Source organism: Devosia psychrophila, from assembly GCF_000971275.1.
Lineage (GTDB): Bacteria > Pseudomonadota > Alphaproteobacteria > Rhizobiales > Devosiaceae > Devosia > Devosia psychrophila.
Window position 1 is genome coordinate 1 of sequence record NZ_LAPV01000090.1, and the last position, 53,458, is coordinate 53,458.

Sequence of the window (53,458 nt, forward strand, 5' to 3'; positions counted from 1 at the left end):
CTCAAGACAAGCCGGCAGAAAGCTCGCTTGGTCACGGTCAGCAGCCTCGACAAAACGTCCCATCTGGCACCTCCGAAGCAGTGCCAGATCATACCATAATCCGGAGTTTTCACACAGCCTCCACCCCAAGTCGGCCATTGGAGAAGCCTCGTTCCATAATGTTAATTATGCGAACAATCACTTTCTACTGTTCAATAACCGAACGTCATCATAAAGCAAGAACGAAGACCCGTGGGATCGGCCCGGGCGCCTAACCACCTACAGCGGTCAGGAGATCCATGCCAGTCCATGGCCAGAGCAGTGAGCATGCGGGATCGTTCTAAATCAGCGAGACCATCGCCACGCGCGGTGGAGTCGTTCCCGGCTAAGCTCCAGCCGCAACAGAACGTTATTTTGTCCGATCGATCCGGGCGTTACCGGCGGCCAGATGTGGCGCAAAAGCTTGGCGGATTGCCTCAAGAAACACTTCGCTAAACCGACCTCGCGGCGGTGCGCTCGCGTCGAGATGATAAGAGCGCTCAAGGATGTCGTAATTGTATTCGCTGACGGTAAGCCAGCCTCGCCCATAACCCGTGAGATTGGCGCGGCGGAGTTCCAGCTTTGGAATTTCGATGGCGGTTTGCCCGTCAAAAGGCGGTTTTGAGGAAATCGGGAGCAGTATAAGATGGGTGTTGCCGTTGGCGTCGGTCATCGTCAACAGCAGACAAACGGGGCGATCTTTTTCGCCGTGTTCGCGACCTTGTACGTCCTGCCAGCCCCATAAATAGGGATAGCCGACCACATCGCCCCGGCGGAATCCATCAGTCAAGAGCGGGGGTCTTTGGCGTGGTGCTTGACGCCCGATACTCGTCGGAATCCTTCTCAAGTTGAGCTAGGATCATATCTGCTAGTTCTGACGGCGTCTCGCTTGTGCGGTATACGCGGCGCGGGTCGCTGCGGTTGGTCAATCGCTCGTATTCCTCAACGGGGACGACGACCACCGAGGCACGGCCATGCTTGGTCAGGGTGATGGGTCCGCGCATGGCCTCGTCATGGTAGCGGCCAAAATGCCGGACAAACTCGACTGAGGAAATCGTTTTGGTTGGCATGAGCCTAATCTCCATTTTCCTGTAATATACAGAAATAACAGAAAACCGCAATCGTTATGGTTTGATATCGTGACGCTCCGGGTACGCGATCTCAAGCGTCATTGCCGTTCCACCGTCAATGACCATTAGAACTCGTAGCCGCCGAGTTGGTTGTCGGCGCACCGGAAACGTCCGATAGGCGTCTCAGACTATTGGTTGAACGACATAGCGAGCGGCAGGTCGAACAGGCTTGCCCAGGCAGTCGCACTGGCCCGCTGGATCGGTACAATCGAGGTGGAGCCTGTCCACCACGCTCCCCTCCATATGCAGCTGGGGCTCACGTGCCCCAAGATGAAGGTGAAAACCGTCGTGAGCCGTACCGCGCAGCACCGTGTCGGGAACTGGCCCCTGTGCTCTTGCACAGAGCGTGCTCATGATTTGCCAGCGATCGGCGTCGGAGAGGTCTCGGAAGTGCTCGACCGATCCAGGATACTACAGCATCCGCATCGGGGAGGTGCGTTCGAGGTCCCCGTGCCGGCAGAACATATGCACTGCCCGCGCGCCAGTCTCGCTAGGGGGTAGGACAATAAGTGAGCCGTCTTTCGCTAGCGGGTAATTGACGCAATTGAGCGGAGGACAGGGGTCTCGGGGTCGCCGCCCGGCTCAGGTCAGCGCGTCTTTGATCATCCGCTGAGCGGCACAATACCAACCCGCGCACCTAAACTTCATACCAAGGCTGTGAGTCCCAGCTTAGGCTCAGGCGGACCGATCATCGCTCAGGCCCCAGTCCAGCCTCATGCCAACATTCAGGCTATCGCTACCCGCAAGGGTGACCAAACCGGGGCGGCCCGGCAAGTTATGGGCATTGACCGGATGCGACACCGGCTCAAAGCAGAAGAAGTCGGCCCCCGCGGAGGGAGAATACAGCATTGCCGTGTGAAGATCATCGGAACTGACGCGCACCGAGACGGCGTCGGGGCCTTGATCGATCTGCGTCTGGCCGGTCCAGCCAGCGAAGCCCACATTGATCCAGCCGTGCGGCAGGCCCCTGCGCCCGGCAAAGTCCAGGTCCGGCGGCAGAGCCACCGCCGCACGGGTTGCGGGCAAATGCTGCGCGTTCTCGGGCCAGTAGCCACTGGCGTCAAACCGAATTTGCGTCTGGCTTGAACGGGGAAACCATGGATGAAAGCCAGCACCGAATGGCAATGCCATGACGCCCAGATTGGTTAGCTCCAGACGAGCCGCCAAGCCATGTTCGTCCAGACGATAACGGACTGCGGCCCCGTACCGAAAGGGACCGAACGAGCCATCGGGTAACTGCAAGGCGACGCTGTTGTCCGTTTGCTCAGTCACCAGCCAACGGCGCTGAAACGCGTCGCCGTGAATTGGCAGGGGCTCCCCGGGCAGGTTCGGCGGCAATGCATAATCGCTGCCGTCGTGATGAAAGCCGCCAGCGATCCGATTGGAGAACGGCGCCAGCAGGTTCATCGCCAAAGCGAAGGGGCCGTCGGCCTTGATTCCAGACCAAGGCCGTAGCAACGGCCGATCCCCCAGCCACAATCGGGCGAGCCCTGCGCCCATTTCGGGTAAAATCTCCACGCGCGCCTGGCCTGCCGCGAGTTGGATCACCTACCAGCCCCCATCGATGGCAATATTCTGCCCGGAGATCATCCGTGCCGCATCAGAGACAAGAAACAGCAGCAGATTGGCCACATCTTCGGCTTGCAGGCGCTGCTTGAGACATTGTCGGTCCAGCACCCAGTCATTGTATTCCGCCAGCCGATCGGCGAAGACGCGGTTTTCGGCTTCGGACACCACGGCGCCCGGGGAAATGGCATTCACGGTGATGCCGTATTTGCCCAGTTCCCGCGCCAGCCCCTTGGTCAGCCCCAGCATGGCCCCCTTCGAGGCTACATAGGGCACATAGCCATCCCATTGCCCCGTCAAGGTGATTGAGGTCATATTGACGATCCGCCCCCAGCCGGCGGCTTTCATGGCCGGCGCGCAGACCCGCGCCAGGACGAACGCAGCGGACGAGTTGACCCGGATCTGATCCTCATACTCAATCAGGCTGAAAGCCTCATGCGGCTTGTTGATAATCAAAGCCGCATTGTTGACGAGGATATCGATCGGATCGTCTGCCACGGCCTCGGACACGGCCGCTTCGGTCCCCGCCAGATCGTTGAGATCAACCCCTAAAAACTCAATTCCTGGCGGGGCTTTGCCGCCGGGGCGGTCAAGCACCGTAACCCGGATGCCGGCGGCGGCAAGCGCCGCCACATAGGCGCGACCAATAGTGCCCAATCCCCCGGTGACCAGCGCATGTCTTGCTGAAAGCGGCATCCTGTCTGTCCCTATAGAACCTGGAGAATTTCTTCGATCGACGTCTCGGCAATCGGCTTGTCGAGCACGATCTCGCCCATCGCCATGGCCACGATCCGCTCGCAGCAGGCAAAGACGTGGTGCAAATTATGGCTGATGAAAATGCCGGTCACATTCTGGGCCTTCAGGGACTGAACGAACCCGATCACCTTGGCGGTTTCCTTCACTGAAAGATGGTTCGTCGGCTCGTCGAGGATCATCACCTTGGACTTGAAATGCATGGCCCGGGCAATGGCAACGCCCTGGCGCTGGCCGCCCGAAAGTTCGCCGACCAGCGCATCCGGCGAGCGCAGATGCAGGTCGACATTGGCAATCGCGGCCACGCTCTCGGTGCGCATCCTGGCCTCGTCCAGCAGGCCGACCCCCATGAACGAAGCCTTCAGCGGCTCGCGCCCGATGAACATGTTGCGGGCGATGGACATGTTGGGGACCATCGAGTTGTACTGGTAAATCGTCTCGATCCCCAGATTCATCGCATCACGTGGATTGTCGATAGCGGCCAGCTTGCCTTCGACGTAGATTTCGCCCTCATCCTTGGCATGCAGGCCGGCCAGGATCGAGATCAGCGTCGACTTGCCCGCCCCGTTGTCCCCTACCAGCCCGACGGCCTCGTTGGCCCTGAAATCCACGCTGACGCCGCGCAGCGCATGCACGCCGGAATACCATTTGTGGACATTGCGGACTGAAATAATCGGTTGTTCCTGGCTGTTCATCATCAGGTCTCCACCTTCATGGACTGGCCGCGCTTGCGCAGCCACGAATTGCCTACCACGGCCAGGATGGTTAGGGCGCCCACGGCGAATTTGAACCAATTGCTGTCCACCTGGCTCAGCACCATGCCGTTATCGATCACCCGGATCAGAATGGCACCGATAATGCCGCCCATGATCGAGCCGATCCCACCCAGCAGGGAGGCCCCACCGATCACCGCTGCCGCCACTGCGGCCAGTTCCAGCCCCTCCCCGATCGAGGGCAGGGGCGAACCGATGCGCATCACCTGGATGCTCCCGGCGAAGCCCGCCAGCACCGAACAGATCATGAAGCAGGCGATCTTGACCCTGGCGGTCGGAATGCCCATAGCGGTCGCCGCCGGCAAAAATCCCCCTGTCGCCCGCACCCAGTTGCCGAAATTGGTCTTCGACAGCAGCAGGCTGACCGCCATAGCGATGACAACGAACCACAAAAAGGACGCGCGGAGCAGGTTACCCGGCCCGACAAACTCGACAAACAGCCAGGTCGGAATGGCATCGACCTGAAGCCGCGGCGGAAATCCGCCCGAGATCACCACGGTCAGGGAGCGTACCATGAACAACATGCCCAGCGTGGTGATGAACGATGGAATGGCAAACCGTATCGTCAACCAGCCATTCAGAAACCCGATGAACGCGCAGACCAGCAGTCCGGCCACTATCGCGGGCCAGAACGGCCAGCCGCCAGCCATCAGGACCGCCATGGTCATGGGGCAGATGGCAAATACCGACCCCACTGAAAGATCGAACTCGCCGCAGATCATCAACAGGGTCACACCGATGGCCACCAGCGCCATTTCCGGCATCAGACCAAGGATGCCGCGCAAATTCGCCGGGCTCAGGAACACGCCGTTCGACATGATCTGGAAAAAGAAAACCAAGCCGGCCAGCAAAAGAGCAGCGGCGAGTTCAGGCTTTTGCAGTGAAATCTTGATAAATCGCCTCATCCCGGCCTATCCTTTTTGCAAACGGTTTCCCTCCGGGCGCACAGCGGCGCCCGGAGGAAGAGCCGGGCTAGCGCAACCCCTTGGCGGACAAATCCATGATCGAATCCGCGTCTTCCGCCTTCACAATGCCCTGGCCGGTGTCGATATCGGTCGGCGCCAAGCCAAAATTCTTGGCCAGATAGACTTCCATCACCGGCATGAAGCCTTGCATGTAGGGCTGCTGGTCCACCTCAACCTGAATGTAACCAGCCTTCATCTGCTCGATGACTTCGGGCACCAGATCGAACCCTGCCAGCAGAACCTTGCCGGGCGCATCGCCCCGGTCGGCCAGCACCCGCGCGACGCTGGCGTGCCAAAAGCCGGTGTCAAAATAGGCGGTCAAGTCGGGGTGGCCCGCCAGATAGGCGCCGACGCGGTCAGAGGTCACAGCAAGGTCGGTGCCGCTATCGATTTTCTCCCAGGTGATATCGCGGCCTGAACTGGCCTTGTATTCCTCAAGGAAATTGATGACGCCCTGGCCGCGCTGCTCGGACCAGTTCTGGCCCGGTGCGGAAATGCCGACCAGCACGCGGATCGGACCATCGGCGGGGAAATTGGCCGACTGGGCCTGCCCCAGCGAATAGCCTGCCGCCTGGAAACCCTGGCCGATAAAGGCCTGCCGAGCGTTGCCCTTGGCGCCTTCCAGATCATCGACGTTGACGGCGATGACGGTAATCCCTGCATCGCGGGCGCGCTGAATCGGCTCGTCCAGCGCTTCGTTGTCGACGATGGTGGTCAACAGTGCATCCGGATTGCGGGCAATGGCCGCTTCAATATTGGCCAGCTGCTCAGTCACCGAGCCTTCGGTCTGGGTGAACAGCATCTGGCATTCGGCATCGACCTTGCCACAGGCGTCCTCGAAGCCCTTCTTGACAGCCTGCCAGAAGGTATTGGAAGCCGATGAATGATGCGCAAATACAATCTGTAGCTTATCTTGCGCCGTGGCCACATTTGCGGTCGTCATCGCCAAAGCGAATGCGAGCGTGGTCGTTACGAGTTTCATTATTGCTCCTCCTGAGCGTTGCTTAGTTTACAGGCTGGCTGCGTCAGAAATTTTCCTCGACACAGTAAAGGCCCGATCCAGATCTGGATGCAGTTCCATTCCAAGTCCGGCTCCGGGGGGGACCGAAATCATGCCGTCCTTCACTTCTGGCAGCGCGGTCACGAGATCGCGGTACCAGGTTCGATAGAATGCCCGCACGCTTTCCTGCACGAGGGCATTCGGCGCATTGAGCGATAGGTGGGTTGAGGCGCACAGGACCACTGGTCCGGTGCAATCGTGGGGCGCGATCGGCAGATGCCAGGCTTCCGCCATCGAGGCGATCTTGCGCGCCTCCGACAGCCCGCCGCACCAGCTCAGGTCCAGCATGACGACGCCTGCCGCGCCGGTTTCCAGCAGATCGCGGAACCCCCATCGCGACCCTAGCGTCTCGGACGCCGAGATTGGCGCTGGCGAGACCGCTGCGTAGCGCGCCAGACTGGACAGACTATCCATCTTGATGGGGTCTTCATGCCAGAAGGTATTATAGGGCTCGAGCGCCTTGGCAATCTGCATGGCCGGCAGGAGTTGCCACATGCCATGAAACTCCACCATGATATCCATCTTGTCGCCAACCGCGGCACGGATTTTCTCGAATGGTTCCAGCGCTCGTTTCAAGTCGGGAGCAGAAATATACTGCCCCCGCGAGGCCTCGGCCGCCGCATCAAACGGCCAGATCTTCAGTGCCGTAATGCCCTCTTCGAGCAGCGAGTGTGCCAGTTCATCGGCGTGATGTAGGAAGCCATTCAGATCATCATAGTGTTTGTGGCCACCGCCCAAATCATAATTGCCGGTCGTCTGCCCGGTTGCCTTCTTGATATATTCCGTGCCGGCGCAGGTATTGTAGGTGCGAATCTCGCGCCGCGTAAAACCGCCCAAGAGCTGGGCAATGGGTTGATTAACCGCCTTGCCGAACAAGTCCCAGAGCGCAATGTCGAAGGCCGAGTTGCCGCGCACTTCGGCCCCCGAGGAACGGAAGCCGACATAGCCCACCAGATCGCCGGAGAGCTTGTCGATCTCCAGCGGATCGCGCCCGATCACCCGTGGCGCAATATATTCATGCACATGGGCCTCGACCGTCGCGGCGCCAAAGAAGGTTTCGCCCAGGCCGACGAGCCCCTCGTCAGTATGCACCTGCAGCCAGAGCAAGTTTGGCCGTTCGGCGATGCGGATCGTCTCAAGCGCGGTAATTTTCATGGTTTCCTCAGGACAGGCCAGCCGACAGCAGGGCCCGGACACTCTCGTCAAAATGCACACCCATCAGTTCAACAGCGCGTTGCGGGTCTCCGGCGCCGATGGCTTCAGCGATCCCCTCATGAGTGGCGAGCATGGCCTCGCGCGCCTCGGCGGTGGTCCGGCTTTTCCAGCCCACCAGCCAGGTCTGGCGGGTGATACCCTGAAACGCACCGACGATGAGCGCGAAAACGGGATTTTTCGACGCCGCCGCCAGGGCCCGGTGAAAGGCCAGGTCCTGCTCCATCAGCTCCTCGGGGTTGTTGGCCGCCTTGCGCATTGCGCGGGCAATGGCCAGTATTGCCGTTGCCTCGGCATCGCTGCGCCGGATGCTGGCCAGCACCACGATGCGCGATTCTATGGTGCGGCGGACATCGTAGATCTGCTGGATATTGATCTGATCGGTATAAACGCCATGCTCAAAAATCAGCGACATGGCGCCATGGTCGATCGGCGATACGGTCGCGCGTTTGCCAGTAGCAAGCTCAATGATCCGCATCGCTGCCAGCGAGCGGTAGGCCTCCCGCACGACAGTGCGCGATACATTGAGTTCCCTGGATAGATTTGCCTCCGACGGCAATTTGTCACCGGGCAAAAGATCGTTCTCACGAATGTGGCGGGTGATGGCGCCGATTGCCGTGCCGACCAGCCCACCCTCCTTTGCCTCATAAAGCGACATACCGATCTCCAGCAACTTGTATGATAGGTTTAACTTGAACTGTTCATAATTGCTCCATATCATGACTGTCAAGTTCCTTCGGAGGAGATTGGGCGTGAGCGCAGAATTGATCTTTCAGGCGGCTGACACCGTTGGCGAGAGCATCGTTTGGGACGATCGGCGGGACCGCCTGGTCTGGGTCGATATAATCGGTCGCCGCATTCAGGCCTTCACCCCGCAAACCCGGCATCACCAACTCTGGCGCCTTTCGGGCCGGCCGACCTCCATCGGGCTGGGAGCGGATGGCAGCGCGATTGTGGGCATGGAGCGGCATATCTGTCGCTGGGACTGGATCGGAGAGCCGGCGCCGCTGCTCGAGGTGGAGCCCTTGCTGCCGTCCAACCGGTTGAATGAAGGCGTGGTTGGTCCCGACGGGGCATTCTGGGTCGGCACAATGCAGAACAACATCGCCGCCGATGATAGCGCGCTGGATGGGCTGGCGGCGACGGGCCGTCTCTACCGCTACACCGCAGATGGACGGCTGCAGCAGGTGAGCGATGACACATTCGGCATTACCAATACCTTCGTTTTCCCGAGCCGCAACCGACTGGTCACCGCCGATACGACAAAAAACGCGCTCTACGGCTATGAAATTGGTGCGGATGGTACATTGGGGCCACAGCAGCCGTTTCAGCAGCGATTTGCCCGCGGAGCGCCCGATGGTTCATGCCTTGACGCTGAGGGCGGAATCTGGACCGCGCGGGTGGCCGGCGGCGCCTGCCTGACGCGGACTTTGCCAGACGGGTCGATCGATCGCATTGTGGAACTCCCCTGTTCCTGGCCAACCAGTTGCTGCTTTGGCGGCCGCGAGTTGTCGACGCTGTACGTCACCTCGGCGCGCTTCACCATGACCGCCGAACACCTGCTCGCCCGGCCGCAGGAGGGCGGCCTGTTCGCGCTGGAGCTTGGCGTGAAAGGAATGCCGGTCGCACGTTTCGGCGCGAACGTCACGCACCAAAGCCGCCGGAGGCGCCTCAGCACAGGGTGAGCGCCTGAACCGCGCAAGCCTCTGTCCGCCTCGCAGGCGGCATACCCGGATTTGACGCGCTCGCTGATCAGGTTTCAGCATACTCGACATGCAGGAAAGGCAAACTACCGCTGCCCAGCGCGACGGATACTCTCCGCCATGCTCCGCCACCATCCGCACCGCACGAGGTGCGCACCTCAGGAGAAAACTTTTTCGTTGTCTTGCTCATCAGGCTATATCCTAATTGGCCCCAGAGCATTATTGGGACACAGATATACGGTAGGTCTCAACGCCGTAGATTTTGGACTTTGAGCTCGCGCCATATCCATCCGAAATCGTAAGTCGCCATCGGATCTGCAGGATCGTGGGAATTGGCGGAGCGTTTCTCGAGATATTTGAGCCATTCGGCCACTTTCTTCTGACCTTTGCTGGTTCGGATAGCTTTACGGGGAGAGATATCTCCGAGCATGCCTACCGGATCGTCGAGGATCGTCTTATGAGACCTGTGCGCGGAGGGGGGCGTTGATTTTGTTCGATCTTTTCGGCTTTCTGGGTGGGGGGCTTTCATTAGGCGGACATATCCGGCGTCCGATTGACATAGATGGCACAAAGATATCAGCGACCAACGTCGTCGGCTGTGGCTTGTGACGCTCCCGTGTGAGCGTCAGTCAAGTTTTGCCCGCTATCCAGCCATGGCGATGATGTTCAAACTGCGTTTCATATTGTAGGCGATGGCAGTGAGGCGTATTTGAACGCCTGCCTTGGCAAGCCCGCGCCATCGCATCCGGCGAAGGCCGTAGCTTCGTTTCCAGGTGCCAAAAATCTTCTCGATCCGGCCACGAATGCGGTGGATCGGTTGGTTCCAGGCATCAAGGCGCGCCAGTGCTTCCGCTTCGTCTTTGCCCCACATACCGGTGGCGACGATGCGTGGCGTTCCGCCCTTGGCGCGCACCGCGTCGCCGAAATGGTTGCCGCAATAGGCGCTGTCGGCAAACACCTCGCCGGGATTGTCGGGTAGAGCATCAGGACCGGCCTTGCCGTCGTTGATGTTGGCGGGCGTGACGGCGATCTCCTCGACAAGGGCCGTATCAGCGTCAGCACCGACATGGGCCTTGAAGCCATGAACCGCCGGTCGGCCCTTGTGCTTGACCCAATGGCCCTCTTCATCATCCTGGCTGGCTGAGGCGATGATCGTCGCATCGACAAGAGTACCGGTCTTCACGTGGATCGCCTTGGCCTTGAGCTGGCCGGTGATCTCGTCGAACAGGGTCTTGTCCAGACCATGGGCCACAAGGGCTTTTCGAAAACGTACGAAAGCTGTTCGCTCCGGCGTCGTCTCTTGAGTCGAGAACCCGCAGAACCGCCGGAACGATTGTCTGTCGTCAAGCGCCTCGGCGAGCTTCACGTCGGACAAATCGTACCAGATCGACAGCAGCATCGCCTTGAACAAGGCTATTGGCGGCCAGGCAGGCTCGCCCTTCGCAGAGCAGGAAATCACGTAAAGGCAATGATCGACCGGCACCCAGTCAATCAGCCTGGCAAGCTCATCCAAAGAGCAATGCTGACCGCGATCAACGGAAAAGCCAAACTTTTCCTGACCAATGTGCCGACGTGACATCGCATCCCCCAATCAATTGTTCAGATTGAGGGAATCACAGTTCGAAAAGCCAGTCCAGACACCCGCGCACAGGTCTCATAAGAGGTGCGTTGCGAACTCTCAATCTACGCCCCCTCCTGCGACAATACCCAGGCATCCAGCAGGTGCCCGTTCTGAGGCTGCAAACGCTGCTCCGCCAGCAGGACGAAGGCGGGCGTAAGCAGCGCGGGATCGACCCATTTTTGCTTCAGCTCTTCAGAGTAATTCCGGGCAGACATCGGCGTCCGCATGTACATGCCCGGCGTAATGGTGTTGGCGGTGATGCTAAAGGGGGCGCCTTCCAGCGCTAGGGATTTGGACAATCCCTCAAGGGCGTGCTTTGCGGCGCAATAGGCAGACTCTTCAGCAAAGCCTTCGACACCTGAGCGCGAGGACACGAAGATAAGGGCACCGCCACCATTGTCACGCATGCCCGGCCACACGGCGCGCGCCAACTGGAAGCCCGCTTGCAAGCCAACATTGACGACACGGAAGAAGCTGTCGAAATCCTCGTCTGCAAAGGGCGTGGGACGCAGAATGGCAGCATTGTGGATCAGCGTATCCACCCGCCCCAGCTGCCCAAAGGTCTTGGCGATTGCCATATTGGTGGCTACCCGGTCAGACAGGTCGACCTCTATCCCGATGGCTGACGCCCCGCAGGCTAGCGTGGTCTCCGCCAGGGCGGCCGCATTATAGTCCATCAGGGCCAGCCGCGCCCCGGCGGAGGCGAAGCGGCGAGCGATTGCCGCCCCCAGCCCCTGCCCCGCACCGGTGATGATGACGGTCTGCTCCCCCAGCGGTCGGCTCAATTACGCTCTGCCGGAAGGTCTACCCAGGCCCGTGCCGTCGTGGATTGCTTGACGGCATCGAGCACGCGCTGATTGGCCAAGCCATCAAAGAATGTTGCGCCGGCGCGCAGCTTGCGGCCTTCGTTGATGGCGCCGGACAGTTCGCGCAGCGCATCCACCACCGAGACATTCCAGACGCCCTTGCTGACTCCCGGCAAAGCCGCGTTAGGATCGGCGGCAGTGATGTCCTCGAAGCTGCCGCCTGCCTTGGCGAACATTAGTTTCTCGTCGTCGTTGTCGAGCAGGATGGTGCCCCTGGAGCCGAAGACCTGAGTCAGGTTGCCAATGTTGTTGGCCGCGACGCCGCTCATGAACACCTGGGCGAGCGCGCCGCTTTGCATCTGCAGGGTGAAATAGGACAGATCATCTGCGGTGGCAGTCCAGGGCTCACCGGTGGCCTTGTCGAGGCGATCGGGGATTACAGTCAGCGCCTGGCCAACGACCGACGCGACTGGCCCGAGCCACCAGCGCAGCATATCGACCTGATGGCTGCCGTTTGCGCCGAGGCGCCCGCCGCCGTGTTCGGCAAGGCTCCACCAGTCGCCCTTGGGACGCGCTGACGGATTGGCCCAAGAGGCGCCGATGTTGGCGATGTTGACGTGGCGGATGTCGCCCAGATCGCCATTGGCGATCATCGCGGCGACCTTGGCACGGTTTGGATTGAAGCGCAGTTCGTGGTCGATCATGTGCAGCCGGCCGAGCGCTTCGGCCTTGTCGAGCATGGCGGTGGCTTCATTGACATCCATGGCGGTGGGCTTTTCGCAAAGCACGTGGGCGCCCTTGTCGAGGGCTGCCAGCGTGATCGGCGCATGCAGGTCGGTGGGGGTCGCGATCAGCACCAGGTCGAGTTGGTGCTTGTTGAGCATTTCCTGCCAGTCATCATAGGCGGCCGGCACGCCAAACTCAGCCGCGGCCGATTGTGCGCTTTCGAGCCGGCCCGAGGCCAGGGCAACCACTTCAGCGCCGTCGACATGGCGCAGGGCGGGGAGATAGGCAGCACGGGCAAAGCTCGCGCCTACAATACCAACTTTCATTTTTTTTGCTCTTTTTATTGGAGGGTCAGGCCATGGTTTTGAGGCGGGGATCGAGGAAATCGCGCAGCCAGTCGCCGAGGATATTGAAGGCCAGCACGGTCAGCACGATGGCGATGCCCGGGAAGAAGGCGAGCCACCATTTGTTGGCCATCAGCTGATCGCGGCTATCGGCCAGCATGGCGCCCCAGGTCGGCACGTTGGGAGGTACGCCGAGCCCGAGGAAGGAGAGCGAAGCTTCGGACAGGATCACCGAGGCCACGTTGAACGAGGCGATAACGGTCAATGGCGCGATGATGTTGGGCAGGATGGTGCGGAAGATGATGAGGAAGGTGCTGTCGCCCAAGGCGCGTGCAGCCTCGACATATTCCTTTTCGCGCAGCGAAAGCGTTTGAGCACGCACGATACGGGCATAGGTCACCCATTGCCCGACGCCGAGCACGATGATGATGTTCATCACGCCAGGCCCCAGGATCACCAGGAACATGATGGCGAGAAGTATGAAGGGGAAAGCCAGCTGGATATCGCCCAGGCGCATGATGACGTCGTCGATCCAGCCGCCGAAATAGCCGGCAACAAGGCCCGCGACGACACCGATGGTGCCGCCGACGAGAATGGCGCAGACGCCCACGAGCAGGGAGATGCGCGCGCCGTACAGCAGGCGGGACAGAACGTCGCGGCCCAGCCCATCCGTTCCGAGCAGGAAGAAGGCGTTACGCCGGCCCTCCGTGAGCGGATCGGCCAAGCGCATCATGATGTCTTGCCGGTTCGGGTCAAGTGGCGAAAGCCAGGGGCCGAAAATGCCCGCAAACACTACAAGCAGCAGAACGAACAGTGCCAGCAGCGGCCACTTCGCCTGCGCCATGGAACGGATGGCCCGACGCAGTTCGCGCCGTTTGTGCGACATGGGGCGGACCTTGATGGGGGTCGACGGGATGGTTTCAACCGACATGCCGGCCTCCTAGAGCTTCACGCGGGGATCGATCTTGGCATAGACCAGATCGACGATGAGATTGAGCGCGATGAACACCATCGCCAGCGTCACGACGGCGGCCTGCACCACGGGGATATCGCGCTGGTTGATGGCGTTGAACACCAGCCGTCCAAGACCTGGCCAGGAAAACACGATCTCCACCACGACGACGCCCCCGATGAGGAAGCCGAACTCCAGGCCGATCATGGTGACGACCGGCAGCCACGCATTGCGCAAGGCATGGTGGATCACCACGGCGCTTTCGCTGATGCCCTTGGCCCGCGCGGTCCGTACGAAATCCTGGCCCAGCACTTCGAGCATGGAAGAGCGCACGAGACGCGCATTGCGCGAAATGGAGTAAAACGCCACGGCGAAACCGGGCATGATGAGGTAATACAGCGACTGCGGCAGATTGGTCAGCGCCTGCATGAAATTGCCCTGGATCAGCGGCATAATGAACGGCACGTGTCCCGAAATGGGCAGGATGCGGAGCTGCAGACCGAAGAACATGATCATCATGATGCCAAGCCAGAAGCTGGGGATGGACTGCCCCAGCATGGCCATGGTCATGACCGACCCATCAGCGGCGCTGCCGCGATTGAGCGAGGCGATGACGCCGAGCGGGATGGCCACCACAATGGCGAGGATCATGGCAAAAAACGTCAGTTCCAGCGTTGCTGGCAGCGCGTCCATCACCGCCTCGATGGCGGGCCGCTTGTAGGACAGCGAATTGCCGAAATCGCCCTGTGCCAGCTTGCCGAGGAAGGTGAGATACTGCTCGGGCAGCGGCTTGTCGAAGCCAAGCGCCTCGCGGGTCCGCTGGATTTCCTCCTCGGTCGCGCGCTCGCTGACATAGAGATAGGTCGGGTCGCCGCTCATCTGCAGCGCCGTGAACGTGATGAGCGTTACCCCGATGATGACTATGGCGCTTTGCAGCAAGCGCCGAATGATAAAGGTCCACATGGCGGTCGGCCCAACTTGAGAAAAGTAGGATGCGCCACACCGGGCGGCGCATCCAGCGGATTAACTGAGGGTGGCGGCGAACAGCTCGATTTCTTCGTCGCGGCGCGGGGTCCATTCGATGCGATTGGAAACGCCGTAGAAGTCAGGCTGGAAGTACAGTTGCAGCCACGGGCCTTCGTCGTAGAACAGCTTGAGCATGCGGTTGATGACCGGGCGCGCGGCCTCGACAGTGTCGGCATCGATGGCCAGCTTCCAGTCGTCGAACCAGCGCTGGTCGGTCCAACTCTGGTAGTTGGTGGCGCCGTCGGGTGTCGAGAACAGGCTCATGTCATAGAGCGGGTTCCAGGTGACGCCGCCCTGCCCGAGGAAGAAAAGCGGTCCCATTTCCTTGGTGCGCAGCAGCGGCGAATAAACCGAAGCCCATTCGAGCAACTCGACCTCGGTGTTGATGCCGACATCGTTAAGATACTGGCCGATGGCTTGGACCACGTTGGCGTCGTTGAGATAGCGGCCACGCGGACCCTGCAGGCGAATGCTGAAGCGCGTGCCGCCTTCGCCGCGCGGGTAGCCGGCTTCGTCGAGTAGCTTTTCAGCCATGTCGGGATCATAGGGGATCGGTAGGAGGTCGGGATTGCCGTTGGGAGGGTTGACCAGGCTGGTCATGCGGGTGCATTCGGTGCCCAGCAGCTGGGTGCAGATGCTGGGCACGTCGACGGCATATTGCATGGCAAAGCGGACCTTGGGATCCTGGATTTCCTTGGCGCCGGGCATGCCTTCGACGCCCTTGCCGAGGTTGAAGCCAACCTGCATGCGGCGGGTGCCATCGACCTGGGCGACCTTGGCCGAACCGCTGTCGTTGATAGCGCCGACCTGGTCTGGAGCGACGTTGGTGATGATATCGACATTGCCGGCGATCAGTTCGGCGGTGCGGGTCGATGCCTCGGGAATGATGCGCCAGATGATGGTGTCGAAAGTGCCGGGATCCTTGATCTTTTCCAGCACGATCTCGGAGCCGCGCTCCCACGATGCTAGGCGATACGATCCCGAACCGATCGGATTGGACGCGGCCTCTTCGACCGTCATGGCCTCGTAGCTGTCTTGGCAGTGTATATAGACCTGCGCCATCATGCCCAGCGCCAGCGTGGTCTTGGCGGTCAGGTTGACGGTGACGTTGAGGTCATCGACCACTTCGGCGGATTTGAAGCCGAGCGTCGTGTAGACGAAGCCGGGCGTGTTGCCGGTAAAGGCGCTGGCCTTGTCGGCGGGGCGGTTGAACGAATAGGCGACGTCTTCGGCGGTCAGCGGCTCGCCATCTTCGCAGGTGAGGTCGGGCTTGATGGTGAACGTATAGGCGAGGCCATCGTCGCTGATGGTGGTCTTGTCGACCAGCTCGGGCTCGATCTCGCCCTCGAAGTTCACCTTGAACAGCGTGGCGAAGATGTGCTTGGCGATATTGGAATTGTCGCGGCTTGAAATCTGAGCCGGATCGAACGTCGAGGCGTCGGCGCTCAGGCCAACGATGATCGTATTGTCCGGCGGCGCGGCGATTGCCGCTACGGGGGCTGCCATAGTGAGGGCACCCGCGAAAACAAAGCGATTAAAGGCAACCATGGTCATTCCCCTTTCTGAGCCTCCCGATAGCGTTTCTGGTTTGCCGATATGTTTCGGCTTGGATGGCACGCGGGGATTGGCCCCACGTGCCCGGTTCGATTATTTGGTCAGGGCAACATCGAAGAGGTAGACTTTTTCGTCACGGCGCGGCTCGAAGGTCACGCGGTTGGATACGCCGTAGAAGTCAGGCTGGAAGTACAGCATCAGCCACGGGGGATCGTTGTAGAAGACCTCGAGCATGCGATCGATGACAGCACGCTGCTCTTCTTCGGTAGCCGCCGCAGCGATTTCCGGCCAGCCGGAGAACCAGTCGGGGTTCTTCCACTCGGTGTAGTTAGTACCCGCATCGACAGCCGACAGGTCGGCCATGTCATAGAGCGCGCTCCAGGTGCCGCCGCCCGAACCGAGCAGGAACATTGGGCCGACGTCGTGCTTCTGGATCAGAGGGACATAGACCGAAGCCCATTCCATCAGTTCGACATTGGTCTTGACGCCGATATCATCGAGGTACTGGCCAATGGCCAGCGCAACGTTGGCGTCGTTGAGGTAACGGCCACGGGGCGCCTGGAAGTTGATCTCGAAGCGGGTGCCGTCTTCGCCACGTGGATAGCCGGCAGCGTCGAGGAGTTCCTCGGCCTTGTCGGGATCATATGCGTAAGGCTGCAAGTTTTCATTGTCGTTAGGTGGATTGACCAGGCCCGTAGCGCGCTTGCATTCGAAGTTCAGCAACTGGCTGCATATGGCTTCGACGTCGACGGCATACTGGAGAGCGACGCGCACGTCGGTCTTCTGGATAGCTGCGCCGCCCGGAGTGCCGGTGGCGAAGGAGTCCTTCATGTTGAAGCCGACATAAATACGGCGGGTACCCTGCACGGACTTGACCGTGGCGGAACCAGAGGTGTTCACGGCTTCGACCTGGTCGGGCGCGACGTTGGTGATGATGTCTACGTTACCGGCGATCAGCTCGGCCGAACGGGTCGAGGCTTCCGGAATGATGCGCCAGATAATGTTCTGGAACGTGCCGGGATCCTTGATCTTTTCGAGCACGACCTGCGAACCGCGATCCCACGATGCAAGACGATAGGAGCCTGATGCGATCGGCTTTGCAGTGGCATCTTCAAGGCTCATCGCCTCGTAGCTGTCCTTGCAGTGCAGGAACACTTCGGCGATCAGACCAAAGGACACTGGGTTCTTGGTGGCCAGGTTGATCTTGACTTCAAGATCGCTGACTACCTCGGCGCCATCGAAGCCGATGGACGAGTAAACGAAGCCAGGCGTGTTGCCCGTGAAGGCATTGGCCGGATCGGCAGCGCGGTTGAACGAGTAAGCAACGTCTTCGGCCGTCAGGGCTTCGCCGTCTTCGCAGGTGAGGCCGGACTTGAGCGTATATGTGTAGCTCTTGCCGTCTTCGGCTTCGACGTAGGATTCGGCCATCTGCGGCACGATGCGGCCTTCGGGATCGACCTCATAGAGGGTCCCGAAGATGTGCTTGGCGATATTGGAGTTGTCGCGGCTGCTGATATTGGCCGGATCAAAGGTCGAGGCGTCAGCGGAGATGCCGACAACCAGGGTATCTGCAGGCGGGGCAGCGAAAGCAGGGGCCAGCGGCGCGATAAGCGCCACCGTTCCTGCCATCAGAAGATGCCTCATGGTCTTCATAGGGACGTCCTTTGCTGGAGTGCCGTGGGGTTGGAGGGATTGCCGATCTCTCGCTTCGCACCAAAGTCGAGATCGGCAGGATTGATCGCTTGGCCAAGTTGGCTGGACAGGATGCATGCTTGAACCATGCGAAGCGAACTGAGGTGGTCGCGGCCGGAGCACAGCAGGGGGGCTGTGCCGCGCAGAGCGGCGACGAACGCGGCGAGCAGTGCCACCGCGTCATTGATCCATTGCTCATAGGACGGCAGCAGCACGCTGGTCAGCGCTGCGTCGCCATGAAGCGCATAATTGAGGTCGCCGAACTGGTCGTTCTGGATCACGACGCCCTTGGCGCATTCGCTGCGCCACTGGAAGCCGGGCGCCTGCCAGTTGGACTGCCATAACCCCTGGTAATTGACCGTAATGCCATTGGCGAAGGTGATCAGGGCCGAGACATTGGCGTCGTCGCGATACATCGACCAGCTTGGATTGAAGGTCTTGCCGAACACCTGGACCGGCTCGGATTTGTAGACGTAGCGCATCAAGTCGAAGTGGTGGATCGACTGCTCCCACAGCATGGGCTGGTCCATGGTCAGCGGGTATTTGTTGAAGTTGGGCTTCCAGCCGTCGCGCCAGCGCTCATAGGTAAAGCGGGCAAATTCGGGAGCGCCGACGGTCTCGTCCATCAGCCGCATAGCGTGTTGGGTGACCGGCAGGAAGCGGAAGTTGAGGCCCACCATCAGCGGAACGCCGGCGGCCTCGGCCATCTCGACATAGCGTGCGGCCAGCTCGACGCCATCGGCAAGAGGCTTCTCGGCGAGGATTGGCAGACCAGCGGCGCAGGCGGCTTCCATCTGCGCTTCGCGACCACCGGGCGGCGTGGCCAGCAAAACAGCGTCCGCCTCTATCTGCCCGAGCAGGCTGACATCGGCCGCAGCAATAGCGCCGGGCCATTGTTCCAGAGCCCGGTTGCGCGCGGCTTCGGACGGATCGACCAGGCCGACAATGGTACAATCGGGATTGTCGCGGATGACCCGCATCCAGAATTGGGCGCGGGCGCCGAGGCCGACGAGGATGATGCGCAGCGGGCTCATCGGGCCGCCTCCACATCGAAGGTTTGCGCAATACCTTGGGCCAGCGGCGTCCAGTCATGGAGGACGGCAAGATCAAGGCGGTCGCTGACCATTGGAAGGCGCGCCGGCTGGTTGGCTGGTTCGACGTCGATGGACGCACCATCGACAAGGCTTGCCACCAGATGCGCCAGTTCTAGGTTGGACACGATACCGGCCGAGGTCAGATGAACGATGCCTGCAATCTTGGGCTCGATGCCGAGCAACGCATCGAGCGCCCGGGGCAGGTCTGGCGCGAAGGTCCAGTCACGGCGCTCGTCAGGCATCTGTACGATGATTGGCTGATCGGACGCCACCCGGTCGAGCCAGCGCCTGATTTGTGAGACAATGCGGCGGCTGTTGCGGGTGACTTCGTGCGGACCATAAATCGGGCCAAGCCGCGCGGAAATGGCGCGCAGCGACGGGCTGTTGGCGGCCGACGTCGCATCCTCGCCGGCGCGCTTGGCCTGTGCATAGGGCATGGTCGCGGTTGGCTGCGTGCTCTCGAGATGCACGCCTCCGCCATCCTCGAGCGCAAACACACCAGAGGACGACAGGAACACAAAATCGGCGGCGCCATGCGACAAGGCCAGCTGCAGCCCGATGCGCAGCAGGCCGACGTTCATGTCGATATGCTGCTGGGCACTGAGGCCGAGATCCTCGGGCGGCGTGGTGATGGCGGCGCCGTGGATGACGAGGTCGAGCTGGCGACCTGTAGCCAGAACATCGGCATTCAGCGGTGCCTGCACCAGTTCCGCGTGCGCCAGGCGCGCGCGCGTTGCCGCGTCGAACTGGCTGTCTAGCGCGATGACCGTATCGCCCATGGCGCAAAAGCCTTCGGCCATATGCGACCCGACAAAGCCACCTGCGCCGGTAATGAGGACGGTGCGCGTCACGGGGCAATCCCCAGTTCTTCGGGGGCGATCTGCGAGGCGGAGCGCGTATGGTCGGAGATCAGCGAAATGGCGAGGATCATGTCGCGCTTTTCGATCGCTGCGATGATGGGTGGATGATTGCGCGCCACGGCTCGCAGGTCGCGGTTGGCGCTGTTGCGCAGAGCCATGATCTGGCGGATGCGAAGATAGAGATTGTCCCACAGCGACAGCATCAGGCCGTGATCCGCCAGCCGGATCAGTGCCCGGTGAAACGCCTCGTCGGCGACGTTGAGCGCCGCAAGATCGCTCCGTTCAGCTGCCACAAACATCGTATCGGAGTGGGTATGCAGTTCGGAGACGTCGACCTGGCGCTCCACGATGCGACGGATGGCGAAGGCCTCGAACTGCTCGCGCAGGCTATACAGCTCTTCGACTTCCTTCAGCGTCAGCGGCTTGACCCGCTTGCCTTTGTAAGGCTCGCTTTCGATCAGCCCATCGGCCTCAAGGATCTGGATCGCTTCGCGCACCGGAGCGCGGGATACGTTGAGCTGCTCGGCCAGGGCCATTTCGACCACTGGCGTGCCGGGCCGCATCGTACCGTTGAGGATGGCCTGCCGGATGATATCGGCGACCGAAACACGCAGCGGCACGTTTTCGATACGGGCCATATCGGTGACCTGGGGCTCGATGATCATCTCACTGTGCTCCACCAAAGGCCAGTTCGGCCGCTCGCTCGATCTGGGCTGCATGGGTGCCGGCCAGCTTGACGAAGGGCGGCCGGACGATGGCGTAGGCGGGGTCAGCGTGGCGCAAGGCGGTGGCTGCCTTGATCGCGGGGACCAACGGCAGTCCCTCGAAAATCTTGCGCAGCTCGGTCACGCCAGCGGCGATTTCGGCTTCCTCGGGCGTGCCCAAAGCATGCATCAGGGCGACGATGTTGCGGGCATTGACGTTGGCCGAGGCGCTGATGCAGCCGGCGCCACCAGCCGCCACATTCTGCGGAATGAGGGCTTCGGAAGCTGAATAGGTTTCGAGCTCGGGGAAGGCCTTGATCACCGCGTGGGTATTGTCCCAGTTGCCCGAGGAATCCTTGAGCCCGACAAACACCCCGGGATGCTTTGCGAGAAGCTTTTCGATCAGCGTCAGGGTGATCGGCACCCCGGTCATCTGGGGGATGTGATAAAGAAAGATCTTGAGCCTGGTGTCGCCGACCGCGTCGATGATCGCCGAGAAACTATCGACCAGGCCATCCTCGGGGACGCCTTTGTAGTAGAAGGGCGCCAGTGTCAGCGTGCCGAGCACACCGCGGGACACGGCATGCCTGGTTAGCGCGATGGTGTCGGGCAAGGCAGAACAACCGGTGCCGGGTATGAGGCGGTTAGCGGGGACGCCGGCATCGAGCAGCGCATCGAGCAGTTCGATCCGCTCGTCGACGCTCATCGAATTGGCTTCGCTGGTGGTACCGAACGGGGCGAGGCCATCGGCGCCGTCGGCGAGCAGGGCCAGGCAATTGGTAATGAAGCGCTGCGTATCGATGCGCAGATCGGCTTTGAAGGGCGTGATGGCGGGCACGTAGAGCTTGGGGGTCCGCGTCATGCGCTTGGTCCTTGCGAGATCAAAAGGGTCGGGGCGATATCGGCAAACACATCGTCGTCATTGGCGCCGCGCCACATCAGCACGGCAAAGGCCCCTGCCCGATCGAGCACGCTGGCGCCGGCATGCCAGACGCCGCGCGCATAGATGACGCCGACGGTGCTGGGCAGCAGGAAGCTCTTCAGGCCTGACAGGTCCGCGGAGCCGTCGGGCAAAGACGGCGCGACGCTGACCAGATAGCGGCTGACATCGAGCGGCACGAAACATTGCGCGGCGTGGGGGTGACGCTCGAGCCTGGTCAGGGTCAGCGGCAAGGTGGTCGACGGCACATTGTTGACGTGGAAAACCGGTACGAGGCCGTCGGCGCCGAGCCAGTCGGAATAGAACTGGCGCTGGCCAGCCTGTGTCGGACGATCGATGAACGTGCCAAATCGCGCGAAGTCCTCGGCAGCATAGCTCTCGGATATGACCACGCTCTGGCTCATGCGGCGTCTCCCAAAGCGGGCATGACGGCGCGCCAGTGGGCGGCAATGTCGGAGCGCCGAGCGACCCAGACATCGTCGCGGCCGGCGATATGGTCGACGAACTTGACCAGCCCGGCGATGCGGCCCGGATGGCCGATGACGCGGGGATGTAGCCCGATCGACATCATGCGCGGCGTGGTGCGGCCTTCGTCGGCCAGCACGTCGAAACTGTCGATCAGGAACTGGGCATAGTCGGCGGCGTTTTCGATGCCACCGCCGGCCAGTAGCTTGGCGTCATTGGTCACCAGCGAATAGGGAATGACCATGTGCGGCGTGCCGTTCACACTGAGCCAATAGGGCACTTCGTCATTGTATGCGTCGCTGTCATAGCCATAGCCGCCATGCTCGACGACGAGGCGGCGCGTGTGTTCGCTGGGGCTGTAGCGGCAATACCAGCCTTGTGGCGCACGACCGACGCTCTGCTCGATGCTGGAATAGGCCTTGGCGATGTGCTCACGCTCGGTGGCTTCGTCGAGGTGATAGTGCTCGACCCAGCGGTAGCCGTGCGCCACCACGTCCCAGTCGGTCTGCGCGATAGCCTTGGCGACTTCCGCATTGCGTTCGAGCGCCAGGGCCGCTGCAAACACAGTCAGCGGCAGATCGCGTTCGCGAAACAGCCGGGCAAGGCGCCAGAAGCCGACGCGTGAGCCGTATTCGTACATGCTTTCGGAGGCCAGATCGCGGCTTCCGGCTGGCACGCGGGCGGCGTTGACCTCAAGCAGCGCGGTCTCGGAGCGGCCGTCACCATTGGCGATCGAATACTCCGAGCCCTCTTCGTAGTTGAGTACGAAGTTGACTGCAACGCCGGCATTGTTGGGCCAGCGAATGGTCGGCGGTCGGTCTGCGTAGCCAACGAAGTCGCGCATGTGTTTGCTCCCTTGTACCCGGTGCCTCACGGCGTCCAGGCACGCGGTCCTTCCACCTTGTTGAAGAAGCAGCACCAGTCGCCGGTGTTGACGTTTGGCAGGGCGCGGAGGCCGAAGAACATGCCGTCAGCGGGGGCGACCATATGGGCCAGTTCGTCGCCGAAGATGTTGATGATCCTGGCGAGGCTATCGCCCTTCTTCATCGGCTTGAGGAAATCAACGCCCGGGGTCGGTACGAAAATGCCGGAAACTGGCGCCAGCAATGCCTCCTGCTGGCCGCGCGTGGCGGCCTTGGGATAGGTCGGGGTACCGGGGTACATCTTGTAGTGGCGCAGGATGTTGATGATCGAGTCAGCCAGGTGGCGCGAGACTTCGGCGAACTTTTCGGGCGAAGTGGCGGAGCGGCCGCCCAGTTCGACGGTGATGCCGGTCTTGCCGATTTCCTTCATCTGCGCCATGGGCGAACCCTTCGGCAGGAAGTTGCTCATGATGCAGCCCCAGCCCTCACCCATGGCCATGGCCAGTTCGACGGAAGCCGGCGTTTCGTCGACGAAAATCGCCTTGGCGAGAAACGAGTGGGCGCCGCCCGAATGGATAGAGATTTCGAGGTCGGCGACCTTGCTCATCCATTCCGAATGGGCCCAGGCGACGCGCTCGCTGAGATAGCCGTTGGCACGACCGGGATAGATGCGGTTCATGTCGAACGAGAACGTATCGAGCGGATTGCCGCGATTGCTGTTTTCGAACGCCATGACGTTGATCACCGGCACCATGACCAGCGTGCCGGACAGCTGTGCCGGATCGACTTCCTTGAGGGCGATGCCGCAGGCCATCGGGCCTTCCGGCTCGTCGCCATGGATGGCGCCATCGACCCAGAACACCGGGCCGGGCTTGGCACCATTGACGATGACCAGCGGGATTTCGACCTTGGTGCCGCCGGCCAGTTCGGTAACCGGAATGACGCCGCGAACGACGGTGCCGGGGGCTGCGATGGCAGTGCCGACGGTGATGGTTTTAGCTTCGGACATGGCGATCAGATACCCTTCACGGCCTTGTACTTTTCGAGTTCATCGGCCGTGTAGACCTGCATGAACTCGATCTCGATGCCGCCGGCATCGTTGTCGAGGAAGGCCACGAAGCCTTCGGGATGGGCGTGGCTGCCATAGACGCCACAGGCTTGGCAGATGCGCAGTTCGGCGCCCTGCGCCTTGGCATGGTCGAGTGCCTTGTCGATATTGTCGACGGCGTAGCAGATGTGGTGCAGGCCTTCGGCGTTGCGCTGCTTGATCCAGGTGTCAAACCGCCCACCCTCTTCCATCGACTGGCACAGCTGGTATTCGATGCCGCCGAGCTCAAACAGCGCCACGCGGTTCTTGGACTTGGGATAGTCGACGATGGCGGTGTCGGTGGGCACGTCGAGGAACTTGGAATAGGCGGACAGCGCGCCCTTGGCGTCCTTGACCGCAAAGGCCATGTGCTTGATCGACAGAACGTTCGGATTGGTGGAAACGGACATGAGAACTCCTTAGGCGGCTGGCGCTTGGCGCTCGGCGCGGATGGCATTGACGACAGTTTGGATGCGGGCCATGGCCTCGCGGATGCGATCGACCGGCTGGGTCAGCGACATGCGGACGAAGTCGTCAGTGTAGTCGCCATAGATGGTGCCCGGGTACATCAGCACCCGGCCCTCGGCGAGCAGGCGCTCGCAGAACACGCTGGCGGGAAGACCGGTCGCCGACACATTGGCATAGACATAAAACGCGCCTTGCGGCTCGGCGTAGGGAATGCCTAGCGCTTCGAGACCTTCGCAGAGCGCCTTGCGGCGCTCGTCATAGATGAGGCGCATTTCCTCGACGCAATCCTGCGGTCCGGTCAAAGCGGCAAGCGCCGCGTATTGGCTGACGGAGGCGACAGAAATGGCGAAAGCGTGGTTGATCTCGGCCATGGCGACGATCAGTTCGCGCGGCCCGGCAAAATAACCGATGCGCCAGCCGGTCATGGCATAGGCCTTGGAGAATCCCGATAGCGTGATGGTGCGCTCCTTCATGCCGGGCAGCGACGCCACCGGCTGGATGCGCTGGTTACCATAGGTCAGGCGGGCATAAATTTCGTCGGAGATGACGATCAGGTCATGCTCAATGGCCAGCTTGGCGATCTTCTCGACTTCGTCGGGCGCTGTGACGGTGCCGGTCGGATTGTTCGGGTTGATCAGCACCAGCACCTTGGACTTCGGTGTGATGGCGGCCTTGACCATGTCGGCGGTGAGCGTGAAGTTGGTTTCCATGCTCATGCGGATATTGACGACGGTGGCATCGGCAAGCTCGGCGGCCTGGCCGTAGGGATTGTAGCCGGGACATGGCACGAGGATTTCGTCGCCCGGATTGAGCAGTGCCAGCGCGATGACGAACATGGCGTGCTGGCCACCGGGCGTCACGACGATCTCGTCGAGCGCATAGTTGGCGCCACCTTGATCGAGGATGTTCCTGGCTATTGCCTCGCGCAAAGCCGGCAGGCCGAGCGGGTGACCATAGTGGGTCTCGCCGCGTCCCAGTGCATCCTGGCCCGCCTTGACGATATGGGCGGGCGTATCGAGATCGGGATCGCCGCGACCGAGCTTGATCACGTCGGTCAGCCCGGCCGCGATATCGGTCATCTTGGTGATGATATGGGCGTCCTTGAGCTTGACGCGATTGGCCAGTCGATTGGCGTGCAGTGCTGAAGCTTCCATGGTCCCCTCCTCCCCTAGAGGCTGTAAAGTTCGCTGTATTTTGCGGTGAGGTGAGCGATGTAGGGCTCGGGATCGAGCGTGCGGCCGGTCGCCTTGACCAGCAGTTCGTCGCGGCGATAGCGGCGGCCATGCTGGTGCACGTTCTCGATCATGTAAACGCGCAGCGGCTCGTAATCGCCGGTCGCGAGGCCACTAGCGATGGTCGCGTCCTGCTTTGCCGCCTCGAACAACTGGCCGGCCATGACATTGCCGATGGTGTAGTTACAGAAAGTGCCGATCTGGCCCGAGGACCAGTGTACGTCTTGCAGCACGCCATTGGCGTCGTCGGGCACCTCGAGACCGAGATATTCCTTAATTTTGGCGTTCCAGGCTTCGGGCAGGTCCTTGACCGCAAGCGAGCCATCCATCAGCGCTGCCTCGATATCGGTGCGCAGCATGACGTGGAAATCATAGGTCAGCTCGTCGGCTTCGACACGGATGAAGCCGGGCTTGCAGCGATTGACGGCGCGGAAGAATTCGTCGGCGGTCACGTCGGACAGTTGGTCGGGGTAGAACTTCTGCGCCTCTGCGAAATTGACTGACCAGAATTCGCGACTGCGACCGACATGGTTTTCCCAAAGGCGGGACTGCGATTCATGGGCGCCAAAGCTGACGCCGCCGACGGCATAAAGTCCAACCAGATCGGTGGCGAACGGCGTGCGGGTATAGGCCGCGTCGACACCCTGCTCATAAAGCGCGTGACCGGCCTCATGCAGCGCGCCGAACAGGCTTGCCGCCATATAGTTGGGATTGAAGCGCGTCGTAATGCGCACGTCGTTGCGCGTGAACGACACTTCGAACGGATGCAGCGTCGTATCGAGACGGCCACGATTGAGGTCGTAGCCGACCTTCTGCGCCATCGACAGCGCGAAAGCGTGCTGCTGATCGACAGGATAGTGACGTTCGAGGAAATCGAAGCGCGGCTGCTCCTTTTCGCCGATCGCCTTGACCAAGGGTATCAGCGCTTCGCGCAGGCGGGCAAATAGTGGCTTGAGCGTCGCGACGGTTTCGCCGGGCTCGAAGCGGTACATCAGCGCGTCATAGGGATGCGCCTCGTAGCCAATGCACTCGGCCATCTCGCGATTGAGCGCGACGGTCTGCTCGAGGATCGGCACGAACTGGCTAAAATCGCTTTCGGCCCGCGCCTTGGCCCAGACGGCGTGACCATTGGCACCGAGTTCGGCCCGCTTGCGGGTCAATTCGGCCGGAATCGCCAGATGCCAGTCGATGGCTTCGCGGACCTGGGCGACCATGACCTTTTCCACAGCTTCATCGGGCATCGAGGCAGTTTCCGCCTCGGCCTTATCCAACTGGCTGCGGGTATTCGCCGAAACCAGCAGGTCCCGGGTCAAAACCGACAATGTCGCCAACTGCTTGCCACGGGTCTCGTGACCGCCATGCGGCATCATTGTGCGAGCATCCCAGCTCAGGATTGACTGGGTGTTGAGCAGGTCGTTGACCTGTCCCACACTCTCCATAAGCTGCGCGTAACTCATTGGCTTGACTATCTTTCTTTCTATTCACGGCTGTTTTTGCCGCTTTGTTGATCGGGTGCTTGACGACGCCCGATCCGTGTGCACATTTGTCGGCTATCAGATTGTCGACAATCTAATGAGCTAATGTTGGACAGGGAATCTTGTGGTTGTCAAGCGATGCAAACCGGGGCGTCCGAAAATAGTGGAAGCGCACAAATGAGCACCGACCTGGGGGGACTCACCTCCAATACCGACGCGCTGGTGGCCATGGCTGTCTGCGGCTACGTCAGCACGCCGTCGCTACGTCCGGGGCACTACACGCACTATCCCGACGGCAAGGGCGTCATCCTGCCTGGCATGTTCGGCGTCACCTACAATGCCAGCGTCGGCGACCGGGCTTTCGGCTGGGCTGGCGACCATGTCGAGCCCGGCGTGTCGATCGCCCATCCTGATGAAAAGTCCGACATGGCGCTGCATTACCTGAGCTGCGTCGGCAATGAAGCGACCGTCATGTCCGGCCTTGCCAAAGGCGCCAAGGGCACGGTGACCGGCGAGCATGCGCGGCTGCTGGTAGCCTTCCCCCATGAGGTCAACGACCTGCTCAATATCGGCGACCAGATCCAGATCGAAGCGCTTGGCCGGGGCATTGCGCTCGAGGAATTCCCGCAGTTGGAGTTCAAGAAAACCAGCCCGAAACTGCTGCAGGCGCTGCGCCTGACGCGGGCCGGCAACGGGTCGCTCCGCCTGCCGGTGGCCATCGAACTGCCAGTCGAGATCATGGGCTCGGGCGCCGAGCTGAACTCCGAATATGTCGACCAGGACCTGATGAGCGGCGACCGGGCGCTGATGGCCGACCTCGGCATCGACCAGATGCGGTTGGGCGATATCATCGCCATCCGCCACGCCGACCACCATTTTGGCCGCTCCTATCGCGAAGGCGCCGTCTCCATCGCCATCTGCATCCACGGCGATTCCATCATGACCGGCCACGGTCCCGGCATCATGACGCTGATGAGCTGCGCCGAGGGCGGCATCGAATTCGACATCGATCCGACCGCCAATATTTCCAACTATTTCCGCATCGGAGCTGCCAAGTGAGCGTCACCTTCAACGAAGCCGACCTCGTTGCCGTTTCGGTCGGCGGCGTAATCGCCCATCCGGGTTTTCCCGGCCTTCCCGCCGAACCCTATCGCCTCGCCGCCGACGGTACGCCGTTCCTGCTGCCAGCCTGGGGCGGCATCGTCTACAACGTTTCGGTCGGTGATCGCGCTTTCGGCTGGGCGGCAGACTGCATCCATCCCGGCGTCTCGATCCGCGGCTCGGATGACCTGAAGAACCGCGGCCTCAACGTCTTTGCCTGTCTCGGCAACATGGCAACTGTCATGACCGGCCAGGCACAGGGCGCCAAGGGCGTGGTGACCGGCAAGTCCGGCCGCTTTTCCGAGCAGGTGATCATCCACTTCCCTAAGGAAATCCGCAAGAAGATGGCGGTCGGAGACCAGATCCTGGTCAAGTCCTATGGCACCGGCATTTCCATCGCGGGCCACGAAGCAATCAACTGCAAGGGTCTGTCGCCCGACCTGCTCAAGGCGCTGCCGAGCAAGGTCGTAGATGGCGTGCTGAAGTTCGGTGTCGTCGCGACGGTGCCGGCGTTTCTTGTCGGTGCCGGCGCAGGCCTCACCAGCGAAGGCGGGAGCCTCCACATACAGTCGACCGACAAGGCCGCGCTCAAGGAAGCCGGGCTCGATCAGCTCAAGCTCGGTGACGTTGTCGCCATCGAAAACACCGACAGCCGCTACAATCACGGCTATCTGCGCGGCGCCATGAGCATCGGCATCGTCGGCCAGACCGATGGTCCACGCTCGGGCTACGGCCCCGGCATGACGGTGATCATGACCGCGCCCAAGGGGGAACTCGGCGCCTACACCGACGCCTCCGCCAATATCGCCTCCCTGCTCAAGCTCGAGGCATAGACCGTGGCCATCACGCTGACCAATGTCGACAAGCCTAGCCTCGAGCGCTTCATGGCGCAGGGCTTTGAGGCGCTCGGCCTCACCACCGAGGACGCAAAGCTGTTTGGCGATGCGCTGATCTTTTCCGAATTGCGGTTTCATCCCGGTCATGGCCAGGGCGTGCGTCGTCTGCGCCGCTACCAGGAACGCATTGGCGAAAAGCTGGTCGATCCGCGTGCCGAGTTCGAGATCATCAAGCAGAGCCCTGCCCTGGCGCTGGTCGACGCGCATAATGGCATCGGCACGGTGGTTGCAGCCAAGGCGATGAAGCTGGCGATCGAAAAGGCCAAGGTTTCCGGCATAGGCCAGGTGATCGTGCGTAACTCGACCCACTATGGCTCGTCTGCGGTGCATGCCTGCCAAGCCATGGACGCCGGCTGTATCGGCATTGCCTATACCAATGCCGGCCCCGAAATGGCGCCATGGGGCGCCCGCGAAGGCGCTGTCGGCACCAATCCCTGGGGCATCGCCGCACCGACCAATCTCGGCTTTCCGGCCGTGATGGATTTTGCCCTGACCACCGCCGGCAAGGGCATGATGCTGTGGCATTCGCGTGAGGGCAAGAAGATACCCCTCGACTGGGCGCTCACCCCCGAAGGCGAAATCACTGACGATCCCGACGCCGCCATGAAGGGCGCACTGCTCGGCATCGGCGAATACAAGGGCTATGGCCTCGCCTTCATGACCGACGTGCTCACCGGCGTCATCGGCGGCGGTGGCTTCGGCCTCACGCCCTACGCCGACCAGGGCAAGCTCGATGTTTCGCACTCCCTCACCGCAATCGACATCGAATGGTTCATGCCGCTCGAACAGTTCAAGCAGCGCATGGGCGAATATTCGCAGATGGTGAAATCGCGCAAGACCCGGCCCGGTTTTTCCGAAGTGCTGATCCCCGGCGAACAGGAAGCGCGTCGCGTCGCCAGGAAATCTGCCGGTGGTGTACCGCTCGACGACGAAGTGCTGGCCGACCTGCAGGCGCTGGGCCGCGAACTCGGCCTCTCGGCTGAGATCAAGGTGCTCGGCCCCTTTTCGGAGGACCGGCTGTGAGCGCTATGCTGCCCATTGTCAGGCCGATCAAGCCACTCGGCGAGGACTTCCGCCAATCGGTGCGCGATGCACTGCGTCACAGCGCAGCGGCACGTGGCCTCGACGGCGTGCTGCTGCTGTCGCCAGCCAATGTGTTTTACGCCTGCGGCTTCAATTTTTCCGTCAACGAGCGGCCGATCGGGCTCTATGTTCCGGTCGAGGGCGAGGCCAAGCTGTTCGTACCACTGCTCGAACTCGAAAACGCCCAGCCTGTGCAAGGTGTCGAGCTGGGCGTCTACGAGGAGTTTCCCGGCCTCGTGCATCCGGTCGTCTGGATGGTGTGCCAATCCAAGGCGATGCGTATCGCCATCGATATGCTCGACGCGCGCCAGATCGCCCCGCTCAAGACGCTGATCGACGAGGTACTGCTTGAGGATATCGCCGCGCCGCTGCGCTTCGTCAAAACTGCGGTCGAACTCGAACTGACCCGCATTGCCGCCCTCTACGCCGACCTCAGCCTGACGCGCCTCCATGCCGAAGCCGCCAACATCATCGGACAGGGTGGCACGGAACTGGATCTGCTGGCGGACTCAACGGGCTTTGCCCTCGCCGCCTTGAAACGCGACTATGGTGCCGCCTTCGCCGGAACCAAGCTCGGCATCACCGCCTCAGTCCATTCCGGTCCGCGCGCCGCCCTGCCGCATGGCTCGACAGGCATCCGCGTTCCGCAGCTTGGCGACACGCTGATCTCAGGTGTCGGCTGCAGCCTGGGCGGTTACCACGCGGAAAGCGGCGTCACGCTGATCATCGGCGAGATCACCGCCGAACAGCGCCACGTCATGCTGGCCATGGAAACCTGCAACGATGCAGCCGTCAGCGCGCTCAAGCCCGGTGCCCGCTGCCAGGATGTCAACGACGCAGCCCTCGCTGCGCTCAAGGCCGCAGACCTCGGCGACGCCATCCGGCACCGGATCGGCCACGGCATGGGCCTCGAAGGCCACGAAGCGCCCTGGCTGGCACCCGGCGACATGACCGAGGTTCTGCCCAACATGGTGTTTTCCAACGAGCCTGGCGTCTATCGTCCTGGCCGCGACGGCTATCGCACCATCAACACCATGCTGGTGCATCCGGACCACGTTGAAATTCCGAGCCGCTTTCTGGCGGACACTCCCATCGACCAGCGCGTCATTGCGCTCTAGCCCCAAGAGATTGAGACCATGCCTGAACCCGTTGCCTGGCAATATACCAAGATCACCAAGCCGATGTTCGACCTCAAACCGGTCGATCAGGTGCTGGTCGGACGCATCATCACCGCCAAAGGCGACGAGATCATCGAGGATGGTTTTGTCGAAGTCATCGGCGGCAAGATCACCCGTGTCGGGCCCCGCGCAGATATGGGCACCCCCATCGTCACGGTGACCGATACCGGCGGCAAGACCATCATGCCCGGCCTGATCCAGTCGCATGGGCACCTGTCGTGGGATGGCGTGCATGAGCTGAGCTGGCAGTCGATGTATGACAGCCCGGAAATCCGCGCCTACAAAGCGGCTGGCAACATGCTGAAATCGCTGCGCTCGGGGGTGACGCTGGTGCGCGATCTCGGCGTGCATAATGCGAACCTCTTTGCCAAGCAGGCGGTGGCGCAGGGCTTCTTCCCCGGCCCGCGTCTGCTGGTCTCGGGCGAAAGCATCATCCAGACCGGCGGCCATACCTATTGGGTTTGCCGCGAGGCAACTGGTGCCGACGAAATGCGCCGCGCCGTACGCGACCAGGTCAAGGGCGGCGCCGACCTGATCAAGATCATGGCCTGCCACGACACCCTCGAATTCACCGATGCCGAGCTCGAAGCCGTTGTCGACGAAGCCCATCGCAACAAGTTGCCCGTGACCGCCCACGCCACCTATGACGCCTGCATCAGGCGCGTCGTCGAGTTCGGCGTCGACTGTGTCGAACACGGCGGCTCGATGAGTGACGAGACGATCCAGCTGTTGCTCGACAAGAAGGTACCGATCGTCACCACCTTCTCGGCGCTGGTCATCCAGTCCAAGCCCGATATCGCGCGCGCTTTCGGCATCCCGGAATGGAAGATCGCCGAGCGCCAGAAGGCGGTGGCCGACAAGTCCCGCTTCGATGGCCTGGTGCGTGCTGCCAAGGCGGGCGTGCCGATCGTGTTCGGTACCGACGCTGGCAGCCCTGCGGTCGAACACGACCAGATCGCCCCCGAGCTCGAATTCATGGTCGAGGTCGGCGTCTGCAAGGACAAGCTGGACGCGTTGCGCTCCATCACCATCCGCGGCGCACAGCTTTCAAAAATGGACCACAAGATCGGCACCGTCGAGGTTGGCAAGGAAGCCGATCTGATCGTTGTCGATGGCAAGCCTGATGAAGATTTCTACGCGCTGGAGCGCGTCATGATGACCTTTATCGCCGGCAAGAGGATGCACTGATGAGCTTTCTGAACAATCAAATCGCGCCACGTATCACCGAAGACGACGGCTCGTTCCGCACCAAGATGCTGGGCATCGCCTCGGGCCTTACCGACGTCATCGCCATGGGCCGAGGCGATCCCGATTTCCATACGCCCGCCCACATTGTCGAGGCTGCCAAGAAGGCGATCGACGAAAACAAGCACCACTATACCTCGCCCTATGGCATTCCCGAATTGCGCACCGCCATCGCGGCCGACCTCAAAAAGGAATACGGCCTCGACTATACCGCCGATGAAATCGCGGTGACAGCGGGCGTTCAGGAATCCATCACGCTGCTGATGCTGGCGCTGATCACGCCGGGCGATGAGGTGCTGCTTACCTCGCCGCGATTTACCACCTACGACATGGCGGTGAACCTGGCCGGGGGCGTGCCGATCCCGGTGCCGACGTTCCAGAAGGATGATTTCGCCCTCGACGTCGCCGAGATCGAAAGGCGCATCACGCCCAAGACGAAAATGTTCGTGCTGGTGTCACCCAACAACCCGACTGGCGCGGTCACGCCGCCATCGGTCATCCGCAAGATTGCCGAGCTGGCGGTCAAGCATGACCTGATCATCGTCTCCGACGAGATTTATGCCAAGATTATCTACGAGGGCAACGAACACCTCTCGATCGCCACCATTCCGGGCATGAAAGAGCGCACCATCACGCTCAACGGCTTTTCCAAGACCTATGCGATGACCGGCTGGCGCATCGGCTACCTTGCCGCCCCCGCCGATTTCGTCGGCCGCATCACCGACACCCGGCACACTCTGTCGATCAACACCTGCACCATCAGCCAGTATGCCGCGCTCGCCGCAGTCACCGGCCCGCAGGAGCCGATCCAGGCGATGATCGACGAATATACCGCGCGCCGGGCGTATCTGTTGCCGGCTCTGGACGAAATGGGGTTGACCTACGGCAATCCAGGCGGGGCGTTTTACGTCTATATCAACGTGTCGGGCACTGGCATGTCGACGCCCGATTTCTGCGAGAAACTGCTGCGCGAAACCGGCGTGATGCTCTTCCCCGGCACCATGTTCGGCGACCACGACCCTAGCTATATCCGCATGTCGTTCCTGCAGCCGATCGACAAGATCAAGGAAGCGGTGACCCGTATGAAGGGCTTTATCGCCAAGCACGCAAAGGCCGCCGCATGAGCGAGAAGCCCAACCCGGCCGAAAAATTCGTCGGCATCCAGGTCAGCCCGATCAACTTCATCGACGAGGGCGTCGAGACCGTGCTCGACATTCTTAAGGACCGCGTCGGCGTCAATGTCCTGATGCTGGGCACCGTGTCGTGGCTCGGCCTCAAGACCGGCCGCTCGATTTCCTACAAGCTCGACGGCTGGCCCGACCATGGCGTACCGGAGCCGTTCGCGATGAAGGGCGGCGCCTATTTCCAGCCCGATCCGGCTTATTACAACGGCACCTTCATCAAGGACTACCGCGCCAAGGACCCGGAGTTCGAGGGCAAGGACATCCTCGATATGGTGATCCAGCCGGCGCACGACCGGGGCATAAAGGTGTTCATCGAGCTGATGGAGCCTTTCTTCAAATACACCGGTCATGGCTCGACCAATACCGTCGATATACCCAACCTGGCACAGGCCATGGAGGTCGATATCTTCGGCCGGCTCGGCAGCGATCCATCGACCAGCAATCCCGATTATCGCAACTGGATCCTGTCTATGGTCGAGGATCAGGTGCGCAATTACAATATTGACGGGGTGATGTGGTGCAACGAGCGCAACTCGCCGCTCGATACGCTGATCCAGGGCGGCGCGCCGGGCGATTTCTCGACCCATGCCCGCAAGGAGGCCATGGAGCGCGGCATCGACGTCGAGGCCTGCCGCCGCGCCCTGCTCAACCTTTATGATTTCATGCAGGAAGCCGCTTCGGGTAAGGAGTTCCCCGACGGCGCCTTCATCACTTTCATCCGCACGCTGCTGGCCAATCCCGAAGCGTTGATCTGGGAGAAGTTCTGGCTCGAGCGCAACAAGGACCTCGACCGCGAGCTTTATGGCCTGGTCAAATGGTGCAAGCCCGGCATGAGCTTTGGGCTCAATATCTGGAACCGCAACCACTTCAACATCTTCCGCCGGGCCCAATGGCCGTGGGAAGAGCAGACCATTTATGCCGACTGGGTCAAGCCGATCACCTACCAGCACCAGGCTGGCGAGGTTTTCACCAAGGAACTCGGCTTCTTCCAGAAGACCATTTTGCGCGACTTCTCGCCGGATGAAGCCACGGCGGTGCTGTATCGCATCCTCGGGCTCAACGAGGCGCCTTATTCCGGCGTTATCGCCGCCGGCATGGACCCCGAAACCTATGTATTCGGCCAATGTGCCGACGCAGTCAAAGGCGTCAATGGCAAGGCCAAGGTTTTCATGGGCCTCGGCGTCGATGCGCCACGGACCAAGGCCGAAACCGCCAAGATGACACCCGACATCGCCTATCGATCGGTGATGGCGACCTATCGCGCCGGTGGCCATGGCGTCGTGCTGGCCCCAAATTATGCCAGCATGCACCTGACCAATCTCGATGGCGTGGCCAAGGCCCTGATAGAACTGGGGCTTAAAGAGTGACCAGTTACGATAACATCATTCGCAACGCCGAAGTGCTGACCCCGGACGGATTGCAGGCCGTCGATCTCGCCATCGCCAAGGGTCAGATCGCCGCGCTGCTGCCGCGTGGCGAGGGCGAAGCGGTAGAGACGATCGACGCCAGCGGCCAACATCTGTTGCCCGGCGCTGTCGACATCCACTTCCACATTCGCGCCCCGGCCTATCCAGACCGTGGCACCGTCGAGAGCGAAACGCGGGCCGCTGCAGCGGGCGGCATCACGACGCTGTTCGAGATGCCGATCAGCAAGCCGTGCTGCAACACCGCCGAGCGCGTGGAAATCCGCCGCGCACATTTCGCCGAGCATGCCTTCATCAACTTCGGCCTTTATGCAGCCCCCGGCGATCTCGGGGAAACAAGCGTTGCGGCGATGGCCGCAGCGGGCATCGTGGCCTTCAAGATTTTCACGACCCCTGCCCCGGAAGGTCGTGACGACGAGTTCTTCGGCCTGTCATTCCCCAACGAAGCCGACCAGATGCGGGCCCTCAAAGCCGCAGCAACCACCAAACTACCGATAGTCGTGCATGCAGAAAGTGCGCAGTTGCTTGCACTTGCGGAAGCCGAAATCGCCGGCTCCGACTTGAGCAATATCGACGCCCATTTGGCCTCCCGTCCGGCCATGTGCGAGGCTGTGGCCGTGGCCAAGCTCCTCGTCATGAACATCGAGGCACAGGCCAAGCTGCACATCGCCCATGTCACCAGCGCCCTCACAGTCGACGTGCTGCGCCGCTTTGCCGGCACCTCCGATTTCTCCGCCGAGACCTGCCCGCATTACCTGTTTCGCACCCATGACGACGTGCGCAAGGCGGGCGTGTTTGCCAAGATCAATCCACCGGTCCGGTTGCAGTCCGACCAGGATGCGTTGTGGCAGGCCATTGCCGATGGCATCATCACCCATGTCACCACCGATCATGCAGCCTTTTCGCACGCCGAGAAACTGGCTGGCGCCAGCAACATGGTCAACGCACCACCGGGCAGCCCCGGCTCCGAAGTGCTGGTTCCCAGCATGCTGGACGCCGTTGCCAAGGGTCGCATCAGCCTTAAGCTCGCTATGGCACTGCTCAGCGGCAATGCGGCCAAGCGCTTCAACTTGCCCGGCAAGGGCCGGATCGAGGTTGATGCAGATGCCGACCTGATGCTGGTCGACATGGCCGGCAGGACCCGCATCGGACCCGATACGCTGCTGACCTTTGCCCGCGACGTGGCCCAACTTTACTATGGCGCCGATTTCTCCGGCCGCATCACGCGCACCATCGTGGCTGGTCAGACAGTCTATGACGGGGCCGTACGGGGCCGCCCCGGCTGGGGTCAGTATGTCTCGCCCGACAACCTTCACCCAGCCCAATCCACCCGCTTGAGGGCCTGATCCATGTCCACTGCCGTCGGAGGCCTACCAATGACCCAGACGCTTGCCAGCGAGCCACCCCTGCTTGAGGTGGATGACCTGCAGACATCGTTTATCGTGGGCGAAGGCCAGGATGTACGCGCCGTCGATGGCGTCAATTTCGTGGTTCGGGCGGGTGAAACCCTTGCCATCGTGGGAGAATCCGGGTCAGGCAAATCGGTGACCAGCCTCTCGATCATGCGCCTGCTGCCCAAGAACATCGGCCGCATTTCACGCGGCACGATCCGGCTGCGCGGCAAGGATCTGGTGACGCTGTCGGACCGCGAAATGCGCGCCATTCGGGGCAATGACATCGGCATGATCTTCCAGGAGCCGATGACCAGCCTTAATCCAGTGCACACGATCGGCACCCAGATCGCCGAAGTGGTGATGCAGCACGACAAGCTCAAGAAAAAAGCGGCGCACCAGCGGGCCATTGAGATGCTCGAACTGGTCGGCATTCCTGAACCAGTCAAGCGGGCAGATCAATATCCGCACCAGATGAGTGGCGGCATGCGCCAGCGCGCCATGATCGCCATGGCGCTGGCCTGCGAGCCGAGCGTGCTGATTGCCGACGAGCCGACCACCGCGCTCGACGTGACGATCCAGGCGCAGATTCTCGACCTGATGCGCAACCTGCAAAAGAAGATGGGCATGGCCATCGTCTTCATCACCCACGATCTCGGCGTCGTGGCGGAAATGGCCGATAGGGTGGTGGTGATGTATGCCGGCCAGGTGGTCGAAACCGGCACGGTCGAAGAGATCTTCACCCGGCCTCTGATGCCCTACACGTCGGGCCTGATGCAGTCGATTCCGCGCATGGGCGAATCCGAGAAAAAGCTGCGCCTGCAGACCATCCCCGGCTATGTGCCGCTGCTGACCAAGCTACCGGGCGGTTGCCGTTTCCGCACCCGTTGCGCCTTCGCCGAAGACCGTTGCGCAGTGGCAGAGCCGCCGCTTGAAGAGCTTGAAAGCGGCCGCAGCGTGCGCTGCATCCGGTGGCGCGAACTGGAACTCAAGACAAAGGCTTCGGCATGAGCATGGATCACAAAAATGCGCAGCACAAGCGGCGCGACGTGCTGCTGCAAGTCAGCAACCTCAAAAAATACTTCCCAATTCGCGGCGGCGTACTCAACCGCGTCGTCAACAATGTGAAAGCCGTCAACGGCGTCAGCTTTAACGTCTTACGGGGTGAAGTCGTTGGTCTCGTCGGTGAATCTGGCTCCGGCAAGACGACCGTCGGCCGGACCATTCTGCGGCTTGAAGAGCCAACGTCCGGCACGATCGACTTCGACGGCACCGATATCGGGAAACTGGCCAAGCCTGTGATGCGCCGCTACCGCAAGCGGATGCAGATTGTTTTCCAGGACCCCTATGCGAGCCTAAATCCGCGCGAAAAAATCCGCACCATGCTGGGTCACGCCCTGGCGGTGCACAATATCGGCACGGCCGCTGACCGCGACGATCGCATCGTGGCATTGCTCGAACAGGTTGGCCTCAGCGGGGACTATCTCGATCGTTTCCCGCATGAATTCTCAGGCGGCCAGCGCCAGCGCATCGGCATTGCCCGCGCCCTGGCGGTCGAGCCCGAGTTCATCGTCGCCGACGAGCCAGTGTCGGCGCTCGACGTTTCGATCCAGGCGCAGGTCGTCAATCTGCTCGACGATCTCAAGTCCAAGTTCAACCTGACGATGCTGTTCATCGCCCACGATCTAGCTGTGGTCGAGCATATCTCGGACCGGGTGGTCGTGATGTACTTGGGCCGAATCATGGAGATCGCGCCGACGCGCACGCTCTATCGGGCTCCCAATCATCCCTACACCAAGGCGCTGCTGTCGGCGGTGCCGAGCCCGGATATCCATGCCAAGCGGGATCGCGTCATCCTCACCGGCGACATTCCGAGCCCGATCAACCCGCCTTCCGGCTGCGTCTTCCGCACGCGTTGCCCGATAGCCATTCCCGACTGCGCTCAAATCGTCCCCGAGCTCAAGGAAGTCTCGCCGGGCCAGTTCAGCGCCTGCATTCGCACCGCTCCCTAATATCGCCGATCAGGAATTTCCGATGACCAAACTCGACGTCAAATTTGACCGCTACTACACTTATGACGAAATGACCGAGCGGCTGCGCGCACTGGTCACCGCCTATCCCGAGCTTGCAACGATGACTTCGCTGGCTAAGAGCTTCCAGGGTCGCGACGTCTGGATGATCGAGATCACCAATCCCAAGACTGGGCCGGCCGCTGAAAAGCCCGGCTATTACATCGATGGCCAGATCCACGCCGAAGAACACGCAACTTCGGCAGCGGCGCTCTATGCAGTTTGGCACCTGCTGACCAAGTATGGCACCGACGAAGAGGCTACCCGCCTGCTCAACACCCAGGTGTTCTACATCCTGCCGCGCATCAACCCGGATGGGGCCGAGCTGTCGCTGGTGCCGCCCTACTATAACTGGTGCGGCAACGGCCGTTTCATGCCCGGCGCGGATCGGCTGGAAGGCCTGATCCCCGAGGATATCGACGGCGACGGCTTCATCGTGTGGATGCGCGTACCCGACAGCAAGGGCGAGTGGAAGAAGAGCGCCAGCAATTCCGACATCATGGTGCAGCGCAAGCCGGGCGAGGAAGGCGGGCAGTATTACCGCATGTATCCCGAGGGTTCGGTGCGCAACTTCGACGGCACCAACGTGCCGGTCGAGAAGCCATTCGACGGCAATATGAACCGCAACTTCCCCACCCACTGGTCGCCCCAGGAATACGGCGGCGGCATCCACCCGCTGTCCGAGCCGGAAGCCTTCGGCATGGCGAAGTTCATTCTCGACCATTCCAATATTTGCGGCATGTGCGCCTATCACACCCATGGGGGCATCATCCTGCGCCCCTCCATGACCAAGCCGGATACGGCGATGAGCGCCCGCGACATCAATCTCTACAAGGAAATCGGCAAGGTCGGCACCGAACTGACCGGCTATCCTACGGTGTCGATCTACGAGGAATTTACTCCTGACAAGTCAGTGGTGCGCCGCGGCGGACTGATGGACTGGACCTATGAGGAGATGGGCATCATCTCCTTCGGCACCGAGCTCTGGGACCTGGAACGCACGGCCGGCGTGCCCAAGGAGGGCTATTACAACCTCTATCCGCGCAACGAAGAGGTGCAGCAAAAGGTCTATGACTACGTCAAGGCCAACATGGCTGAAAAAGGCTGGCGCGACTGGAAGGAGTTCGACCACCCGCAGCTTGGCCCGATAGAGATCGGCGGCATGGTCAACATCTGGAGCTACCGCAATCCGCCGGGCGAGCTGCTCGAAGACATGGTCCGCCAGAACGTGCTGTTCAACCTGCGCCACGCCGCAGCAGCGCCGCAGATCAAGGTCGATGAAGTCAGCATGACCAGCGTCGACACCGACCTCTACAAGGTCCGGGCAGTCATCTCCAACCACGGCTATCTGCCGTCAAACCTGTCGGACGTCGCCATCGCCAACAAGGTCGCCAAACCCGTCGAGGTCAGCATTGCGGTCGAGGGGGGAGAGCTGGTGATGAACCCGGAGAAAACCGAACTCGGCAACCTCGCCGGTCGCAACGAGCGCCTCTATCCATGGTCGCCGTGGGGCCAGCAATGGAGTGCCAACAGCCGTCCGGTTGAATGGCTGGTCCGCGCCCCCGCAGGCAGCAGCATTACCGTTACCAGCCACTCTGAAAAGGGCGGCACGCATCGGGTGACCAAGGCGATCTAAAGCATGACGGCAGGCCAGGGACTGCCGTTTCCAAATCCGCATTCCTGTCCCAACTTAGCTCCGGATCGCAAGGTTCGGAGCTCTTTTTGTCAGGGCTATGCTGCCAGTTGCTGCACCAGGTCCCAGGCCTTAATACGTTGGTCGTTGATCCCTGATGCGTCCTGCAGCGCCAAGTGAACAAAGGCCGGCGCCAGCTCCATCGGATCCTTCCAGATCTTGCGGGTCTCCTCGCTGTAGGTGACCTCGCTCATCGCCGTATGCATCGGATGTCCGGGCGTGATGGTATTAACCGATACGTTAAATGGCGTGAATTCCTGCGACAGCGATCGCGACAGACCTTCAAGCCCGAACTTGGAGGCGCAATAGGTCGATTCATCGAGGCCGCCAACCACACCGGCATTGCTGGAAACATTGATGATAGCACCCGACCGGCGCTGCTTCATACCGGGTGCGACAGCCCGGACGCAGAGGAACGGTCCGCGCAGGTTGACGGCCAGCAGCCGGTCCCACTCGGCGACGCTAACCTGTTCCACGGGATTGAAAAATATGATGCCAGCATTGTTGACCAGCACGTCGGTCCGCCCGGCTTCCGCCTCGATGGCGGCGAAGATTTTCGCCACGTCATCGGCGTCGGCAAGGTCCATCTGGCGCGGGCGGATATCGCCGGGTTCATCTGCCAGCGTCGCGACTTCAGCGCCCAGCATGTCCAGCGCATAAACCACCGCGCCCTCCTGCGCGTAGAGCCGCGCCACGGCCCGGCCCAGCCCGCGCGCGGCGCCGGTGACGACGGCAATCTTGCCCTGGAGCTTCATGTCGCGATCCTGCCGCCGTCGATGACGAGACCAATGCCGGTGACGAAGGAAGACTGTTTGGTAGCGAGGAAAAGCACCGCCTCGCCGATCTCGTCGCCAGTGCCCATGCGGCCGAGCGGGGTGATCGAGCGCCATTTTTGTTCAAGCGCAGCAGGGTCTTCGGCAAGCTGCATGTTGCGCTGGTTCATACCGGTGTCGATGACGCCGGGGTTAATTGCATTGCAGCGAATGTTGCGGGCCGCATATTCGATGGCGATAACGCGGGTCATGCTCATGATGGCGCCCTTGGACGCGGCATAGCTCAGGTTGCCGCCGACATTTGCAAAGGCGCTAACCGATGAATTGTTGACAATGGTGCCGCCGCCGTTGCGCAACAGGGCCGGCAGTGCGTGCTTGCAGCCGAAGAAGGTGCCCTTGAGATTGATGTCGATGACGCGCTCGAACAGCTGTTCGCTGATGGCGTCCGACGCGGTTACCGGCTGTTCGATGCCGGCGTTGTTGAAGATCGTGTCGAGCCTGCCGTGGTCGGTTTCCGCCTTGGCGATCAGGTTAGCAACATCGGCTTCGCGTGACACATCGGTTAGCAGGAAGCTAACGTTGAGACCACTTTGAGCGGCTTCCGCGATAAGCGAGGCGCCACCCTGGGCGTCGACGTCGCCGACGACCACCGAAGCGCCCTCGCGGGCGAACAGCAATGCAGTGGCGCGACCCATGCCACCGGCTCCGCCGGTGACAACAGCGACCATGTCTTGCATTCTCATGGCTGGGCTCCTTCGGGACGATCGAGAGCTGCAGCCACGCGGGCAACACCATAGTCGCGTTCCGCAGCGGGGCGGGTAACTTTTTCCTGGCGCAGGTCCTGGGCCAGGGCATCGAGCGAGCGTTCGGCAGGGTCGCCGAAGCCGCCACCGCCGAGGGTCTCGACGCGGATGATTTCGCCGGCCATCAAGGTCAGACCGGAGGCTTTGGAGTGCAAAGCCTCCTCGCCGTCTGTGCCGGGATTGCGCAGGATGCGGGTGACATTGGACGATTTGCCACCCTGCACTCCGGGCGCCGGGATGATGTGGGCGTCGGAGCGCGCCGAGAAGGTGGTGTTGTCGTCACGAACGCGGATCTGGCGCGCCATGCCCATGCCGCCGCGATGCCGTCCCGCCCCGCCGCTATCTGGCACAAGGCAGTATTCCTCGAGCAGCAGCGGATATTCCAGCTCCAGCGCCTCGGCCGGCAGATTGGTCGAGTTGACGGTGTGGACGTGGATTGCATCCATGCCATCACGATCCGAGAAGGCTCCGGCGCCGCCTCCCATGCTCTCGGGATAGACGTATGTAGCGTTGCGGCCCGAATGCCAGCCCGAGACGGAAACCGCCGAGGTAGAGTCGTTGCACGAAGCCATCACCCGCTCGGCCGGCATAGCCTGGTAAAGCGCCCCGAACACCGCGCCGCAAAGGCGGTTGGAGGTGACGGCGCGTCCGGCCACGGCAGCCGGTGCGTTAGGGTTGACGATGGTGCCGGCAGGCGCGTTGATGACGATGGGGTCGATGATACCCTGGTTGGGCATCAGGCCGGGATCGAGCACAGCCTTGACGCAATAGTAGATCGACGCCTTGAGCGCGCTGTCGGGCAGGTTGATCGCACCACGCGCCTGCGGGCCGGAGCCTTCGAAGTCGAACGACAGCGTATCGCCGGCAATGGTCGCGGTGCAGACGATCGGGACCGGCTCCCCTGGAAAGCCGTCATCGTCCATCGAGCGCTCGAAACGATACACCCCGTCCGGCAGTGCCGCGACGCGGTTGCGCAGACGGCGGCGGGTATAGGTCAGGATGTCCTCGACTGCCTGCTCCACCGCGGGCCACCCCATCCGCTCGATGAGTTTCACCAGCATGGTGCCGCCGCGCACATTGGTGCCGATCTGGGTACGCAGGTCGAGCAGCCGCTCTTCCGGATCGCGGGTGTTGTGGGCGATCAGTTCAAGCAGGTCCTCGTCGATCTCCCCGGCGCGCGCGATGCGGATGATCGGCAGGCGAATACCTTCTTCAAAAATCGAGCGCGAGGTGCCCGAAGTCGAGCCCGGCGTCTTGCCGCCGACGTCGGCATGGTGGGCGATGTTGCCGCAAAAAAAACGAACCTCGCCGTCCTGATGCACTGGCGTGATGATCGAAATATCGGGCAGGTGGCTGCCGCCTGCGAGATAGGGATCGTTGGCGATATAGGCGTCGCCCGACTGCATCGCAGCCAGCGGATAGCGCTTGAGCATGGCCTCGACGGCGCCGATCATGGCGCCGAGATGGATCGGGATGTGATCGGCCTGGGTGATCAGGCGTCCGTTGGCATCGAAAAGGGCCGTCGAACAGTCGCGGCGCTCCTTGATGTTGGACGAGAAGGATGAGCGGATCAGGATCGAGCCCATGTCCTCGGCAATGGCCAAGAGGCGGTTTGAGAACACCTCCATCTGGATGGCATCGGCGATGGTGTCTGTGGTCATTGGTTGGTGCTCACGATCAGATTGCCCCAGCCATCGGCGCGCACGGTCTGGCCCGGCAGGATCAGCGAGGTGGCGCTCATTTCATTGATGATGGCGGGACCGGAAAATTTGGTCTCGGCCGGCAGCTCGCCGCGACGATAGATCGGCGTATCGAGCCAGCCATGGGTGGCGTCGAAATACACCGGGCGTGACCCGGCCCTGGCGCCTTCGAGACTGGTGCCGCCCGCGACTTGCGCCTGTGGTGCCTTGGGCACGTCGCCGATGGCCTGCAGACGGGCCGAGACGAACTGGATGGCGCGGTGACGGATGTCGTAGCCATACTCCTTGGTATGGGCCGCATGGAAGCGCTCTTCGAGCTCGGCCAGACCGTCCGGCCCGATACCATCGCAATCGACCTTGACTTCGAAATTCTGCCCACGATAGCGGGCGTCGAGCACGCGCTTGAAGCGGCGGTTTTCGGGTGGCACGTCTTCCTTGTCGAGCCAGGCTTGGCCATCCTGAGCCATCGTCTCGAACAGCGTCAGCACGTGCTTCCAGTTGCCGGCGGTGGAATCGGCAAAATAGCTGCGCACATAGTCCGAACTCAGATCGGTCAGCAGCATGCCGCGAGCGCAGAGCGTACCCGGTTCGCGGGGGATGAGAATGCGTGGCAAGCCGCATTCGACAGCGACTTCGGCAGCGTGCAGCGGGCCGGCGCCGCCAAAGGCACAGAGCGCAAACTCGCCCATGTCATAGCCTTTTTCGACCGACACGGAACGGATCGCCCGGCTCATGTTGGCGTTGGCGATCTGGATGATGCCGTGCGCGGCCTGTTCGAGCGTCAGGCCGAGCGGGGTGGCGATGGCATCGCGGATGACGGTGCGGGCCGCCTCGAGATCGATCTGCATGCGACCGCCGAGCAGTGTGCCGGCATCGAGCCGCCCGAGGCACAGGTTGGCGTCGGTAATGGTCGGCTCGGTGCCGCCACGGCCGTAGGCCACGGGCCCTGGCGCGGCGCCGGCCGAGCGCGGCCCGACCTTCATCGAGCCGGCATCGTCGATCGCAGCGATCGAGCCACCGCCGGCGCCGATAACATGGATATCGAGCATGGGCGTCTTGACCGGATAACCGGCGACCAGTCGCGCGCTGGTGAACAAAGGCGTGGCATCGGCGATCAACGACACGTCAGTCGAAGTGCCGCCGACGTCGAAGGTGATGAGGTTGAGCAGGCCGGCGGTGCGCCCGATTTCCGTCGCGCCGACGACTCCTGCTGCCGGTCCCGAAACGCAGGTGCGCACCGGATTGGCATAGACCGTATCGGCCGACATCAGCCCGCCGTTGGAATGGATGGTATAGGGCTCGACCGGAATGCCGACGTTGCGCACGCGGTTGCGGAATTTCTCGAGATAGGCGCCCATCTTGGGTCCGACAAACGCATTGACCGCCACGGTCGACATGCGCTCGAATTCGCGAAATTCCGGCAGAATTTCTGATGACAGGGTAATGTAGGCTTCGGGCAGGATCGCCTCGACCACGGCGCGGGCGCGCGCCTCGTGCTCAGGCCGGCGATAGCTGTGCAGGAAGCAGATGGCGACGCTTTCGACGCCGAGGTCAGCCAGCTTGCGCACCGCTGTTTCAAGCGATGCCTCGTCCAGTTCGGTCAGGATTTCCCCCGCCGGTCCAACGCGCTCGATCACCTCGACACGCCGATCGCGCGGGATCAGCACGGGTGGTTTTTCGACGCGATAGTCATAGATCGATGGCCGCGCCTGACGGCCCAGTTCGAGTACGTCGCGGAAGCCCCTGGTGGTGACGAGACCGGTCCGTGCGCCGCGCCGCTCGATGACGATGTTGGTGGCGACGGTGGTGCCGTGACCCAGGTAGCTCACATCGACCGGCGCATATCCGAGCGTATCGAGCATTCCGCGCAGGCCATTCTCGATCGCCTCGGAGGGGTCATGCGGTGTCGAAGGGGTTTTGTAGAAGTGGATTTCACCGCTCGTTTCATCGAGCAGAGTGAAATCGGTGAACGTGCCACCGACGTCGACACCAATGCGGTACATAAAAAGCCCACGCCATTGCGAGAAAAGACAGCGCCGGCGCCGAGCCGACGACAAACCTTGTCATACAATATACAATGAGACAACAGGTGCCGCAGATCATTTTGCGGGTCTTGCGACCGCATCGGCCGGACCGATCAGCGCGAGATCGAGACGGCGCCCTTTTTCTTACGGGCGATCAGTAGCATATGGTTTTCGAGCTCGATCTGGATGTCGGTAAACGCGGTTTCGGGTTGCGCGACCTGCTTTTCGATCCAGTCGAGAAATTGCTCGTGCTGCCGGGGTATGGCTTCCAGATCTTCGTCGCGGAAGCGCTCGAAATTGAACACGATCAGCACATGGCGCGCGATGGTGTCCCACAGCGTGCCGACGATCGGATTGTCAGCGGCCTGGCGGATATGGCGATGAAATTCGAGATCGGCGATCAGCGAATTGCGCAGGCTGCCAGCCTTGGCGGAAGAACGCATCGCATCGATCGATTGCCACAGAATGGCCGGACTGCCCTTGCCCTGGCGCCAGTTTTCGATGGCATCGCGCAGCATGAAGGATTCAAGGCTGAGCCGAACCTCCATAATCTGCTGGGTCACATCGGCCCCGAAAGCCGCGACGCGATAGCCACGATGGCCGCCGCCGCTGATAATGCCCTGAGCATGCAGCACCTTGAGTGCCTCCCGGATCGGCACCCGGCTGACGCCGAGCTTTTCCACCAGCGAGGTTTCAACGATCCGCTCGCCCGGCGAGATGATCCGTGTGGCGATGGCCTCGGCGATCGTGTCGGCGACGCTTTCGGAGAGCGAAATGCGCTTGGGCTGCGTCAACTCGAACCGAACAGTTTCGCCGTTCACACTCATTCTCCAGGATCAACGCTGTCGTTGTAATTCTGCTTGGTGGATTGATTTGTAACGCCAACGACTATGGCATCATCCACCAAGTGGTGACGGGCTCCTACAACATTGTATCGACAACACACAAGTTGCACGGCGGACAAGCGGTTCAGACTGCTTGGGCAGGTCACTTTATCAGTTCGAGCATTGCGAAATCATCGGCGTAGATGCCGATGCTCAGCGTGCCATCCGCAGCAATCGATCCGCGATACATGCCCTCGGTATTGTACGGCATGGCAATATTGCCCGCGCCGTCCACCGCGATGAGGCCGGCGCCGCAGCCGTCTTCGGTGAGCTCGGCAATGGCGGCATCGGCGGCGCTTACGAGATTGTCGCCGCGATAGCGGATGCGGGCGGCAATGTCGTGTGCGGTGCCACGTCGGATGAAATATTCGCCGAGCCCGGTGCAGGAGACGGCGACGACGCCATTGCAGGCGTAAGTGCCCGCGCCGATCACCGGCGCATCGCCGACCCGGCCGGCGCGCTTGTAGGTATAGCCGCCGGTTGAGGTGGCGGCTGCAAGATTGCCGGCATCATCGAAAGCGACGGCACCAACCGTGCCGTGTTTTTCGGCTTCGCTACGGGCGCGGATGAGCAGGCCGGCCTTTTCCTCTTGGGCGCGCAGCCAGTGCCGGCGGCGCAAGTCTGTGGTGAAATAGGATTGCGCGACCATGTCGAGACCCTGTTCGCGGGCAAAGGCATCGGCGCCGGAGGCCGAGAGCAGCACGCAATCACTGTCCTCCATGACGCGTCGCGCGGCGATGACCGGATTGCGGATTGCCCTTGCCGAGGCGATGGCTCCGGCGCGCCGATCGCGGCCGTCCATGATGGCGGCATCGAGTTCGTGATCCCCGGCCGCGTTGAGCACGGCACCATGGCCGGCATTGAAGCTCGGGTGGTTTTCCAACGCTATGACCGCCGCTTCGACCGCATCGAGCGCTAGCCCACCGTCGCGCAATACCGCCCAACCGGCACGCAGTGCCTCTTGTAAACCGTCGCGGGCTTGCTGGTAGCTGGCTGGAGTAAAGCTGGCGCGCGGGATGGTCCCGGCGCCGCCATGAATTACGAGGCAGGCCATGCAAGTCATCTCGCTGCTGATCACGGGGCAAAAGGCCAGTCGGGCACTATTTTCCACTTGCGTCGGCGACGCAGCTGCCCGACCTTGTAATACAATTATCCCAACTTGGGCCGCGCCAGTCAAGCGCGCCACAGCTCATCCAGGACGATCGCCAATTGAAAATTTCTGAAATGAACTGGTTTCAGGTCGAGCGCTATCTCACGTCCGACGACCGCGCGATCGTGCCGCTAGGCTCGACGGAACAGCATGCCTATCTGAGCAACAGCGTCGATTCCATCCTGGCCGAAAAGGTCGCGGTCGAGGCTGCGGAGCCGCTGGGCGTGCCAGTGTTTCCGGTACTGGCCTTTGGTATTACCCCATATTTCGCCAACTATCCGGGCAGTATTTCGCTGCGCATGGACACTTATGCGCGCATTATCACCGATGTGCTGGATAGCCTGGCGACGACCGGTTTCCGCCGTATCCTGTTCGTCAACGGCCATGGCGGCAATTCGCCGGGCCAGACGGCGGCGCTGGAATGGCTCAACGGACATGCCGATTGCCGTATCCGCTGGCACAATTGGTGGAGCGCGCCCCAGACCATGGGCAAGGTGCAGGCGATCGACCCGGTAGCGTCGCATGCCTCTTGGATGGAAAACTTCCCGTGGACCCGGCTGCCCAATATCGGCATGCCGAGCGAGCAAAAGCCGATGGCCGATCTCGACAAGCTCAAGACCGTCGGCTCCGAAGGCGCCAAAGCGATGCTCGGCGACGGCAATTTTGGCGGCTATTACCAGCGGCCCGACGATGAGATGGCGGCAATCTGGGACATGGCGATTGCCGAGACACGCGGGCTGATCGAAGACGGGTGGGCGAAGTGAGCGCGTTGGAATTTTCCGGCAAGCGCGTGGTGGTGACCGGGGCGGCGCAGGGCATCGGACGGGCCATCGTGGCGGCGATGGCCGCGTCCGGCGCCAAAGTTGCGGCGCTCGATCTCGATGCCGCGGGGCTTGAAACGGCGCGGGCGGCGGGTGCGGCGCGGGTCGATACGCTCGATCTCAGCGACCAGCAGGCGGTGATGGACACCATTGGGGCGATCGGCGCCGAGTTTGGTGGCGTGGACATATTGGTAACGGCAGCCGGCGGGGTGCGCGGACAGGTGGCGCAACCGCTGGAACAGGTCGACGACCGGGTGTGGCGGCAGTTGTTCGAAGCCAATGTCGATGCGGCGTTTTTCTGTGCGCAGGCCGTGGCGCCGAAGATGAAGGCGCAGGGCGCCGGCCGGATCGTGACGATTTCATCGGGCGCCGGGCTGCGGCCGAGCCTGACAGGCATCCAGGCCTATAGTGCTGCCAAGCATGCGCTGGTGGGACTGACCAAGCAGCTGGCGCTGGAGCTGGGGCCGCATGGCATCACGGTCAACAGCGTGGCGCCGGGCTTCGTGCTGTCCAATCCGGCGACGCAGCGGCAGTGGGAGAGCTATGGCGAGGCAGGCCAGAAGCGGCTGATCGAGGGCACGCATATGCGGCGGCTGGGCACGCCTGACGACATCGCCAATGCGGTGCTGTTTTTGGCGTCGGAGCGCGCCGGCTGGATTACCGGCCAGATTCTCAGCGTCGATGGCGGGCGCGCCTAGCGGGTCATGGAGGCGCGCACGGCGTCGATCACCTGATCGATCTCATCGAGGTGCAATTGTGGTCCGATCGGCAGGCCCAGCAGGCGGTCGCAGAAGCGTTCGGTGATCGCTAGCGCGCCTCGGCCCACGCGACGATCGGCGAACACCGGCTGCAGATGCAGCGGCGGCGCGTAGGTCAGGTTGGTGGCGATACCACGCTCGCGCAGCCGATCCGCGAGGCCGGCGCGGTCATCCACTTCGATAACGTAGTTGCGCCAGGAATGCTGGTAACCCGGCAGGGTTTGAGGCAAGTCGACGCCGATACCGGCCAGCCCGGCTTGATAGCGTGCTGCCTGCTCCCGACGCTCGGCGATGGTGCCATCGAGATAGCGCAGCTTGGCGCGGAGGATTGCGGCTTGCAGTTCGGCCAGCCGCTCGTTGAGGCCGTGGGTCTCGTGATGCAGCCCGCCCATGCCGTTGCCATGCATGGCATAATGGCGGCTGCGCTCCTGCCCATAGGCCGAAATCTTGCGCATGCGCTCGGCTAGGTCCGCATCCCCGGTCAGCACGGCGCCGCCGCTGCCGAAACTGCCCAGGTGCTTGGAGGGCGCGAAACTGAAGCAGGTCGCGTCGGCCAGTGTGCCGAGTTTTGTGCCCTCGATCGTAGCGCCCAGCGCGAGGCAGGCATCTTCGACGACCCTGAGGCCATGCTGTCTCGCGATGGCCATGATGGCGACCATATTGGCCGGGTGACCATAAAGATCGACTGGCAGGATGGCCCGCGTACGGGGGCCAATCGCCCGCACCAGCGCATCGACATCCATGTTGCGCGACAGCGGGTCGATATCGACCCAGACCGGCGTGGCGCCGCAGTGATGGATCGAGGATGACGAGCCGATGTCGGTATTGGCGACGGTGATCACCTCGTCGCCCGGCCCGATGCCCAGCCCCAGCAGTGCCACCTTGAGCGCCGCCGTTCCGGAGGCCACCGCCACAGCGTGGCTGGCGCCGTTCCAGGCGGCGAACTCGGTTTCGAAGGCCGGCACTTCATCGCCCCAGTCGAAGCGCCCGCTGGCGATGACCCGCGCCATCGCTGCGTCGATCTCGGGCTTGTTGCGCTGATACAGCCGCTGGTGGTTATAGAAGCTGATGGCCATCACTTGCCCTTGGGCAGATAGACGATGACCTCGACTTCTACCTTGACCTCGGGCGAGCCCAATCCGCCGATCATGATCCCGCTATGGGGCGGGCGATGGTCGCCGAAGAATTTCTTGCGCTCGGCGCTGATCGCCGCAGAGTCGGCCCGGTCGGTGAAGAATACCATGATCTTGACGACGTCCTGCGGCGTAGCGCCGATATGGGCCAGGATGCGGCCGATATTGCGATAGACCTGTGCGGCCTGCGCGCCTGCATCGCCGATCCCCACCCACTGCCCGGCCTCGTCGCGCGCCACCTGCCCCGCGACATAGGCGAAGTCTCCGGCAATCGAGACATGCTCGTAATTGGCCGCCGGGAAAACGTCCGGCGGGCTTGTCAAAACGATTTGACTACTCATTCAAAATTCCTTCCTCGCAGCCGGATGCGTCGCTTTGCATCGACTCGACATGCCGTAATTTTGAGCATCGTGACGAATTGCATCCCGCCACAGCAAAACACCTTGACTAGGTGTACAATAATTAGTTTGTAATACAACCTACAATATACGCTACAGCTTTACTCGCCTGTCTCGCTTTTGAAAGGACTGATGCATGCTGAAGAAAACTTGCCTTTATGCAATGGCGCTGGCTGCCACATGCCTGCCGGCTTTTGCCCAGACCGACGCCAATACCCTAGTCGTGGCGCAGTCGGTGGATGTGGAATCGCTCGAGCCGGACATGCTCAACCAGTCCGCATCGCTCAACATCGCCAATGCGCTATGGGGCACGCTGCTCAGCGTCACCCCGGACGGCGAGATCGTGCCAAATTTTGCCGAAAGCTATGAGTGGAACGAGGCCGGCACCGAGATCAGCTTCAAGATCCGCGAAGGGATGGTATGCGAAGACGGCGAAGTGCTCGATGCCGAGGACGTTGCCTATTCCTTCACCCGCGCCGCCGACCCGGCCAATGCCTTCATCGGCCACACCCCAGGATTCGTCTATTCCTCGATCGGCTTTGTCGGCGCCCGCGCCGATGATCCGACGACTGCCGTCATAAAGGTCAAAGGCTATTCATCGACTGTCCCCGGCATGGTCGCCAAGATCCTGATCCACTGCAAGGACAGCTACGAAAAGCTCTCCGTCGAACAGGCTGCCATCGCCCCCGTCGCCTCCGGACCATACAAGCTAGTCGAATGGGTCCGCGCCGATCGCGTCGTGCTGAAGCGCAATGACAAGTGGACCATGTCCGAAGTGCCGTTCGAAAACGTCATCTTCCGCGTCATCCCGGAATCGAGCACCCGCACCGCAGAATTGCTCGCTGGCCAGGTCGACATCGCCGTCAACGTTCCGCCCGACCAGATGGAGGCTGTCAACAGCTCCGGCCAGGCCAAGGTGATCCCCGTGGCGGGCACCCGCCGGATGTTTGCCGGCTTCAACTTCTCGGGCGCCTTTGACGGCACGCCGGCTGGCGATGCCCTCAAGAATGTCGAGGTCCGACGCGCGCTTAACATGGCGGTCGACGTTCCCACCATCTGCAAGCAGCTGCTCGGCACCAACTGCGTGCGCGCCAATGGCCCGGCCAACCTGGGCGATCCGAGCATTGCGCCCTACCCCTATGATCCCGAGCAGACCGAAGCCATGCTCGATGCCGCCGGTTTCCCACGCGGCGAAAACGGCGTCCGCTTCAGCATGCAGATGCAGGGTCCCCAGGGCCGCTACCTGCAGGACGGCCAGGTGCAGCAGGCTATCGCGCAATATTTGGGCGATGTCGGCGTCGAGACCACCAATGACCTGATGGACATGACGGTATTTTCGCCGATGGCGCGCGAACACCGCGCTGGTCCGATGTTCTTCATCGGCCAGGGCGGCGCCACCTGGAGCGCCATCTACGACATGTCGCTGTTCCCCAGCCGCGACGCGCCGGTCAATACCGGCAACTGGTACAATGCAGAATGGCAGACGCGCTGGGACAGCCTTTCGGGCGTGCGCGACACCGCCGAGGAACGTAAGATCGTCGATGAAATGCTGAAGATTTTCCACGACGACGCACCATGGATTTTCCTCTACTTCCAGCCCGATTTCTACGGCGTTTCCGACCGCATCAACTGGACGCCGCGCCGCGATGAATCCATCGAAGTCTGGACCGCATCGCTGAAATAGCGCGACCCGTCACAGCCCAAACAAAAGGGCCGGTTCGCACCGACCCTTTTTCATTTGCGCCTTCAGCGCATCAACCAACGCCTCGCTGACCCGAACCGTGCCGCCCTTTTCGGAAACCGCGATCGCCGTGACCCTGGCATCAGGCCCAGTCGCCTTGACCAGCCATTCCACCGGCTTGGCGGTCGGCGACCATTGCGGACCCCAGTTGGAAAAAGCGAACTTGCGCTCGTTGCGCCCTGCCAGATTGCCCAGGTCCTGCGTTTTCGGATTGATCACCAGCTTGGCGTTTTCGAGATCGAGCGTGATGGTGACCTGGTAATCCCCCCGTTTTTAACGGGGCTCTTCGGTAGAATTTACGCAGCCATTGCCAATTTCTGGGCGGGTGTTATGCCGCCGATGCCCATATTGGGCCGCTCATTGTTATAGGTCCATAGCCATTGCGTGGCGAACTCCTGGGCCTGCTGGATGGTTTCGATGATGTATTGGTCGAGCCACTCGTGCCTGACCGTGCGGTTGTAGCGTTCCACATAGGCGTTCTGCTGGGGCTTGCCGGGCTGGATGTGACGCAAGGCAATGCCTTGGCTTTGCGCCCACGCCATGAGTTTGCCACTGACATATTCCGGGCCGTTGTCGACCCTGATTGCCAATGGCTTGCCGCGCCATTCGATGATCTGGTTCAGACTACGAATGACCCGTTCAGCGGGGAGCGAGAAATCCACCTCGATGCCCAATCCCTCGCGGTTGAAGTCGTCGATGACATTGAGGAGCCGGAACTGTCGGCCGTCTCCCAAACGGTCCGCCATAAAGTCCATGGACCAGACCATGTTTGGCGCAGCGGGCACCGCCAAAACATCCGGTTTGTCTCGCTTCAGCCGCCTGCGCGGCTTGATCCTGAGGTTCAGCTCCAGCTCACGGTAGATGCGGTAAACGCGCTTGTGGTTCCAGACATGTCCCCGCACGTTACGCAGATACAGGAA

At 61.7% G+C, this 53,458-nt stretch carries 52 protein-coding genes; 15 read left to right on the plus strand and 37 right to left on the minus strand.

Features of this window, described 5'->3' with window-relative positions:
- Window positions 1-388: 388 nt before the first annotated feature.
- The 9 genes from WH91_RS08050 to WH91_RS08095 form a co-directional block, all read right to left on the minus strand.
- Window positions 389-808 (minus strand): hypothetical protein, encoded by a 420-nt coding sequence (locus WH91_RS08050; protein WP_046170492.1) that lies wholly within the window; start codon window positions 806-808, stop codon window positions 389-391.
- On the minus strand, window positions 801-1,088 hold the full coding sequence (locus WH91_RS08055; protein WP_046170493.1) for a type II toxin-antitoxin system prevent-host-death family antitoxin: 288 nt from the start codon (window positions 1,086-1,088) through the stop codon (window positions 801-803). Before WH91_RS08055 ends, WH91_RS08050 begins: the two co-directional genes overlap by 8 nt.
- A gap of 735 nt (window positions 1,089-1,823) precedes the next feature.
- A complete protein-coding gene (locus WH91_RS08065) occupies window positions 1,824-2,696 on the minus strand; it encodes an aldose 1-epimerase (protein ID WP_082102061.1) in 873 nt (290 codons plus the stop codon).
- The gene (locus WH91_RS08070; RefSeq protein ID WP_046170495.1) at window positions 2,697-3,410 is read right to left on the minus strand and encodes an SDR family oxidoreductase; all 714 of its coding nucleotides are present in this window, start codon (window positions 3,408-3,410) and stop codon (window positions 2,697-2,699) included.
- A gap of 11 nt (window positions 3,411-3,421) precedes the next feature.
- Window positions 3,422-4,162 carry an ATP-binding cassette domain-containing protein gene (locus tag WH91_RS08075; protein WP_046170496.1) on the minus strand — a complete coding sequence of 247 codons (741 nt, stop codon included), beginning with the start codon at window positions 4,160-4,162 and terminating at the stop codon, window positions 3,422-3,424.
- A 2-nt stretch (window positions 4,163-4,164) separates the two neighbouring features.
- Window positions 4,165-5,145 (minus strand): ABC transporter permease, encoded by a 981-nt coding sequence (locus WH91_RS08080; RefSeq protein ID WP_046170497.1) that lies wholly within the window; start codon window positions 5,143-5,145, stop codon window positions 4,165-4,167.
- A gap of 67 nt (window positions 5,146-5,212) precedes the next feature.
- Window positions 5,213-6,187 (minus strand): sugar ABC transporter substrate-binding protein, encoded by a 975-nt coding sequence (locus tag WH91_RS08085; RefSeq protein ID WP_046170498.1) that lies wholly within the window; start codon window positions 6,185-6,187, stop codon window positions 5,213-5,215.
- 27 nt (window positions 6,188-6,214) lie between these two features.
- Window positions 6,215-7,420 (minus strand): mandelate racemase/muconate lactonizing enzyme family protein, encoded by a 1,206-nt coding sequence (locus WH91_RS08090; RefSeq protein ID WP_046170499.1) that lies wholly within the window; start codon window positions 7,418-7,420, stop codon window positions 6,215-6,217.
- 7 nt (window positions 7,421-7,427) lie between these two features.
- Complete coding sequence (locus WH91_RS08095; RefSeq protein WP_046170533.1) at window positions 7,428-8,135, minus strand: FadR/GntR family transcriptional regulator; 708 nt, start codon at window positions 8,133-8,135, stop codon at window positions 7,428-7,430.
- 94 nt (window positions 8,136-8,229) lie between these two features.
- Between WH91_RS08095 and WH91_RS08100 the strand changes: the two genes are divergently transcribed.
- Complete coding sequence (locus WH91_RS08100) at window positions 8,230-9,162, plus strand: SMP-30/gluconolactonase/LRE family protein (RefSeq protein WP_248305816.1); 933 nt, start codon at window positions 8,230-8,232, stop codon at window positions 9,160-9,162.
- 67 nt (window positions 9,163-9,229) lie between these two features.
- On the opposite strand, the gene WH91_RS24895 is transcribed toward WH91_RS08100, so the two are convergent.
- The 18 genes from WH91_RS24895 to WH91_RS08185 all read right to left on the minus strand — a co-directional run bounded on the left by WH91_RS24895 (window position 9,230) and on the right by WH91_RS08185 (window position 27,071).
- Window positions 9,230-9,370 (minus strand): hypothetical protein, encoded by a 141-nt coding sequence (locus WH91_RS24895; protein WP_171910588.1) that lies wholly within the window; start codon window positions 9,368-9,370, stop codon window positions 9,230-9,232.
- Window positions 9,371-9,823: 453 nt separating this feature from the next.
- The gene (locus WH91_RS08105; RefSeq protein WP_046170501.1) at window positions 9,824-10,759 is read right to left on the minus strand and encodes an IS5 family transposase; all 936 of its coding nucleotides are present in this window, start codon (window positions 10,757-10,759) and stop codon (window positions 9,824-9,826) included.
- 104 nt (window positions 10,760-10,863) lie between these two features.
- On the minus strand, window positions 10,864-11,586 hold the full coding sequence (locus tag WH91_RS08110; RefSeq protein WP_244542433.1) for an SDR family NAD(P)-dependent oxidoreductase: 723 nt from the start codon (window positions 11,584-11,586) through the stop codon (window positions 10,864-10,866).
- Complete coding sequence (locus WH91_RS08115; protein ID WP_046170502.1) at window positions 11,583-12,659, minus strand: Gfo/Idh/MocA family protein; 1,077 nt, start codon at window positions 12,657-12,659, stop codon at window positions 11,583-11,585. Before WH91_RS08115 ends, WH91_RS08110 begins: the two co-directional genes overlap by 4 nt.
- A gap of 25 nt (window positions 12,660-12,684) precedes the next feature.
- Window positions 12,685-13,608 (minus strand): ABC transporter permease, encoded by a 924-nt coding sequence (locus tag WH91_RS08120; RefSeq protein ID WP_244542434.1) that lies wholly within the window; start codon window positions 13,606-13,608, stop codon window positions 12,685-12,687.
- Between the two features lie 9 nt (window positions 13,609-13,617).
- Window positions 13,618-14,592: an ABC transporter permease gene (locus WH91_RS08125; RefSeq protein ID WP_046170503.1), complete on the minus strand. Its 975-nt coding sequence runs from the start codon at window positions 14,590-14,592 to the stop codon at window positions 13,618-13,620.
- Between the two features lie 60 nt (window positions 14,593-14,652).
- Window positions 14,653-16,161: an ABC transporter substrate-binding protein gene (locus WH91_RS08130; RefSeq protein WP_244542435.1), complete on the minus strand. Its 1,509-nt coding sequence runs from the start codon at window positions 16,159-16,161 to the stop codon at window positions 14,653-14,655.
- 141 nt (window positions 16,162-16,302) lie between these two features.
- Window positions 16,303-17,862 carry an ABC transporter substrate-binding protein gene (locus WH91_RS08135; protein WP_082102062.1) on the minus strand — a complete coding sequence of 520 codons (1,560 nt, stop codon included), beginning with the start codon at window positions 17,860-17,862 and terminating at the stop codon, window positions 16,303-16,305.
- Entirely contained in the window at window positions 17,859-18,935 is a 1,077-nt protein-coding gene (locus WH91_RS08140) for a Gfo/Idh/MocA family protein (RefSeq protein ID WP_082102063.1), read from the minus strand. The genes WH91_RS08135 and WH91_RS08140 overlap by 4 nt, the downstream gene beginning before the upstream one ends.
- Window positions 18,932-19,846, minus strand: a complete 915-nt coding sequence (locus WH91_RS08145; RefSeq protein ID WP_046170504.1) for an NAD-dependent epimerase/dehydratase family protein — start codon at window positions 19,844-19,846, stop codon at window positions 18,932-18,934. The genes WH91_RS08140 and WH91_RS08145 overlap by 4 nt, the downstream gene beginning before the upstream one ends.
- Window positions 19,843-20,520: a GntR family transcriptional regulator gene (locus WH91_RS08150; protein ID WP_046170505.1), complete on the minus strand. Its 678-nt coding sequence runs from the start codon at window positions 20,518-20,520 to the stop codon at window positions 19,843-19,845. Before WH91_RS08150 ends, WH91_RS08145 begins: the two co-directional genes overlap by 4 nt.
- Before the next feature lies 1 nt (window position 20,521).
- A complete protein-coding gene (locus WH91_RS08155) occupies window positions 20,522-21,421 on the minus strand; it encodes a dihydrodipicolinate synthase family protein (RefSeq protein WP_046170506.1) in 900 nt (299 codons plus the stop codon).
- Complete coding sequence (locus WH91_RS22560) at window positions 21,418-21,903, minus strand: ureidoglycolate lyase (RefSeq protein WP_052952680.1); 486 nt, start codon at window positions 21,901-21,903, stop codon at window positions 21,418-21,420. The genes WH91_RS08155 and WH91_RS22560 overlap by 4 nt, the downstream gene beginning before the upstream one ends.
- Complete coding sequence (locus WH91_RS08165) at window positions 21,900-22,808, minus strand: polysaccharide deacetylase family protein (RefSeq protein ID WP_046170507.1); 909 nt, start codon at window positions 22,806-22,808, stop codon at window positions 21,900-21,902. Before WH91_RS08165 ends, WH91_RS22560 begins: the two co-directional genes overlap by 4 nt.
- Before the next feature lie 26 nt (window positions 22,809-22,834).
- The gene (locus WH91_RS08170; protein WP_046170508.1) at window positions 22,835-23,836 is read right to left on the minus strand and encodes a succinylglutamate desuccinylase/aspartoacylase family protein; all 1,002 of its coding nucleotides are present in this window, start codon (window positions 23,834-23,836) and stop codon (window positions 22,835-22,837) included.
- Window positions 23,837-23,841: 5 nt separating this feature from the next.
- Window positions 23,842-24,324: a VOC family protein gene (locus WH91_RS08175; RefSeq protein WP_046170509.1), complete on the minus strand. Its 483-nt coding sequence runs from the start codon at window positions 24,322-24,324 to the stop codon at window positions 23,842-23,844.
- A 9-nt stretch (window positions 24,325-24,333) separates the two neighbouring features.
- Complete coding sequence (locus tag WH91_RS08180) at window positions 24,334-25,536, minus strand: pyridoxal phosphate-dependent aminotransferase (protein WP_046170510.1); 1,203 nt, start codon at window positions 25,534-25,536, stop codon at window positions 24,334-24,336.
- Window positions 25,537-25,550: 14 nt separating this feature from the next.
- The gene (locus tag WH91_RS08185) at window positions 25,551-27,071 is read right to left on the minus strand and encodes a carboxypeptidase M32 (RefSeq protein ID WP_046170511.1); all 1,521 of its coding nucleotides are present in this window, start codon (window positions 27,069-27,071) and stop codon (window positions 25,551-25,553) included.
- 195 nt (window positions 27,072-27,266) lie between these two features.
- Here WH91_RS08185 and WH91_RS08190 point away from each other — a divergent pair, with 195 nt between their 5' ends.
- The 11 genes from WH91_RS08190 to WH91_RS08240 are packed head-to-tail and all read left to right on the plus strand — an operon-like array spanning window position 27,267 to window position 40,296.
- Window positions 27,267-28,148, plus strand: coding sequence for a DUF4438 family protein (locus WH91_RS08190; protein WP_046170512.1), 882 nt, complete (start codon window positions 27,267-27,269; stop codon window positions 28,146-28,148).
- Window positions 28,145-29,023, plus strand: coding sequence for a DUF4438 domain-containing protein (locus WH91_RS08195; RefSeq protein WP_046170513.1), 879 nt, complete (start codon window positions 28,145-28,147; stop codon window positions 29,021-29,023). The genes WH91_RS08190 and WH91_RS08195 overlap by 4 nt, the downstream gene beginning before the upstream one ends.
- Window positions 29,024-29,026: 3 nt before the next feature.
- Window positions 29,027-30,109, plus strand: coding sequence for an Ldh family oxidoreductase (locus WH91_RS08200; RefSeq protein WP_046170514.1), 1,083 nt, complete (start codon window positions 29,027-29,029; stop codon window positions 30,107-30,109).
- 5 nt (window positions 30,110-30,114) lie between these two features.
- Complete coding sequence (locus WH91_RS08205; RefSeq protein ID WP_143078217.1) at window positions 30,115-31,287, plus strand: M24 family metallopeptidase; 1,173 nt, start codon at window positions 30,115-30,117, stop codon at window positions 31,285-31,287.
- Window positions 31,288-31,305: 18 nt separating this feature from the next.
- Window positions 31,306-32,535, plus strand: a complete 1,230-nt coding sequence (locus WH91_RS08210; protein WP_046170516.1) for an amidohydrolase family protein — start codon at window positions 31,306-31,308, stop codon at window positions 32,533-32,535.
- Complete coding sequence (locus WH91_RS08215; RefSeq protein ID WP_046170517.1) at window positions 32,535-33,716, plus strand: pyridoxal phosphate-dependent aminotransferase; 1,182 nt, start codon at window positions 32,535-32,537, stop codon at window positions 33,714-33,716. Before WH91_RS08210 ends, WH91_RS08215 begins: the two co-directional genes overlap by 1 nt.
- Window positions 33,713-35,143 carry an alpha-amylase family protein gene (locus WH91_RS08220; protein WP_046170518.1) on the plus strand — a complete coding sequence of 477 codons (1,431 nt, stop codon included), beginning with the start codon at window positions 33,713-33,715 and terminating at the stop codon, window positions 35,141-35,143. Before WH91_RS08215 ends, WH91_RS08220 begins: the two co-directional genes overlap by 4 nt.
- Complete coding sequence (locus WH91_RS08225) at window positions 35,140-36,546, plus strand: dihydroorotase (protein ID WP_046170519.1); 1,407 nt, start codon at window positions 35,140-35,142, stop codon at window positions 36,544-36,546. Before WH91_RS08220 ends, WH91_RS08225 begins: the two co-directional genes overlap by 4 nt.
- A 30-nt stretch (window positions 36,547-36,576) precedes the next feature.
- On the plus strand, window positions 36,577-37,602 hold the full coding sequence (locus tag WH91_RS08230; protein ID WP_046170520.1) for an ABC transporter ATP-binding protein: 1,026 nt from the start codon (window positions 36,577-36,579) through the stop codon (window positions 37,600-37,602).
- Window positions 37,599-38,603: an ABC transporter ATP-binding protein gene (locus WH91_RS08235; protein ID WP_280140244.1), complete on the plus strand. Its 1,005-nt coding sequence runs from the start codon at window positions 37,599-37,601 to the stop codon at window positions 38,601-38,603. The genes WH91_RS08230 and WH91_RS08235 overlap by 4 nt, the downstream gene beginning before the upstream one ends.
- Before the next feature lie 22 nt (window positions 38,604-38,625).
- Window positions 38,626-40,296 (plus strand): M14 family metallopeptidase, encoded by a 1,671-nt coding sequence (locus tag WH91_RS08240; protein WP_046170522.1) that lies wholly within the window; start codon window positions 38,626-38,628, stop codon window positions 40,294-40,296.
- A 95-nt stretch (window positions 40,297-40,391) separates the two neighbouring features.
- On the opposite strand, the gene WH91_RS08245 is transcribed toward WH91_RS08240, so the two are convergent.
- The 6 genes from WH91_RS08245 to WH91_RS08270 all read right to left on the minus strand — a co-directional run bounded on the left by WH91_RS08245 (window position 40,392) and on the right by WH91_RS08270 (window position 47,600).
- Window positions 40,392-41,108 (minus strand): SDR family NAD(P)-dependent oxidoreductase, encoded by a 717-nt coding sequence (locus WH91_RS08245; RefSeq protein WP_046170523.1) that lies wholly within the window; start codon window positions 41,106-41,108, stop codon window positions 40,392-40,394.
- Window positions 41,105-41,869: an SDR family NAD(P)-dependent oxidoreductase gene (locus WH91_RS08250; RefSeq protein ID WP_046170524.1), complete on the minus strand. Its 765-nt coding sequence runs from the start codon at window positions 41,867-41,869 to the stop codon at window positions 41,105-41,107. Before WH91_RS08250 ends, WH91_RS08245 begins: the two co-directional genes overlap by 4 nt.
- Window positions 41,866-43,590 carry a hydantoinase B/oxoprolinase family protein gene (locus WH91_RS08255; RefSeq protein ID WP_046170525.1) on the minus strand — a complete coding sequence of 575 codons (1,725 nt, stop codon included), beginning with the start codon at window positions 43,588-43,590 and terminating at the stop codon, window positions 41,866-41,868. Before WH91_RS08255 ends, WH91_RS08250 begins: the two co-directional genes overlap by 4 nt.
- A complete protein-coding gene (locus tag WH91_RS08260) occupies window positions 43,587-45,632 on the minus strand; it encodes a hydantoinase/oxoprolinase family protein (protein ID WP_046170526.1) in 2,046 nt (681 codons plus the stop codon). Before WH91_RS08260 ends, WH91_RS08255 begins: the two co-directional genes overlap by 4 nt.
- Window positions 45,633-45,766: 134 nt before the next feature.
- Window positions 45,767-46,474 carry a GntR family transcriptional regulator gene (locus tag WH91_RS22565; RefSeq protein WP_052952682.1) on the minus strand — a complete coding sequence of 236 codons (708 nt, stop codon included), beginning with the start codon at window positions 46,472-46,474 and terminating at the stop codon, window positions 45,767-45,769.
- 166 nt (window positions 46,475-46,640) lie between these two features.
- A complete protein-coding gene (locus WH91_RS08270) occupies window positions 46,641-47,600 on the minus strand; it encodes an isoaspartyl peptidase/L-asparaginase family protein (protein ID WP_046170541.1) in 960 nt (319 codons plus the stop codon).
- Between the two features lie 146 nt (window positions 47,601-47,746).
- Between WH91_RS08270 and WH91_RS08275 the strand changes: the two genes are divergently transcribed.
- Both WH91_RS08275 and WH91_RS08280 read left to right on the plus strand, forming a co-directional pair.
- Window positions 47,747-48,451 carry a creatininase family protein gene (locus WH91_RS08275; RefSeq protein ID WP_046170527.1) on the plus strand — a complete coding sequence of 235 codons (705 nt, stop codon included), beginning with the start codon at window positions 47,747-47,749 and terminating at the stop codon, window positions 48,449-48,451.
- The gene (locus tag WH91_RS08280; RefSeq protein WP_244542436.1) at window positions 48,448-49,206 is read left to right on the plus strand and encodes an SDR family NAD(P)-dependent oxidoreductase; all 759 of its coding nucleotides are present in this window, start codon (window positions 48,448-48,450) and stop codon (window positions 49,204-49,206) included. Before WH91_RS08275 ends, WH91_RS08280 begins: the two co-directional genes overlap by 4 nt.
- Here WH91_RS08280 and WH91_RS08285 read toward each other — a convergent pair.
- Window positions 49,203-50,342 (minus strand): DegT/DnrJ/EryC1/StrS family aminotransferase, encoded by a 1,140-nt coding sequence (locus tag WH91_RS08285; RefSeq protein WP_046170528.1) that lies wholly within the window; start codon window positions 50,340-50,342, stop codon window positions 49,203-49,205. The two genes, WH91_RS08280 and WH91_RS08285, sit on opposite strands and share 4 nt — an antisense overlap.
- Window positions 50,342-50,740 (minus strand): RidA family protein, encoded by a 399-nt coding sequence (locus WH91_RS08290; protein WP_046170529.1) that lies wholly within the window; start codon window positions 50,738-50,740, stop codon window positions 50,342-50,344. The genes WH91_RS08285 and WH91_RS08290 overlap by 1 nt, the downstream gene beginning before the upstream one ends.
- A 193-nt stretch (window positions 50,741-50,933) precedes the next feature.
- Here WH91_RS08290 and WH91_RS08295 point away from each other — a divergent pair, with 193 nt between their 5' ends.
- On the plus strand, window positions 50,934-52,481 hold the full coding sequence (locus WH91_RS08295) for an ABC transporter substrate-binding protein (RefSeq protein ID WP_046170530.1): 1,548 nt from the start codon (window positions 50,934-50,936) through the stop codon (window positions 52,479-52,481).
- Between the two features lie 9 nt (window positions 52,482-52,490).
- On the opposite strand, the gene WH91_RS08300 is transcribed toward WH91_RS08295, so the two are convergent.
- Together WH91_RS08300 and WH91_RS08305 are read right to left on the minus strand one after the other, a co-directional pair.
- The gene (locus WH91_RS08300; protein ID WP_046170531.1) at window positions 52,491-52,757 is read right to left on the minus strand and encodes a hypothetical protein; all 267 of its coding nucleotides are present in this window, start codon (window positions 52,755-52,757) and stop codon (window positions 52,491-52,493) included.
- Window positions 52,758-52,834: 77 nt separating this feature from the next.
- On the minus strand, window positions 52,835-53,458 hold a 624-nt coding region (locus WH91_RS08305), incomplete at its 5' end, for an IS3 family transposase (RefSeq protein WP_046169026.1).

What these genes read in the sequence shown, in the direction of transcription:
- WH91_RS22560 (WP_052952680.1), bottom strand. Translation starts at nt 21,903, where the DNA reads ATGAGCCAGAGCGTGGTCATATCCGAGAGCTATGCTGCCGAGGACTTC.
- WH91_RS08250 (WP_046170524.1), bottom strand. Translation starts at nt 41,869, where the DNA reads ATGAGAATGCAAGACATGGTCGCTGTTGTCACCGGCGGAGCCGGTGGC.
- WH91_RS24895 (WP_171910588.1), bottom strand. Translation starts at nt 9,370, where the DNA reads ATGAGCAAGACAACGAAAAAGTTTTCTCCTGAGGTGCGCACCTCGTGC.
- WH91_RS08075 (WP_046170496.1), bottom strand. Translation starts at nt 4,162, where the DNA reads ATGAACAGCCAGGAACAACCGATTATTTCAGTCCGCAATGTCCACAAA.
- WH91_RS08210 (WP_046170516.1), top strand. Translation starts at nt 31,306, where the DNA reads ATGCCTGAACCCGTTGCCTGGCAATATACCAAGATCACCAAGCCGATG.
- WH91_RS08270 (WP_046170541.1), bottom strand. Translation starts at nt 47,600, where the DNA reads ATGACTTGCATGGCCTGCCTCGTAATTCATGGCGGCGCCGGGACCATC.
- WH91_RS08215 (WP_046170517.1), top strand. Translation starts at nt 32,535, where the DNA reads ATGAGCTTTCTGAACAATCAAATCGCGCCACGTATCACCGAAGACGAC.
- WH91_RS08260 (WP_046170526.1), bottom strand. Translation starts at nt 45,632, where the DNA reads ATGTACCGCATTGGTGTCGACGTCGGTGGCACGTTCACCGATTTCACT.
- WH91_RS08105 (WP_046170501.1), bottom strand. Translation starts at nt 10,759, where the DNA reads ATGTCACGTCGGCACATTGGTCAGGAAAAGTTTGGCTTTTCCGTTGAT.
- WH91_RS08120 (WP_244542434.1), bottom strand. Translation starts at nt 13,608, where the DNA reads ATGTCGGTTGAAACCATCCCGTCGACCCCCATCAAGGTCCGCCCCATG.
- WH91_RS08095 (WP_046170533.1), bottom strand. Translation starts at nt 8,135, where the DNA reads ATGTCGCTTTATGAGGCAAAGGAGGGTGGGCTGGTCGGCACGGCAATC.
- WH91_RS08090 (WP_046170499.1), bottom strand. Translation starts at nt 7,420, where the DNA reads ATGAAAATTACCGCGCTTGAGACGATCCGCATCGCCGAACGGCCAAAC.
- WH91_RS08175 (WP_046170509.1), bottom strand. Translation starts at nt 24,324, where the DNA reads ATGTCCGTTTCCACCAATCCGAACGTTCTGTCGATCAAGCACATGGCC.
- WH91_RS08165 (WP_046170507.1), bottom strand. Translation starts at nt 22,808, where the DNA reads ATGCGCGACTTCGTTGGCTACGCAGACCGACCGCCGACCATTCGCTGG.
- WH91_RS08185 (WP_046170511.1), bottom strand. Translation starts at nt 27,071, where the DNA reads ATGAGTTACGCGCAGCTTATGGAGAGTGTGGGACAGGTCAACGACCTG.
- WH91_RS08180 (WP_046170510.1), bottom strand. Translation starts at nt 25,536, where the DNA reads ATGGAAGCTTCAGCACTGCACGCCAATCGACTGGCCAATCGCGTCAAG.
- WH91_RS08125 (WP_046170503.1), bottom strand. Translation starts at nt 14,592, where the DNA reads ATGTGGACCTTTATCATTCGGCGCTTGCTGCAAAGCGCCATAGTCATC.
- WH91_RS08140 (WP_082102063.1), bottom strand. Translation starts at nt 18,935, where the DNA reads ATGAGCCCGCTGCGCATCATCCTCGTCGGCCTCGGCGCCCGCGCCCAA.
- WH91_RS08290 (WP_046170529.1), bottom strand. Translation starts at nt 50,740, where the DNA reads ATGAGTAGTCAAATCGTTTTGACAAGCCCGCCGGACGTTTTCCCGGCG.
- WH91_RS08205 (WP_143078217.1), top strand. Translation starts at nt 30,115, where the DNA reads ATGCTGCCCATTGTCAGGCCGATCAAGCCACTCGGCGAGGACTTCCGC.
- WH91_RS08235 (WP_280140244.1), top strand. Translation starts at nt 37,599, where the DNA reads ATGAGCATGGATCACAAAAATGCGCAGCACAAGCGGCGCGACGTGCTG.
- WH91_RS08295 (WP_046170530.1), top strand. Translation starts at nt 50,934, where the DNA reads ATGCTGAAGAAAACTTGCCTTTATGCAATGGCGCTGGCTGCCACATGC.
- WH91_RS08130 (WP_244542435.1), bottom strand. Translation starts at nt 16,161, where the DNA reads ATGGCAGCCCCCGTAGCGGCAATCGCCGCGCCGCCGGACAATACGATC.
- WH91_RS08255 (WP_046170525.1), bottom strand. Translation starts at nt 43,590, where the DNA reads ATGACCACAGACACCATCGCCGATGCCATCCAGATGGAGGTGTTCTCA.
- WH91_RS08055 (WP_046170493.1), bottom strand. Translation starts at nt 1,088, where the DNA reads ATGCCAACCAAAACGATTTCCTCAGTCGAGTTTGTCCGGCATTTTGGC.
- WH91_RS08085 (WP_046170498.1), bottom strand. Translation starts at nt 6,187, where the DNA reads ATGAAACTCGTAACGACCACGCTCGCATTCGCTTTGGCGATGACGACC.
- WH91_RS08240 (WP_046170522.1), top strand. Translation starts at nt 38,626, where the DNA reads ATGACCAAACTCGACGTCAAATTTGACCGCTACTACACTTATGACGAA.
- WH91_RS08230 (WP_046170520.1), top strand. Translation starts at nt 36,577, where the DNA reads ATGACCCAGACGCTTGCCAGCGAGCCACCCCTGCTTGAGGTGGATGAC.
- WH91_RS08190 (WP_046170512.1), top strand. Translation starts at nt 27,267, where the DNA reads ATGAGCACCGACCTGGGGGGACTCACCTCCAATACCGACGCGCTGGTG.
- WH91_RS08150 (WP_046170505.1), bottom strand. Translation starts at nt 20,520, where the DNA reads ATGATCATCGAGCCCCAGGTCACCGATATGGCCCGTATCGAAAACGTG.
- WH91_RS08070 (WP_046170495.1), bottom strand. Translation starts at nt 3,410, where the DNA reads ATGCCGCTTTCAGCAAGACATGCGCTGGTCACCGGGGGATTGGGCACT.
- WH91_RS08080 (WP_046170497.1), bottom strand. Translation starts at nt 5,145, where the DNA reads ATGAGGCGATTTATCAAGATTTCACTGCAAAAGCCTGAACTCGCCGCT.
- WH91_RS08170 (WP_046170508.1), bottom strand. Translation starts at nt 23,836, where the DNA reads ATGTCCGAAGCTAAAACCATCACCGTCGGCACTGCCATCGCAGCCCCC.
- WH91_RS08285 (WP_046170528.1), bottom strand. Translation starts at nt 50,342, where the DNA reads ATGGCCATCAGCTTCTATAACCACCAGCGGCTGTATCAGCGCAACAAG.
- WH91_RS08155 (WP_046170506.1), bottom strand. Translation starts at nt 21,421, where the DNA reads ATGACGCGGACCCCCAAGCTCTACGTGCCCGCCATCACGCCCTTCAAA.
- WH91_RS08135 (WP_082102062.1), bottom strand. Translation starts at nt 17,862, where the DNA reads ATGAAGACCATGAGGCATCTTCTGATGGCAGGAACGGTGGCGCTTATC.
- WH91_RS08245 (WP_046170523.1), bottom strand. Translation starts at nt 41,108, where the DNA reads ATGAAGCTCCAGGGCAAGATTGCCGTCGTCACCGGCGCCGCGCGCGGG.
- WH91_RS08115 (WP_046170502.1), bottom strand. Translation starts at nt 12,659, where the DNA reads ATGAAAGTTGGTATTGTAGGCGCGAGCTTTGCCCGTGCTGCCTATCTC.
- WH91_RS08220 (WP_046170518.1), top strand. Translation starts at nt 33,713, where the DNA reads ATGAGCGAGAAGCCCAACCCGGCCGAAAAATTCGTCGGCATCCAGGTC.